This is a genomic window from Sorangium sp. KYC3313, assembly GCF_052075895.1.
Lineage (GTDB): Bacteria > Myxococcota_A > Polyangia > Polyangiales > Polyangiaceae > Sorangium > Sorangium cellulosum_B.
On record NZ_CP197255.1, the window covers coordinates 918,288 to 975,098 of the forward strand.

Annotated in this window: 48 protein-coding genes and 1 pseudogene (2 of these 49 running past the window's edge); 25 read left to right on the forward strand and 24 right to left on the reverse strand. The window is 71.7% G+C overall.

Translation table 11 applies throughout. From position 1 onward, the window contains the following. The 4 genes in view from ACSRUE_RS03595 to ACSRUE_RS03610 are tightly spaced (each overlapping or abutting the next) and all read left to right on the forward strand, a layout consistent with a single transcriptional unit that may run on beyond the window. Window positions 1-85 carry the 3' end of a homocitrate synthase/isopropylmalate synthase family protein gene (locus tag ACSRUE_RS03595; RefSeq protein WP_441289785.1) on the forward strand. Its footprint begins 1,076 nt before the window's first position, so only the last 85 of its 1,161 coding nucleotides appear in the window; its start codon lies beyond the left edge, outside the window; it ends in the stop codon at window positions 83-85. Then, on the forward strand, window positions 85-1,326 hold the full coding sequence (locus tag ACSRUE_RS03600) for an aconitase/3-isopropylmalate dehydratase large subunit family protein (RefSeq protein WP_441293052.1): 1,242 nt from the start codon (window positions 85-87) through the stop codon (window positions 1,324-1,326). Before ACSRUE_RS03595 ends, ACSRUE_RS03600 begins: the two co-directional genes overlap by 1 nt. Then, window positions 1,323-1,835, forward strand: coding sequence for a LeuD/DmdB family oxidoreductase small subunit (locus ACSRUE_RS03605; RefSeq protein ID WP_437762666.1), 513 nt, complete (start codon window positions 1,323-1,325; stop codon window positions 1,833-1,835). Before ACSRUE_RS03600 ends, ACSRUE_RS03605 begins: the two co-directional genes overlap by 4 nt. After that, entirely contained in the window at window positions 1,832-3,358 is a 1,527-nt protein-coding gene (locus ACSRUE_RS03610) for a class I adenylate-forming enzyme family protein (protein ID WP_441289786.1), read from the forward strand. The genes ACSRUE_RS03605 and ACSRUE_RS03610 overlap by 4 nt, the downstream gene beginning before the upstream one ends. Before the next feature lie 61 nt (window positions 3,359-3,419). On the opposite strand, the gene ACSRUE_RS03615 is transcribed toward ACSRUE_RS03610, so the two are convergent. Continuing rightward, window positions 3,420-4,628 carry a winged helix-turn-helix domain-containing protein gene (locus ACSRUE_RS03615; protein WP_441289787.1) on the reverse strand — a complete coding sequence of 403 codons (1,209 nt, stop codon included), beginning with the start codon at window positions 4,626-4,628 and terminating at the stop codon, window positions 3,420-3,422. A 191-nt stretch (window positions 4,629-4,819) separates the two neighbouring features. After that, window positions 4,820-6,016 (reverse strand): glycosyltransferase, encoded by a 1,197-nt coding sequence (locus ACSRUE_RS03620; protein WP_441293053.1) that lies wholly within the window; start codon window positions 6,014-6,016, stop codon window positions 4,820-4,822. A gap of 395 nt (window positions 6,017-6,411) precedes the next feature. Between ACSRUE_RS03620 and ACSRUE_RS03625 the strand changes: the two genes are divergently transcribed. Continuing rightward, complete coding sequence (locus ACSRUE_RS03625) at window positions 6,412-7,482, forward strand: hypothetical protein (protein WP_441289788.1); 1,071 nt, start codon at window positions 6,412-6,414, stop codon at window positions 7,480-7,482. A 28-nt stretch (window positions 7,483-7,510) separates the two neighbouring features. Here ACSRUE_RS03625 and ACSRUE_RS03630 read toward each other — a convergent pair whose 3' ends face one another. After that, window positions 7,511-7,690, reverse strand: a complete 180-nt coding sequence (locus ACSRUE_RS03630; protein ID WP_437762671.1) for a hypothetical protein — start codon at window positions 7,688-7,690, stop codon at window positions 7,511-7,513. A gap of 215 nt (window positions 7,691-7,905) precedes the next feature. On the opposite strand from ACSRUE_RS03630, the gene ACSRUE_RS03635 reads away from it, so the two are divergent. The 3 genes from ACSRUE_RS03635 to ACSRUE_RS03645 all read left to right on the forward strand — a co-directional run bounded on the left by ACSRUE_RS03635 (window position 7,906) and on the right by ACSRUE_RS03645 (window position 10,919). Next, a complete protein-coding gene (locus ACSRUE_RS03635; RefSeq protein ID WP_441289789.1) occupies window positions 7,906-8,787 on the forward strand; it encodes an SDR family oxidoreductase in 882 nt (293 codons plus the stop codon). 33 nt (window positions 8,788-8,820) lie between these two features. Further along, on the forward strand, window positions 8,821-9,387 hold the full coding sequence (locus ACSRUE_RS03640; RefSeq protein ID WP_441289790.1) for a hypothetical protein: 567 nt from the start codon (window positions 8,821-8,823) through the stop codon (window positions 9,385-9,387). Window positions 9,388-9,764: 377 nt separating this feature from the next. Continuing rightward, on the forward strand, window positions 9,765-10,919 hold the full coding sequence (locus tag ACSRUE_RS03645; protein WP_441289791.1) for a hypothetical protein: 1,155 nt from the start codon (window positions 9,765-9,767) through the stop codon (window positions 10,917-10,919). A 61-nt stretch (window positions 10,920-10,980) separates the two neighbouring features. On the opposite strand, the gene ACSRUE_RS03650 is transcribed toward ACSRUE_RS03645, so the two are convergent. Beyond that, entirely contained in the window at window positions 10,981-11,619 is a 639-nt protein-coding gene (locus tag ACSRUE_RS03650; protein ID WP_441289792.1) for a CotH kinase family protein, read from the reverse strand. 67 nt (window positions 11,620-11,686) lie between these two features. Next, window positions 11,687-11,773 (reverse strand): annotated as a pseudogene (locus ACSRUE_RS03655) (hypothetical protein); the annotation flags it as partial. Between the two features lie 72 nt (window positions 11,774-11,845). On the opposite strand from ACSRUE_RS03655, the gene ACSRUE_RS03660 reads away from it, so the two are divergent. After that, window positions 11,846-13,519: a DEAD/DEAH box helicase gene (locus tag ACSRUE_RS03660; RefSeq protein ID WP_441289793.1), complete on the forward strand. Its 1,674-nt coding sequence runs from the start codon at window positions 11,846-11,848 to the stop codon at window positions 13,517-13,519. Between the two features lie 54 nt (window positions 13,520-13,573). Here ACSRUE_RS03660 and ACSRUE_RS03665 read toward each other — a convergent pair whose 3' ends face one another. Next, window positions 13,574-14,053: an MYXO-CTERM sorting domain-containing protein gene (locus tag ACSRUE_RS03665; protein WP_441289794.1), complete on the reverse strand. Its 480-nt coding sequence runs from the start codon at window positions 14,051-14,053 to the stop codon at window positions 13,574-13,576. A gap of 63 nt (window positions 14,054-14,116) precedes the next feature. On the opposite strand from ACSRUE_RS03665, the gene ACSRUE_RS03670 reads away from it, so the two are divergent. From ACSRUE_RS03670 to ACSRUE_RS03690, 5 genes are read left to right on the forward strand one after another with little or no spacing between them, the layout of a single operon-like run. Then, window positions 14,117-14,464: a hypothetical protein gene (locus ACSRUE_RS03670; protein ID WP_441289795.1), complete on the forward strand. Its 348-nt coding sequence runs from the start codon at window positions 14,117-14,119 to the stop codon at window positions 14,462-14,464. A gap of 4 nt (window positions 14,465-14,468) precedes the next feature. Further along, complete coding sequence (locus ACSRUE_RS03675) at window positions 14,469-15,623, forward strand: hypothetical protein (protein ID WP_441289796.1); 1,155 nt, start codon at window positions 14,469-14,471, stop codon at window positions 15,621-15,623. After that, window positions 15,613-16,410 carry a hypothetical protein gene (locus tag ACSRUE_RS03680; RefSeq protein WP_441289797.1) on the forward strand — a complete coding sequence of 266 codons (798 nt, stop codon included), beginning with the start codon at window positions 15,613-15,615 and terminating at the stop codon, window positions 16,408-16,410. Before ACSRUE_RS03675 ends, ACSRUE_RS03680 begins: the two co-directional genes overlap by 11 nt. 36 nt (window positions 16,411-16,446) lie before the next feature. After that, complete coding sequence (locus ACSRUE_RS03685) at window positions 16,447-16,626, forward strand: hypothetical protein (protein WP_441289798.1); 180 nt, start codon at window positions 16,447-16,449, stop codon at window positions 16,624-16,626. 57 nt (window positions 16,627-16,683) lie between these two features. Then, window positions 16,684-17,880, forward strand: a complete 1,197-nt coding sequence (locus tag ACSRUE_RS03690) for an FAD-dependent monooxygenase (protein WP_441289799.1) — start codon at window positions 16,684-16,686, stop codon at window positions 17,878-17,880. Between the two features lie 30 nt (window positions 17,881-17,910). Here ACSRUE_RS03690 and ACSRUE_RS03695 read toward each other — a convergent pair whose 3' ends face one another. Then, window positions 17,911-20,355, reverse strand: coding sequence for a cellulose binding domain-containing protein (locus tag ACSRUE_RS03695; RefSeq protein ID WP_441289800.1), 2,445 nt, complete (start codon window positions 20,353-20,355; stop codon window positions 17,911-17,913). A gap of 644 nt (window positions 20,356-20,999) precedes the next feature. On the opposite strand from ACSRUE_RS03695, the gene ACSRUE_RS03700 reads away from it, so the two are divergent. Then, complete coding sequence (locus ACSRUE_RS03700; protein WP_441289801.1) at window positions 21,000-21,434, forward strand: fosfomycin resistance glutathione transferase; 435 nt, start codon at window positions 21,000-21,002, stop codon at window positions 21,432-21,434. A 45-nt stretch (window positions 21,435-21,479) separates the two neighbouring features. Further along, window positions 21,480-21,722, forward strand: coding sequence for a hypothetical protein (locus tag ACSRUE_RS03705; RefSeq protein ID WP_441289802.1), 243 nt, complete (start codon window positions 21,480-21,482; stop codon window positions 21,720-21,722). Window positions 21,723-21,753: 31 nt separating this feature from the next. On the opposite strand, the gene ACSRUE_RS03710 is transcribed toward ACSRUE_RS03705, so the two are convergent. Beyond that, window positions 21,754-23,001 carry an MFS transporter gene (locus ACSRUE_RS03710; protein ID WP_441289803.1) on the reverse strand — a complete coding sequence of 416 codons (1,248 nt, stop codon included), beginning with the start codon at window positions 22,999-23,001 and terminating at the stop codon, window positions 21,754-21,756. 74 nt (window positions 23,002-23,075) lie between these two features. On the opposite strand from ACSRUE_RS03710, the gene ACSRUE_RS03715 reads away from it, so the two are divergent. From ACSRUE_RS03715 to ACSRUE_RS03740, 6 genes are all read left to right on the forward strand, one after another. After that, on the forward strand, window positions 23,076-24,101 hold the full coding sequence (locus ACSRUE_RS03715; protein WP_441289804.1) for a LysR family transcriptional regulator: 1,026 nt from the start codon (window positions 23,076-23,078) through the stop codon (window positions 24,099-24,101). Window positions 24,102-24,136: 35 nt separating this feature from the next. Beyond that, window positions 24,137-24,475, forward strand: coding sequence for a hypothetical protein (locus tag ACSRUE_RS03720; RefSeq protein WP_441289805.1), 339 nt, complete (start codon window positions 24,137-24,139; stop codon window positions 24,473-24,475). A gap of 131 nt (window positions 24,476-24,606) precedes the next feature. Continuing rightward, on the forward strand, window positions 24,607-25,446 hold the full coding sequence (locus ACSRUE_RS03725; protein WP_441289806.1) for an N-acetyltransferase: 840 nt from the start codon (window positions 24,607-24,609) through the stop codon (window positions 25,444-25,446). A 56-nt stretch (window positions 25,447-25,502) separates the two neighbouring features. Continuing rightward, on the forward strand, window positions 25,503-26,099 hold the full coding sequence (locus tag ACSRUE_RS03730; RefSeq protein ID WP_441289807.1) for a DUF4291 domain-containing protein: 597 nt from the start codon (window positions 25,503-25,505) through the stop codon (window positions 26,097-26,099). 108 nt (window positions 26,100-26,207) lie between these two features. Then, complete coding sequence (locus ACSRUE_RS03735; protein ID WP_441289808.1) at window positions 26,208-26,765, forward strand: SMI1/KNR4 family protein; 558 nt, start codon at window positions 26,208-26,210, stop codon at window positions 26,763-26,765. A 114-nt stretch (window positions 26,766-26,879) separates the two neighbouring features. Continuing rightward, window positions 26,880-27,563: an aspartate/glutamate racemase family protein gene (locus tag ACSRUE_RS03740; RefSeq protein WP_441289809.1), complete on the forward strand. Its 684-nt coding sequence runs from the start codon at window positions 26,880-26,882 to the stop codon at window positions 27,561-27,563. A gap of 7 nt (window positions 27,564-27,570) precedes the next feature. Here the strand turns inward: ACSRUE_RS03740 and ACSRUE_RS03745 are convergent, their stop codons facing one another. The 11 genes from ACSRUE_RS03745 to ACSRUE_RS03795 form a co-directional block, all read right to left on the reverse strand. Further along, entirely contained in the window at window positions 27,571-28,302 is a 732-nt protein-coding gene (locus tag ACSRUE_RS03745; RefSeq protein WP_441289810.1) for a hypothetical protein, read from the reverse strand. A 182-nt stretch (window positions 28,303-28,484) separates the two neighbouring features. After that, the gene (locus ACSRUE_RS03750; RefSeq protein ID WP_441289811.1) at window positions 28,485-29,315 is read right to left on the reverse strand and encodes a DUF4328 domain-containing protein; all 831 of its coding nucleotides are present in this window, start codon (window positions 29,313-29,315) and stop codon (window positions 28,485-28,487) included. Window positions 29,316-29,441: 126 nt separating this feature from the next. After that, complete coding sequence (locus tag ACSRUE_RS03755) at window positions 29,442-30,452, reverse strand: UDP-glucuronic acid decarboxylase family protein (protein WP_441289812.1); 1,011 nt, start codon at window positions 30,450-30,452, stop codon at window positions 29,442-29,444. 68 nt (window positions 30,453-30,520) lie between these two features. Next, a complete protein-coding gene (locus tag ACSRUE_RS03760; RefSeq protein ID WP_441289813.1) occupies window positions 30,521-31,720 on the reverse strand; it encodes a CgeB family protein in 1,200 nt (399 codons plus the stop codon). Beyond that, window positions 31,711-32,901, reverse strand: a complete 1,191-nt coding sequence (locus ACSRUE_RS03765; protein ID WP_441289814.1) for a glycosyltransferase family 4 protein — start codon at window positions 32,899-32,901, stop codon at window positions 31,711-31,713. Before ACSRUE_RS03765 ends, ACSRUE_RS03760 begins: the two co-directional genes overlap by 10 nt. Next, a complete protein-coding gene (locus ACSRUE_RS03770) occupies window positions 32,888-34,180 on the reverse strand; it encodes a TIGR04295 family B12-binding domain-containing radical SAM protein (protein ID WP_441289815.1) in 1,293 nt (430 codons plus the stop codon). The genes ACSRUE_RS03765 and ACSRUE_RS03770 overlap by 14 nt, the downstream gene beginning before the upstream one ends. Next, window positions 34,177-35,265: an SDR family NAD(P)-dependent oxidoreductase gene (locus ACSRUE_RS03775; protein ID WP_441289816.1), complete on the reverse strand. Its 1,089-nt coding sequence runs from the start codon at window positions 35,263-35,265 to the stop codon at window positions 34,177-34,179. Before ACSRUE_RS03775 ends, ACSRUE_RS03770 begins: the two co-directional genes overlap by 4 nt. Window positions 35,266-35,912: 647 nt before the next feature. Further along, complete coding sequence (locus tag ACSRUE_RS03780; RefSeq protein WP_441289817.1) at window positions 35,913-37,265, reverse strand: hypothetical protein; 1,353 nt, start codon at window positions 37,263-37,265, stop codon at window positions 35,913-35,915. A 302-nt stretch (window positions 37,266-37,567) separates the two neighbouring features. After that, window positions 37,568-38,668, reverse strand: coding sequence for a hypothetical protein (locus tag ACSRUE_RS03785; RefSeq protein ID WP_441289818.1), 1,101 nt, complete (start codon window positions 38,666-38,668; stop codon window positions 37,568-37,570). 43 nt (window positions 38,669-38,711) lie between these two features. Then, window positions 38,712-41,057, reverse strand: a complete 2,346-nt coding sequence (locus ACSRUE_RS03790; RefSeq protein ID WP_441289819.1) for a substrate-binding domain-containing protein — start codon at window positions 41,055-41,057, stop codon at window positions 38,712-38,714. A 124-nt stretch (window positions 41,058-41,181) separates the two neighbouring features. Then, window positions 41,182-43,416 carry a substrate-binding domain-containing protein gene (locus ACSRUE_RS03795; RefSeq protein WP_441289820.1) on the reverse strand — a complete coding sequence of 745 codons (2,235 nt, stop codon included), beginning with the start codon at window positions 43,414-43,416 and terminating at the stop codon, window positions 41,182-41,184. A 256-nt stretch (window positions 43,417-43,672) separates the two neighbouring features. On the opposite strand from ACSRUE_RS03795, the gene ACSRUE_RS03800 reads away from it, so the two are divergent. After that, window positions 43,673-44,866 (forward strand): hypothetical protein, encoded by a 1,194-nt coding sequence (locus ACSRUE_RS03800; RefSeq protein ID WP_441289821.1) that lies wholly within the window; start codon window positions 43,673-43,675, stop codon window positions 44,864-44,866. A 397-nt stretch (window positions 44,867-45,263) separates the two neighbouring features. Here ACSRUE_RS03800 and ACSRUE_RS03805 read toward each other — a convergent pair whose 3' ends face one another. Then, entirely contained in the window at window positions 45,264-46,760 is a 1,497-nt protein-coding gene (locus ACSRUE_RS03805) for a hypothetical protein (RefSeq protein ID WP_441289822.1), read from the reverse strand. A 300-nt stretch (window positions 46,761-47,060) separates the two neighbouring features. Beyond that, window positions 47,061-47,474, reverse strand: a complete 414-nt coding sequence (locus ACSRUE_RS03810) for a leucine-rich repeat domain-containing protein (RefSeq protein WP_441289823.1) — start codon at window positions 47,472-47,474, stop codon at window positions 47,061-47,063. 357 nt (window positions 47,475-47,831) lie between these two features. On the opposite strand from ACSRUE_RS03810, the gene ACSRUE_RS03815 reads away from it, so the two are divergent. Together ACSRUE_RS03815 and ACSRUE_RS03820 are read left to right on the forward strand one after the other, a co-directional pair. Beyond that, the gene (locus ACSRUE_RS03815; protein WP_441289824.1) at window positions 47,832-48,884 is read left to right on the forward strand and encodes an alpha/beta hydrolase family esterase; all 1,053 of its coding nucleotides are present in this window, start codon (window positions 47,832-47,834) and stop codon (window positions 48,882-48,884) included. A gap of 77 nt (window positions 48,885-48,961) precedes the next feature. Then, a complete protein-coding gene (locus ACSRUE_RS03820; protein ID WP_441289825.1) occupies window positions 48,962-50,230 on the forward strand; it encodes a DUF3237 domain-containing protein in 1,269 nt (422 codons plus the stop codon). A 15-nt stretch (window positions 50,231-50,245) separates the two neighbouring features. Here the strand turns inward: ACSRUE_RS03820 and ACSRUE_RS03825 are convergent, their stop codons facing one another. From ACSRUE_RS03825 to ACSRUE_RS03835, 3 genes are all read right to left on the reverse strand, one after another. Beyond that, the gene (locus ACSRUE_RS03825; RefSeq protein ID WP_441289826.1) at window positions 50,246-51,451 is read right to left on the reverse strand and encodes a glycosyltransferase family 4 protein; all 1,206 of its coding nucleotides are present in this window, start codon (window positions 51,449-51,451) and stop codon (window positions 50,246-50,248) included. Further along, window positions 51,448-52,818 (reverse strand): phenylacetate--CoA ligase family protein, encoded by a 1,371-nt coding sequence (locus ACSRUE_RS03830; RefSeq protein WP_441289827.1) that lies wholly within the window; start codon window positions 52,816-52,818, stop codon window positions 51,448-51,450. Before ACSRUE_RS03830 ends, ACSRUE_RS03825 begins: the two co-directional genes overlap by 4 nt. A 329-nt stretch (window positions 52,819-53,147) precedes the next feature. Next, a protein-coding gene (locus ACSRUE_RS03835; protein WP_441289828.1) for a serine/threonine-protein kinase crosses the window boundary here: on the reverse strand, window positions 53,148-56,811 show its 3' portion. It continues 278 nt past the right edge of the window; only the last 3,664 of its 3,942 coding nucleotides appear in the window; the start codon falls outside the window, past its right edge — the gene reads right to left on this strand; its stop codon occupies window positions 53,148-53,150.

The window sequence follows — 56,811 nt, forward strand, 5'->3', positions numbered from 1 at the left end:
CGACAAGATCAAGCTGCACGCCGAGCGGGGCGATCGCATCGACGCAGGTCAATTGCAGGAGATCGTGGCAGCGTGTCGAAGCTGATGTCCTTCACGACCCGGATCCTCGGCTCCCTGCTCGGTCGCGCCGTCGCGCCGGGCGAGCTCGTGACCGTTGACGTCGCTCGGGTCATGGCCCACGACGGCTCCGGTCCTGTCGCGGCCCGCGCGCTGGCGAAGCACGGCATCGAACAGCTCCGGGGCGCGGACCGGACCGTGTTCGTGTTCGATCACTACTACCCACCGGTGAACCAGCGGGAAGCGGCGCTCCAAGCCGAGGCGCGCAGCTTCGCGTCGCGATACGGAATTCCGGTCATCGCCGGCGAGGGGATCTCGCACCAGGTGTTGCCGGAGCGGGGGCTCATCGCGCCGGGCACGGTGTTCGTCGGCGGCGATTCCCACAGCTGCGCCGCCGGCACGTTCGGGGCGTTCGCCACGGGCCTGGGCGCGACCGATATCGCCGCGGTCATGGCGACGGGGCGGGTGTGGCTGGAGGTCCCCGAGACGCTGCGGATTCGCCTTTCCGGCAGCCTTCCCAAGGGCACGACAGGGCACGACCTCGTGCTGCACGTCGTCGGCCGCGTGCAGATCCGCGGCGCCCTCGGCAAGGCGATTGATTTCGTCGGCCCGGCGATAGAAGGGCTCTCGATCGCCGACCGCATGAAGCTGTCGAACCATGCGGTCGAGATGGGGGCGGTGGCGGGGATCATCGGGGTCGACGCCCGCTGTCGGGCGTGGCTCGAAGAGCGAAAGGCCAACCTCGCCCATGCCGATCGGGTTCCTCACGATCCTGTCGGTCTGGACGCTGATCTCGAGATCGATCTCGCGCAGCTGGAGCCAGTGATCGCCGTCCCGTCCCAGCCCGACAACATACGCCCCGCCTCCGCGGTCGAAGACAGCGTCGTCCATCAGGTCTTCATCGGCTCCTGCGCGGGCGGGCGCATCGAGGACCTGCGGGCGGCGGCCGAGGTCCTGCGCGGCCACCGGGTGGCCCAGAATGTCCGCCTGCTGGTCGGCCCGGCGTCCGCCGAGGTGATGATGGAGGCGACGCGGGACGGCACCCTGGCCGACCTGATCGCCGCGGGAGCGACCGTCCTGCCGCCCGGCTGCGGCGCCTGCCTCGGCCGCCTCGGCACCCTCGGTCCGGATGAGGTCGCGGTCGCCACGCAGAACCGCAATTTCATCGGTCGGGCGGGGAGCCCGTCTTCGAAGCTCTACCTCGCTTCGCCGGCCATGGCGGCGCAGATCGCGCGAGCAGGCCGCCTCAACAGGTCAGAAGTCGAATGAAGATCAGCGGCTCTGTCTTTCAGATCCCGCAGGAGATGTGGGACGACGTCAATACCGACCTCATCCTCCCGGGGGCCTATCTTCGGGTCCCCGAGGAGGAGCTGGGGTCGCACGCGTTCGAGGGGGTGATCCCGGATTTCCCGCGCCTGGCGCAGACGCGCCCGATCCTCGTGGCGGGCTCGAACATGGGCTGCGGCTCGAGCCGCGAGCAGGCCCCCAAGGCACTGCTCGGCTGCGGGGTGCGGCTGGTCATCGCGGCGAGCTTCGGCGGGATCTTCTTCCGCAACGCGTTCAATCTCGGGCTGATGCTCCTCAAGGTGCCCGATATCGAGGTGCTTCGGACGCTGTGCACGGATGCGCACCTCGAGGTTGACCCCGAGCAGGGGACCGTCGTGCGAAGTTCGGGTGATATGCTGCGCGTCAGCCCGCTGCCGCCCCACCAGCTCCGCATCGTGCAGGCTGGAGGCATACTCCAGCTCATCCGGAACAACCCGGGAGCATTTGAATGAACGCCGACCGCCTGCCGCTCGGCGGGCCCGTGGCATGGCTTGACCACTGGGGACGCGAGCGGCCGGACGCCACGGCGATCCTCGACGCCGGCGGGCGGCAGTGGAGCTATCGCGAGGTGCTGTCGGCTGTCCGCTGCCGGACGGCATGGCTCGTCCGGCGCGGGCTGACGCCGGGCTCGGTCGTGTGCATCTCGGTCGCCGATCCGACCGAGCAGCGCCTCCTCCGGTGGGCGGTCAACGTCGGCGGTGGGCTCGACGCGCTACAGGACCCGGCGCTGGCTGAGGCCGAGCTCGCCGGGCGGATCGACCTCCTCCGGCCCGCTGTCGTCGTGCGCGATCCGCTCCCGTCGTGGCGTGATGAGCGAGCGGGCTCGCTGGAGCAGGCGTCGGCCTTCCGGCCCACCGCGACGACGCCGACGCGCATCCTGTTGACCACCGGGAGCACCGGATGGCCAAAGGCCGTGGTGCAGCTCGCCGGACACCTCGACTGCGCCGCTCTTGCGAACACGCGCGCGCGCGGCCTGCGCGGCGATGACGTGGTCCTCACCGCGTTGCCCCCCTACCACGCCGCAGGCTCGCTGTTCGAGGACAGCCTCCTTCAGCTCGGCGGCGCGCTGGCGCTGACCGCTCGAAAGGGCCCGGGCTGGTTCCTCGCTGCCCTCGAGCAGCAGCCGGCCACCGTGACCACCGTCATCCCATCGATGCTTCAACCCGTGCTCGCGTCGCCCTCGGGCATCGAGGCGCTGAACCGGCTCCGTGTGCTCAATTATGCGGGCGAGTCGATCCCCATGCCGCTGCTCGAGCGCCTCCTGCAGGTCTACCGCGGGCAGGTCTACCGCGGCTACGGGCTGACGGAGGCGGGGCCGATGATCTCTTTTCTCGGCGACGAGGATCACCGGCGCGCCGCGCCCGATCCGTGCAACATCGGCCGTCCGGCGCTCGGCGTGGAGGTGCGGCTCGACGCAGCGGAAGGCGATGAGAGCGGAGAGCTGCTCGTACGCTCGGGCCACGTGATGGCGGGCTATCTCCACGACCCCAAGGCGACGGCCGAGCGCCTGCGCGACGGATGGCTGCGCACCGGGGATCTCGCGCGCTGGGTCGATGGCCAGCTCTACCTGACCGGACGGCTGGGGAGCCGGATGCGGAGCGGGGCGGAGTGGATCGATCCGGGCGAGGTCGAGCGCTGCCTGCTCGCCCTCCCCGGGGTCGAGGAGGCCGCCGTGGTGCCGGTCGCGTCGTCGCGTTGGGGCGAGCGCCCGGTCGCGTTCATCCGTGCTTCCGCTCCTCTCGAGCGCGACCGCGTACGTGAGCACCTGGAGAGCCGGCTGGTCCGTTTCAAGTGGCCGGACTGGCTGGAGGTGCTCTCCGAGCTCCCCCGCATCGGTCCTGGCAAGCTCGACCGCGTCGCGCTGCGCCAGCGCGCCGCGACGGGTCCTGGGCGCGGGGCGCTGATCCTGGCCGCGGATGAGAGCTGTGCCGCCGTGCACGCGATGAACGCGGAGGAGCCTGGTCGGGTTACCTGACCTCAAGGACCAGCGTGAGCTGCGCAAGCACCGCTGGGCACACGCAGCGTGTTGTTCGTGGCTATCTGCCCGACAGGACCCCCGCCAGCCGCTCGGCCAGGTCGCCCCTCGGCTCCACCCGCACGCGCTCCAGGCCCAGCCACGCGGCCATGGTCCGCAGCTCGCCCGCCAGCCGTTCCGGCGTCTGCGCGCCCGCCGAGGGCTCGGCGTGGCTTGCCTGAACGATGAGCACGCCCGCCTTGCGATCGGCCTTGAGGTCCACCCGCGCGGTGATCGCGTCGCCCTCGAGGAACGGCAGCACGTAGTAGCCGTGGGTCCGCTTCGCCGCGGGGGTGTAGATCTCGAGCCGCACCCGCACGCCGAACATCCGCTCGGTGCGCTCGCGGAACCAGATCAGGTTGTCGAAGGGCGAGAGGAGGGCGCGGGCCTCGATCCGCCGCGGCCGCCGGGCGGCGGGATCGAGGAAGGCCGGCTCCCGCCAGCCCTTCACGCCCACGGGGATCAGCTCACCGGCCTCGACGAGCTCGGTGACCCGCGCCTTCGTCTCGGCGACCCCCATGCGGAAATGGTCCCGCAGGTCCCGCTCGGTCGCCACGCCCAGGGCCCGCGCGGCGATGCGGATCAGCGCGCGCTGGGCGTCCTCGCGCGCGGGCGTCGGCGCCTCGATCACCGCCCTGGGCAGCACCTTCTCCGGCAGGTCATACACCCTCTCGAAGGTGCCCCGCCGGGTGGCGGTCGTCAGCTCGCCGATCCAGAACAGGCACTCGGCCGCCCGCTTGGCGTCGCTCCAGCCCCACCAGCCGCCCGGCCCCTTCTTGCCGATCTCGAGCTCGGAGGCGGCCAGCGGCCCGCGCTCGCGGATCTGTTCCAGCGCCCCGTCCACCACCTTCCGGTGCTCGCGCAGGAAGCGCGCCACCCCCTTCCAGACGCCCACCCCGTCGTGCGCGTCGGCCATCCGCCAGCGCAGCAGCGGCTGGGTGGTGAGCGGCAGCAGCGAGGCCTCGTGCGCCCAGTACTCGAACAGCGGCCGCTTCCTCGCCCACGCGAGCTGCTCCAGCATCGGCCGCGGATAGGCCCCCAGCCGCGAGAAGGCCGGCAGGTAATGGGTGCGCGAGACGACGTTGACGCTGTCGATCTGCACCACGCCCAGCCGCTCGATCAGCCGGGCGAGCTGCTGCTTCGTCGTCGCCGGGCCGGGTCGCTCCGCCCGGAAGCCCTGCGCCGCCAGCGCGATGCGCCGGGCCTCCGCCGCCGACAGGGTGTCCTTCATCCGCGCCTTCCGTCCATTGGGGCCCGCACCCTAGCGCTACTGCGGGAAGTCGGCCGGGAAAGGGGACCGCCAGGCCGCCAAGGGCGCCAAGGACGCCGCGGAAGGCGGCGAGCGCAGTGGGCAAGGGCGCGTATCATCACCCCGGATTGACCTGCTGTCACGGCCGGACGCGCTCGGACATCACCCGAGCTTCACGCGGAGGCCCGCTCGATGAGATCGGCGGCGACGGCCGTTCCATCCACCGCCACGGCGCCTGCGCTCGCGGCCGCGCGGGCTGCGACCCGGTGGTCGAGGGCGCCCTCCAGCGCCGCCAGAAGGGACTCCGCGCTCAGCGCTCCACGGGCGACCGACGTCCCGAGCCCGAGCGCCCGGACGCGCGAGGCCCAGTAGGGCTGATCGGCGAACATCGGGACGATCACCTGCGGGACGCCCGCGCGCGCCGCCGTCGTGGTCGTACCCGCCCCGCCGTGGTGCACCACCGCCGCGACCCTCGGGAACAGCGCCTGCTGGTTGACGTCGCCGATCGCGATGCCGTCGGGGGCGTCGTCGACGAGACCGAGCTCGGCCCACCCCTGCGACAGCACGACCCGGCGCTCCGCAGCCCGCACGGCCTCGATGACGACACGGCCCGTTTGCTGGTCGACAGGCATGCTGCCGAAGCCGATGTAGACGGGCGGCTCGCCGGCGGCGAGGAACGCTTCCAGCTCGGGTACGAGCGGCGCCTGATCGGCAAGGAGCCAGGCTCCCGTCTGCGTGACCTGAAGGCCGGGCGTCGCCGGCGGCGGCCCGAGGACCGAGTCCACGGCGAGCCACGGCGCCTTGCCCAGAACGTGGCTGAAGACGTCGCTCAGCGGACCCAGGCCGATGCGCTCTCGATTGGCGTTGAGCCGCTCGAGGAGGCGCTCGTTCCAGCTCCGCGATTCGTCCTGCCAGCGCCGGAGGTTCGACTCCGGGTCGCCCCCGGGCTCACCGCCGGGCGCATGATCCGGCGACGGCAGGGTCACCGGCGCGTACACGGCGACCACGGACGGGATGCCCAGCCGTTCCGCGATGGACCGCGCGGCGTACTGGTGCGCTCCGCCGGCCACGATCACGTCGCACCCCTCGGCGGCCGACGCGGTCGCGTCGAACTGGTCTCTCACGAGGTGCTCGACCAGCGCGCGGACCTGCTCCGGCGTCGGCGGGGCGGCCGGCGCGGCGGCCCCGCTCGGTTGCCGCATCGCGATGCCGATCGGGGTCGCCGTGAAGCCCAGGCCGCCCACCCAGTCGATGAAGTTCGGCGGGACGCACAGCCTCACATCGTGCCCCCGTCGCCGCATCTCGACGGCCAAGGCCACCACGGGTTGCACGTCACCGCGAGTCCCCACTCCCGTCAGCAATACCCGCATCGTCTCTCTCCCTTCCACCACGCGGGCCGCGTGGATGACGGAGGCGACGATGGCACCGGAGACGCGTTTTTTCATCGTATCAACGCCAGAGTTCCGGTATACATGCTGGAACGGGAGGCAGGGCGAGGACGCCCATACAACGGATCATCCGTTCAGGCCGAGACGACTGGAGCCTCCTGGAGCTGAGTTGGCTCGTCGAGCCGTGGGAGCGGAAGGTGCTCCTCCTCCTCGGTGAGGGAGCAGGTGAATCGTTGTCCGCCCGACCAAGGCGATAGCCGATCTCGGCAGGGCTGCGACCGGGCTCGGCCTCGGCGCCCGCGGGGCGCGGAATGCATCTTGTACCGCCCTGATCCATGGGCGACGAGGCTGCGCATCCTGGTGACGCAGCGGGGGCCGTGGCGCTCCCGCTGAGCGAGGCGACGAGCGAAGCAGGCGTGCGCGGGCGCCCTGTCGATGCATGGCTCGCGGAGCTCTTGTCCCGCGCGGTGCGCCGCTACAACCGGCGGCCTCGCCCCGCGATCATCGCGGCGTCGACCGGCGTGACGGAGTCGACCGACGCGCGCGCGGTCATCCGGCGCGCCTGCATCCGCTCGGCGCTCTCGGGCGGCGCGACGGGGGCGCTCTCGACCGGCGCGGCCGTGGCCACGGCCGAGACGAACGGGCTCGGCGGGCTCGTCGCGATCCCTGCGGCCATGCTCGCGATGGGCGCGGAGACGGTGCTCCGGCTGCTCCTGCACGTGCAGATGCTCTGCGAGCTCGCGGATCTCTTCGGGCTCCGGTTCGATCCCGACAATCCGGCCGACGTGTGGGCGCTGCTCGCCCTCGCGTTCGGCGCCGTGGAGCACCCCCAGGACACCGACGATCCAGCGGGCGCGCTCGTGCGCTCGGCGCGCGGGCGCGGCTCGGATGTGGCGAAGCAGCTCGCGGCGCGGCTCGCCGGCGAGAGCGTGGCGCGCAACCTGGTGCCCGTGCTCTCGGTCGCCTCGTCGTCGATCACGAGCTGGGTAGTCACCCGGCGCCTCGGGGATACCGCGCGTCGATACCTGCGTTACCGGCGCGCGCTCGACGAGGCGCTCTGCGACGAGACGCTGTGCCCGCACCTCGATCGGCTGTTCGACGGGCTCTGGTTCATCTTCACCGCCGACGGCCGCCTCACGCCGGAGGAGTCCGCGCTGCTCGCGGCCGTGCTGCGGCGGCTGCCGGCCCCGGCGCGCGCTGGCCTGAACGAGCGGCTCGCCGACGACATCGGCTGGGTCGAGCGCCTCCGCGGCGTGCCGGAGGGCGCGCGCGCTCCGCTGCTGCGCGCGCTCGAGATCGCGGCGGCCATGGACAAGGTCGCGTCGCTGCGGGAACGGAAGCTCCTCGTCCACGCCGCGGCGGCGCTCGGCCTCCGCGTCGACGAGGGCGGGCTCGCTCGGATGATCCGCGAGTTCGAGGAGATCGGCACCCTCGGCGTGGCCGCGTAGCGCGGGGCGTAGCGCGCCGGCCAGGGAATCACGAGAGGGTGGGCAAGCTCGACGCGGCGAGGCCCTTGCCGTCGAGGAAATACTCGGGAGAGATCGTGGCGGTGACCTGATCGAAGAGCGCGCCACAGGCGCCCGCGGCCAGCGCGCCAGCGAGGATGGCCAGGTACTCGCGAAGACGGGAGGGCGAGACGGGTGGGCCAGGCCGCACGACGCCCACGATACAACGAGCGGAGGCGATCGTGGCAAGCTTGCCGGGGGATTGATCTCGGCCGACAGCGCGCTTCCCGCTCGGAAGCGCTCGGTGGGCAGGCAACAAACGAGCAGAGTTATTCCAATGCATTGGCGTGAGATCCGACATGCGGGAGGGTCCGTTGCACGCTGCTCTTCGGGCGCGGCCCGCCGACGAGGCGAGGGCGGTGCGCCATGGAAGGTGAACGCGATGAAAGGGAGCGGCAGATGATCCTGGTGACCGGAGCGACAGGGAATGTTGGCGGTGCGGTGCTCGAGCAGCTCGTCGACGCGGGCCAGCCGGTCCGCGCGCTCGTGCGCGATCCGGCGAGGCTGGGGGCGCTCGGCGGCGACATCGCCGTCGTGAAGGGCGATCTCTCGAAGCCCGAGACGCTCGACGCGGCGTTCGCGGGCGCGGACAGGGTGTTCCTGGTCTGCGCGGGCGGCGACCTGCCGAACCTCGCCGGCAACGCGGCCGACGCGGCGAAGAGGGCGGGCGTGAAGCACATCGTGCTGCTCTCGTCGTCGAGCGTCGTCCGCGCGCCCGACGTCCAGATCGCTCGCTGGCACCGCGAGGCCGAGGCGCGGGTCAAAGCGTCGGGCGTCGCCTGGACCATGCTCCGGCCGGGAGGGTTCGCCACAAACACGCTCCGGTGGGCCCCGTCCATCAAGGCGCAAGGCGCGGTGTTCCAGCCCCTGGGCGACGCCAGGACGAGACCCATCGACGAGCGCGACATCGCGGCGGTCGCGGTGAAGGCGCTGACCTCGCCGGGGCACGAAGGCAAGGAGTACGAGCTCACCGGGCCGGAGGCGCTGAGCGCAGCGGAGCAGGTGGCGAAGATCGGCGCCGCGATCGGCAAGCCGCTCAGGTACGTCGACGTGAGCGAGGACGCCGCCCGCGAGGCGATGGTGAAGGCGAGGCTCCCCGAGGGCTTCATCCGCGCCTTGCTCGAGGCGTTCGCGTTGATCAGGTCCGGAAAGGGAGAGGAGCCGTCGTCCGCCGTCGAGCAGCTCCTCGGGCGCAGGGCGCGGACGTTCGACGAATGGCTGGAACGCCACGTGAAAGCGTTCCAGTAGGGCGCGGCGGCAGTTCGCCAAGGAGGAGAGAGCATGGCATCGAAAGCGACCAGGATCCTCGTCATCGGCAAGAGGGCCGATATCCTCGAGCGGAGCGTGGCAGCGCTGAACGCGCAGGGGCACTCGGCTGTCGGCACGTTGAGCGCGTCGCCGGACACGGAGTTCCACGCCGGCGACTTCGACCTCATCACGCTCGGCGGCGGCGTGGACGCCGCCACCCGGGCGCGCCTCCACGCGCGCTTCAAGGAGCAGAACAAGGACGTGATGGTGCTGGACGTGTACGCCCCGATCGCCAGCCAGCAGATCGCCTGGGCGCTCAGGAGATCTTCCGTCGAGGGCGAGCTCGGGAGCGCCTTCTCGGTGACGGAGGCCAATGACACCTTCGTTGCCCGCGCGACGATCGAGCGCGCCTGCACGCTGCGCCTCGACATCTACAGCTACCCCGGCGGCGCCCTGGAACCGGAGGTCGCGCGCATCGTCGACACCTCCGTCCCCCAGGGAACGCACGAATTCAGGATCGAGAAGCAGCACGCGCGTGACGGGTTCATGGCGGTGCTGACCTTGAACGGCGAGGAGCACCACCTGCACCGCCTGCAGTAGCACCCGCCGCGGCGCTCGACATCGATCCTCGGCATCGAGAGGAACATCCGAGAGATCGTCTGGATGGGCGGCGCGCTCAGTCACCGCGGGCCCCTTGCAAGGGCGCACGAAGGTCGTGCCCGGCGGTCGCCCGGTGCAGGCGCTCGACCATATGGATCTCGAGCAATTCTACGAATATCTCTTCTCCCAATGGTCGAGGTGACACAGGGCGGCCGGCACAGGTTGACACCACGGTCATGCGCGACACGCGCGGGGACCCACAAGGACCTCGCGGTGCTCGGGCGAGTCGCGGTCGGCACGGCGTCTGCATACCGGCGCGGTCTCTGCACACGCCCGCGCAGGGCTGACCCGCGCGGGTCGCTCGAGGAGGAACTTCGATGCCTTGTTCTCGCTTCACCGCGTTGATCCTCGCCGCCATGGGAGGCGTGAGCGCTCTCGGTATCTCCCGTCCGAGCTCTGCCTGCTCGCCTCCGCTGGACGGGCCCTATGCGTCGTTGGTCCCGCGCGCCGTGCCGATCGATGGGGTCATCGTGGCCCGGACCGTCTGCTACTCCAGCTGTCCGGAGAGCGCGCCCGTGCTCGTGGTGAAGGACAAGGACACGGGTGAGGTCCTCACCGGAACCCAGGAGGAGGTCGCCGACGTGCCTGTCCGCGCGGGCGAAAGCGTGCTCGCCTTTCGCCCCGCGACCCCGCTCGTCGACGGCCACATCTACCAGGTCACCGTCGAGGGACCGAACCTCAGCGCCGCGTTCCGGGAGACCCAGGCCAGCGCGGCTGTCGACATGGACGTCGGCGCCGTCCCCGTCCAGGCCAGCGTCCTCCTGGGGGAGCGCTGGCACGGCGAGACGAGCTGCTGCACCCCCGATTGGGGCCCGGGGAGCTGCGGTGGGGAAAGAAGCTGCGTAGCGGAGGAAGTGGAGCGTTACGTCACCGTCTTCCTCGATGCGAGCGGGGGGGTGGACCACGGCGTGGGCCAGTACGTGCAAGTCGTCACCTTCTCGAGCCCAGACGGGGAGGAGCTCGGCAAGCAGACGGCCTGGGGAGGGGCCCTGACCGCGACGTACGACGTCGCGGCCACGGAGTACTGCTACCAGCTCACGTACAAGAGCCTCGTCGACGGCGCGACGGTCGAGAAGGAGCGCACCTGTGTTGCGCACGGCGACGCGGGCGCGACGGGCGTCTTCCCGGCCGACGCGGCGGGCATCGGCGAGACCATCGAGGCGTGCGCTTCTCCGCCCGAGGGCTTCGAGGAGGCCTGGTGCAGCGCGAGGGAGGCATTCTGCGCGGAGGATATCAGCCTCTGCGCCAACGATGACGTGAGCTCCTGCGAGGGCGCCGGCGGCTCGGCGGGCTCCGAGGCGGGCGGTGGCGGTACCTCTCCGGAGGACCCAGATGCCGAACACGACAGCGGCGGCTGCTCGGTCAGCGCGGGCAGCGCGGGCAGAGGCGCCCCGTCCGGCTGGGCGCTGCCCGCGATCGGGCTCGCGCTGTCCCTCGCGAGCCGCGCGCGGCGGCGTCGCGACCAACGCTGAGGGGCCAACCGCGCCATCGCAGTCGACCCGGCGCGGCGCGAAGCCGCCCGATCCGGCGGCGTTACCTGGCCAGATCCGCGCGCAGCGCGTCCGGCCGCTCGCGGATGGTGTCGAGCAAGCTCTGGAAGCCCCGCTCGAACTCTCGCTGGGAGTATTCCTTGCGCGGGTCGGCGGCGACCTGCTCGCTGATCTGCTCGTAGTAGCTGTTGGCGAGCCCTTCGAGGTCGGCGCTCTCGTACGCCTCGATGATGCTCTCCACCGCGCCGCGATAGGCGGTCACGCAGCTAGGGCTCTCCAGGCAGCGCCGGAAGATGAGCCCCGTCGAGATCGCGCCGTTCGCGAAGTCCCCCTGGCGCGCGAGCTCGAACAGGGCGATGTCGGGCTTGCCCGAGTCGCGGAAGGGCTTCATCGAGAGGTCCATCCCCCACGGCAAGAAGACGAACCTCCCGGAGGCGGGGTCGTTGTAGATACGAAAGTTGTTCGGGTAAAAGACCATGTAGGCGTACATGTCCCACGGATTCACCGCGGCCTCGGCCGCGGTGAAGCGCAGGAAGTGATCGGTGTCGAGCGAGCCGCGGATCTCCTCGAGGAACGTGGCGCTCTTCGCCGTGTCCACGGCGGCGATCAGCGCAGCGAGGTCCGTGCGGTCGTTCGCGGTCTCGTTGGTCTCGAGATCGAGCTCCGCTTCGACGCCCGGCACGAAGTCGTGCCTGCCCTTCTTCGTACAGGTTTCCGTCGTTGCTCGCGAACCAGCGCGAGAGAAAGGTCGTGTCCTCGGCTTCGACGTCGGCATACACGCCGTAGAACTCGCCGTTGACGTACACGAGCGCGCTGTTGCAGCGCGGGGCGGGCAAGCCGGCGTGGCGGAAGAGGTCGTGCGCCAGGCGGGTTCCGGGCTAGGGTGCGCAACGCCCGCGCGAGAGCTCATGACCACCCCCACGACCGCCTCAGCACCGATGGGCCCCGGCGCCCCCGCCCTGCGCCCTTACCAGCGCGCCGCCGTCGACGCCGTCCTCGCAGCCCGCAGGCGCGGCGTCCGGCGCATGGTCGTGTGCCTCCCCACCGGCGCTGGCAAGACGGTCATCTTCTCCCATCTCGCCCGCCTCGCCAGGCGGCAGGTCCTCGTCCTCGCCCACCGCGAAGAGCTGCTCTTCCAGGCCAAGGACAAGATCGAGCGCGCCCTCGCCGGACAGGCCACGGTCGCCGTCGAGCAGGGCGAGCTCCGCGCCCCGGCGGACGCGCGCGTCATTGTCTGTTCCATACGCTCCCTCCACGAGAAGCGGCTCGAACAGGTCACCGGCGGCCGCGATATCGGCCTCGTGATCTACGACGAATGCCACCACGCCCCCGCCGACGACAACCGCCGGGTCCTCCGCCAGCTCGGCGCCTTCGACCCCGCGTGGACAGGCACCCTCCTCGGGTTCACCGCCACGACGGCCCGCGGCGACGGCAAAGGCCTCGACGATGTCTTCGAGGCGATCGTCTACAGCCGCACCCTCCCCGAGATGATCGCGGACGGCTACCTCGCCCCCCTCACCGGCTACCGCGTCGCCACCGCCACCGACCTCTCCCCCCTCGACGCCGGCGGCCTCGACTTCGCCACGGACGAGCTCGAGGAGGCCGTGGACCTGGAGGAGCGCAACGCGCTCGTCGCCCGCTCCATTCAAGAGCTCGCCCGCGACCGGCGCACCATCGCCTTCTGCGTCACGGTCGCGCACGCCAGGAACCTCTCGAAGGCGCTCAACCACCTCGGCGTCCGATCCGCCTATGTCCACGGCGACATGCCCTCCGACCTCCGCGGCCGGATCCTCGCCGATTTCCGGGAAGAGCGCGTCCAGGTCCTCACCAACGTCGCTGTCCTCACCGAGGGCTTCGACGACCCCGGCGTCTCTTGCATCGCCATCGCCCGCCCCACCCGCTCGGACGGGCTCTATGCCCAGTGCGTCGGGCGCGGCACGCGCCTGCATCCAGGCAAGAAGGATTGCCTCATCCTCGATTTCGTCGACCTCTCCTCGCTCCAGCTGTGCACGCTGCCCTCGCTCTTCGGCATGCCCCGAGACCTCGATCTCGAGGGCAGAGACGCCTCGGAGGCGAGCCGCTTCTTTCGGCAAGTGACCTTCGACTACCCCGGGTTCGAGGTCGAGGCGGGCCGCATCACGCTGCGCGAGATCCAGGAGCGCGCCGCGCACTTCGATCCGCTGAGCCTCCGCGTCGACCCCGAGGTGATGGCCATCTCGCGCAATGCGTGGGCCTCTCTCGGCCGCTTCGGCCTCGCGCTCCACTTCGAGAGGAAGCCCGGCGCGATCAGCGAGGTCGTCGTCCTCGCCCGCGGTGCCCGCGGGAAGCGGTGGCACGTCCTGCTGGACGGCAAGCAGGTCGAGCGCTTCTCCACCCTCGAAGAGGCGGTGGCCGCGGTCGATTACGAGGTCGCGCGCCGCGGCCCCGCGGCCGGGGCTTCGGCGCGCCACGACGCGGCATGGCGCAGGGGGAAGCCCCCCGTGCCCCTGCCGGCCGAGCCCCCGAGGGGTCATCCCCCGCCGAGCACCATGGAACAGGCGATGATCCTCGCGGTGTGGGCGAGGGTCACCGCGCCAAGGTGACGGATCGCCTCACGGTGTGCTTTCCCATGATCGGGCCGCTCGGCTGGCCCAAGGTCAGCCGCGGCTCCGGCGCCGTCGCATCGCCAGGGCGGAGAGCCCCACGGCGAGCGCCGCGGCCCACGAGCTTGTCGTGGTGCTGGCTCCAGCGACGACGCACCCACAATCATCGTCGGAGGACCCCGTGTCCGGCGTTGTTCCGCCGAGCCCACCTCCCTCGCCCGGTGCGTCGCCGCCCCCGGAGGAGGTGGCCGTCGTCCCCGCCCCGCCCACGCCGTCGCCGGAGGACGTGGTGGCCGTCGTCCCCGAGGGGAGCTCGCGAAGCAGGTGCTCGAGTCGCGCGCGGACGAGCCGGGCGCCGGCAAGGCGATGCAGGGCGGCGCCATGCGACGGCGGTGCAGAGCCGGGCCGTGGGGTGGCGGCGCGGGGTCGGAGCGTGGCACCGGGGTGGCGGCGCGGTGGCTCGCATCGGGGCGCGCCGCGCCGCCGGTCACTCCAGGACGGCGCAACGATGTCCGAAATCGGCTCTCTCGACATGGCTCCATTCCGCTTGACGGAGCGACCACAGGTCGCTCCACTACGACACGTGAGGAGCCCAACATGAACTACCTACAAAAATGCTTGCTCGCCGTCGGGTGCATGGCAGGGACAATCCTGGGTTGCTCGATCCCCGAAGGCGGGGACGGGGATCTGGATGCGCGTGAGAATGGGGGCGCCCTGCCCCAACCCGGAGCGTCGCAGGAGATTCCGAGCTTCGAGCGCGCGAACGACTGGTTGCTTCTGGGCGACGGTGAGCTCTCGGCCGTCGCCCATTCGTCCGAGGGCGCCCGGGCCATCGAGGTCTCCACCGCCGGTGTGGCCCGGCTGGAGAGTCTTCCCTTCGAGGTGGCCGAACCGCCGACACGCATCGGGGTCGACCTGCGCACGGCCGATGAGGAGTATTCGTAGACCGGTGACCTGCAGGTATCCATCGACTTCACCGTTTTGCGCGGCGCCGCCTCTCTCGCCAGATGCTGAAGACGAGCTGCCCAACGGATACCTTCGCCGTCATACCTGGCGAAGCGGCGCCTACGTTCAGATCGAGCTCGCTCGCCTTCAGGAAGCGCTCGAAGGCGACCCGCAGATCCTCGGGATCACGGCGGACGATGCCGCACAGCACTTCATCGCGCTGGTCGACCGTGGCGCGACCCAGGATCTCTCGGCGGTGGCGGAGAGATTGGAGCTGTTCCAGCCCACGATCCCCCTCGTGGTGCGACCGAGCTGCAGGAGCGGTGGTGAGCTCAGGCGAGCCCTCGAGGTCATCCAGCGCGGAGAGTTCCACCCGCGCGCCGCGGAGGTGGAGCTCCTCTATTCCTTGGACGTCGCGAACGGACGTTATGACGTGCTCGCGGATCGCGCGGGGGCGGACGTGGCGCGAACCCTGCAGACGGAGCTGGGTCCCCTCGTAAAAATCGAATACCGTCCCTTCGGCCACCATGGGCGCTTCGACGACGGCGAGCCGCACTACGGAGCCGCGGCCATCGAGAGCAATACAGGGAACTGCACGGCAGGATTCGTCGTCGATTGGGGGCTCATTCGTGGCGCCGTCACGGCGGGGCACTGCCTGGGCTTCGTCGGGGAGGATGTATTCTCCGGGCCGGAGTTCTGGGGGGAAGCCACCCTCTTCCCCGCCAATACGACGTCTTGGGACATGGTGTTCGTCGGCCCGTCATTCCCGCCGGAGACATACTCCCCGCGCATCCACACGGACCCCTGCTGCCCTTCCACAAGACCAGTTACAGCAAAGGTGGCCCCGGCGGTCTCGCAAATCGTGTGCATCAGTGGGAGGAACTTTTTGGCCAAATGCAGTGTCGAAATTTTGAGGATGGAGACAACCCGGACTATCGACGGAAGGAACAGGGCGAATGTATGGATCGGTAAGCGCGCCGGCGTGAATATCGGGGCTCCGGCCGACTCCGGCGCACCGATCTACATCCCCGTTGGCTCCGGGAACGCAGCGATCGTTGGAATGCATATTGCTGGGTTCCTGGCCGCCCCGTTCGACGAAACCTGGTTCCACGCCGTCGGCGATATCGAAGCTCAGCTCGGAGTCACCGTTGCATTCTGACAGGAACCTCACCGCCGCCCGGCTGCTCGCCGGCTCCCTGCTCCTCGTGATCGGATGCAACGCGCGCGCGCCGGCAGAGGGCACCGGCGCCGCGAGGAGCGGGGCCGAGCCGCATGCGCCCCGGAGATCGGCGTCCTCGTCGCCGAGGCCCGACCCCCCTCCGGCGGCGAGCCCGTCGAGCGCGGCCCCCTCGGCAGCCCCTGCTCCATCCGCCGTCGATCGCGCGCAGTTCCGTCCCGTTCCATTCGAGGCGATCCAGAGCGCGAAGCACGACATCATCGAGGACCACGCCGTCCGCGTGGATCTGCGCCCGTACTGCGAGCCCGAGGCTCAGGAGCCAGGCAGCACCAGCCCGTCCGGACCCATGGCGTGGCCAGGGCTCCGCTTGGACGACTATACCCCGTTGCACGAGCTGCTATCGAAGAACCCGTCGTTCATCGGGGTCGTCCCCGAGCGGAAGAGGCGTCTGATCATCGTCGTCTTCGAGCCGGATTTTCGTGATTGGGCGTCGGTCCAGCGCGAGATTCCGGCTCCAAGGCGCGTCCCGGTCGAGCTGCGGCCGGGCTGTCACACGCGGCAGCAGCGGGAGCTCGCGAAGCAGGTGCTCGAGACGCTCGCAAAAGAGCCGGGCGCCGGCAAGGCGGTGCACGCATGGGCGCCTGACGCGTCGATCGCCGGGTATCGTGTCTTCGTGCTGCCGGGCGACGAGGCGTCGGCAGCGTTCGTCGCCGAGCGGCTCGGCTCCATCGCGAACGTCTGGTTCAGCCGGCCTTTTGGACATCATTGAGCTGCGGCGCCCGCGGGCGGCGCTCCATGCAGCGAGTTGCTTCGCAAGGCGGCGGTCTTCGCCGCCGAAGAGGGGCAGGAGATCGTGGTGGACGATCGGCACCTCGACGAAGCGATCCGGGAGCTCGTGCTGTGCGGAGGCGGCCTCACGAAGAGCCTGCTCGCGGCGCACGACCTTCCGCGACGCCCCAGCCCGGCGATGATCCTGCCGCGGTGAGGATCCGGTCGGACCGGAGCGGGTTGACACCTGCCCCCGCCCGGTGACACTCCACCGGTGGAACATCGGACGGTCTTGATCTCGGGGGCGAGCATCGCCGGTCCCGCGCTCGCCTTCTGGCTTGCGCGCCACGGATTCCGACCCGTCGTCGTGGAACGCGCCGACGCACTCCGGCTCGGCGGGCAGAACATCGATGTCCAGGGCGCGGCGCGGAAGGTCGTGCGCCGCATGGGGATCGAAGGCGACATCCGAGCCGCCAGCACGGGGGAGCTGGGACTCCGCTTCGTGGACGAGCACGACGTGACCAGGGCCGAGTTCCCCGCGGAGACCTCGGACACCGGTGGGTTTACGAAGGAGCTCGAGATACTCCGCGGTGACCTCGCCAGGATCCTCCACGACCGCACCCGAAACGCGACGGAGTATGTTTTTGGTGACCAGATCACGGGCCTCCGGGACCACGGCGACCGGGTGACTGTCTCCTTCGAGCATGGCGCGGCGCGCGAGTTCGACCTCGTGGTCGCTGCCGACGGCATCCGCTCGCGAACCCGTGCGCTCATCGTCGGAGATGAGCCCAGGATTCGCCCGCTCGACCTGTATGCCAGCTACTTCACGATTCCCCGCGGAGCCTCCGACAGCGCCTGGGCGCGCTGGTACCATGCCCCCGGCGGGCGATCGATCCTCCTGCGTCCAGACAATACGGGTACCACCCGGGCGTCGCTCTGGTTCCTGTCGCCCCCGCGCGGCTATGAAAGGTTGAGCGTCGCCGAGCAGAAGGCGGTCATCGCGCGCGTCTATGCCGGCGCCGGCTGGGAATCGCCGCGGGTGCTCGCGGCGCTGGCAGACTCCGAGGACGTCTATTTCGACGCGGTCAGCCAGGTCATGGCGCCACGCTGGTCACACGGCCGCGCCGCGCTCGTGGGTGACGCCGCGTACTGCCCGTCGCCGGTCAGCGGGATGGGTGCGAGCCTCTCTCTCGTCGGCGCTTACGTGCTCGCGGGAGAGCTGTCGCGGCACGCCAGCCATCGAGACGCCTTCGCGGCCTATGAGAAGCTCATGCGCCCCCATGTCGACCTGGCCCAGAAGCTCCCGCCAGGCGTCCCCTGGATCGCGCACCCGAAGTCGAGGCTCGGGGTTTCACTCCTTCACCGGGTCCTCTGGCTCGCTTCCACTCCCCTGTTGCAGCGCCGCGAGGGGTGGTTCGGCTCCTCCGCGGCCGACAAGATCGAGCTCCCCGATTACTCGAACGGAGGCTGACTGCCGCATGGCAGCAGAACTCGCCGCGACTCACGGAGCGAGCGCCGTCTTGTCGAGGTGCCCGAAGTCCCAGGCCACGGAGGAGCCCGGACCGTAGTCGACCCTCACCGGCTCCTGCGCGGCGAGGCGGTCGAAGGCAGCGCGCGGGAGCAGGAACTGAACGGTGTGGAGATCGCCGTTCGGATGGCGTGCCGCGGTGCTTCGCTCGGCGCCGACGGTGAGCACCAGGTTGGTGGCGCGGAGGTCGAAGAACTCGGCGCTGGTGAGCGTGAGCTCGACAGCGTCGGACCCGCTGCTCCTCACGCTCTGGATGGCATTGCCCGCCGTGATCCGCCGCGCCGCGGGCCTGCTCGTGCCTGCGGCGCGCGCAAGGGACCTCGGCGGCGCTGCGCTCGACGCAGCGGAGGCGAGCTGCCCCGGAGCCGCCGGGGCCTCGGTGCTGGCGCGGGAGGCGCGGATGTTCGCCAGGTACAGGCTGCTTCCGTCGAGCGGGGTGGTGAAGGTCAGACGAACCCCGCGCACCGACGCGAGCGTGGCGCCGCTGAACGAGGACAGCGGAATGCGCGCGGTCGGCAGCGTGGTGCCGCCGCGCGGCGGTGGACCGAGCTCCAGGAACTCATCGATGGCGACGGCGCTCGACCGGGTATCGTCGGCGTTCACGAGCTCCACAAGGAACGACGCCTCGGTCGGGTCGGAGCCCCAGCCGCGGTCGGCGCGAAGATCGAGGAAGTCGTACCCCGTGAGATCGAAGCCTGTGCCGGCGGAGGACCAGTTCGACTGGAAGTACGTCGCGCTGCCCGCGGCCACGTCGTGGATCCAGGCGCCCGAGAGCGAAGGGTCGTGCCCGCTCAGGGCCGTGTGCTCCACCGAGAGGGTGCCGCCGGTGGTGTTCGGCAGGCCGTACGAGCTCGTGCCGGTCGGGTTGATGAAGTCCTCGAGCAGCAGGCTGTCGGCGGAGCCGCCGCCCGGGTGATAGCCGCGGCGGACGCGGTATGGGACGTCCGGAAAGGGGAAGGCGGGGTCGAACAGGGCGTTCGCGGCCTCGTCGCGCTCCGCGCCCACGTTGGCGGTGAAGAACTGAACGGCCGCCAGGCGCCCCGTCTCGCGCTGCGCCGGCGAGCCGTACTCCAGCGGATCGAAGAGCTCCTCATGGTCGATGCAGCCCTGGATCCCGCCGCTGTTCCCGTCCGCGATCTGCCACTCGCTGTTGTAGTAATTGTGATTGGCGCCCCACACATGATAGAAGGACTTGGAGAGGGGCTCCGGCTCGGCGATGCTCATCATGCGATCGAACGGGCGCATCCCGGGCAGATCGCTCAGGTCCCAGTCGCAGGCCGGCAGGATCACGTTCCAGGCCGTCTGGTCGGCGTTCAGGCGCTGGCCGTTCTGGCCCTGATCGGTCGGACCGATCTCGAAGATCCCGCGGATGCTCACCGGGCTGTCTATCAGCGCAGGCCAGGGGCTGCCGCTCCGGCGGTACTCGTTGTAGGCGAACCGCACGGCCTCGCCGCCGCGCGAGTGCCCCAGCAAGCCCACCTGGTCGAAATCGATGCGATCGAGCAGATCCACGCCGAGCTCCGGGGGCGTCGGCTCGGCGCCGCTGTCCCAGCGGCTCAGCCGCTCCAGGTGGCGGAGCAGCAGGCGTCCGCGCGGCCCGATGACGAGCTCGTCGCTGGGCGAGCCCGACGCGGCATGGATACCCCGGTTCGTGTTGATGGACACCACGAAATAGCCGCGCGCGGCGAGGTCCTCGGCCATGTAGTCGTAGCCGCGATGGTTGGGGACGACGACATAGTTCGCCGGGCACGTCCCCGTCGTGGCATACTGGTTGTTGTTGTCCGTACGAGGATTCACGCCCGTGCCGCACGTGGGGTGGTTCCCGTGCATGAACACGAGCAGCGGATACTGCCGGCCGGCCTCCAGGTTCGCCGGGCGGTAGAAGGACGCCCAGAGCTCGGTCGCGTAGTCAGGGCTGACCATCGCGTCGATCGCGGCCGAGAACTTGTACTCCGCGATCGCCACGCCGCCGCCCATCGGCGGCAGGTCGCTGCTGACCGACAGCACGACCGGCTCGATCCCCTGGCTCGGGATGCTGGCGCAGAACCCGAACTGGCGGCTCTCCGACGGGGGGATCGCCGCATTGCTGCCTTGAGGCGTGACCGTGATCTGCCCCGTGCTCCCGCTGAACGTGCCATCCCAGGACGAGAAGATGGCGCCCGGGCCGACGTCGAGCGCGACGCTCCACGTCCCCGTCGTGGCGCTCGGGTGCTGGTTGCTCACGACGATGCGCGCGCAGTACCCCTGAGCCCACTGCGAATCGATCACGCGATCCGCGCTGATCCCGTTCGCGCCCTGCAGCGCGGCCTGCGATGCGCCGATCGGCTCCGCCGAGCCGTCGCTGCACGCCGGCAGCAGCGCCAGCGCTAGAGCCGCCACCCACGTGTCCCATCTGCTCTGGAAGCTGAAGTTGTGCATGGTTCTTACCCAAGTTGGTGATGAAGCGTCCGATCGTCGCGCCTCGTTCGGCAGGGCGACGAACCGCCCCGTGCGTCACGACGCTCTGCTGACACTCGAACCGATCTAACGTCCGGATTCATGGCCTGGCAAGCGCCGGAGTTGACCCGATGCGTATGCCCGATGCCGTGATTCAGCGGTGATACCGGGGCTCACACCTGACGACGCACGCCGCGCGCTCGTAGCGGCGCGGCGGGCGGTCGCCCTCGGTGTGACGAACGCTATTGGCAAACAAAGGAGCCCTGTCAAGCTCAGCAGCGCGAAATCATTTCTTCATCGCCGGACGGCCGACGACGGCGCATGGCATAGTCGCTCTTCGACGCCTGCGCCAGTAGGGTTCTTCCGGACTTCAGCACGGATCCTCATGCGCCTGGCGCGCCACCAACCATCGGCGACTCGTGGTTTAATTTCGAAAACTATCGTGTGAAATAATGTAAAAAGCATGAAGTTCATCGCGTCCGGGCGTCTGCCGGCGCGATGCGCCGTGGAGGGGCGAGGCCGCGCCGGGGCCGGCGCTCGCCCTCCCCGCGCCGGTCCGTCGACCGGGTGCTTCGAGAGATCGAACACTCCCGCACGGACCCGTTGTCGCCTATGCTGCCGGAGCCATGGCGATCGGCGGCGTCAACCACGTGACCCTCGCGGTTCGAGATCTCGACCGCGCCGTGCAGTTCTACGTCCAGGTGCTCGGCGGAACGCGGCGAGCGCAGTGGGCCAGGGGCGCGTACCTCGAGCTGGGAGCGCTCTGGCTGTGTCTCGAGCTCGACGCGCGCGCCGGGCGGCAGGCCGACGACTCGCACCTCGCATTCTCGGTCGATGCCGAGGGCCTCGCCTCCCTGGGCGAGGCCATTCGCCTGAGCGGGGCCCGGATCTGGAAAGAGAACCGCTCCGAAGGGGCGTCGCTCTACTTCGAAGACCCGGACGGCCACAAGCTCGAGATCCACGTCGGCGACCTCCGGACGCGCCTCGCGTCCTGCCGCGAGAAGCCCTGCGAAGGGATGGAGTTCTTCGACGACGGAGAGCGCGGGACGCCGGCGCGGTGAAGGTGCGCGCCGGCGCTGTCGCGACGACCAGGATTGGAGGCAGCGATGAGCCGAAAATCGATTCGGGTGAGCGTTCTGAAGCAGGTCGTGGCAAGCGCCGGCCAGCAATTCTCTACCAAGGACATCTCAGAGGACGAGCGGATGCTCGCGGCCCACCCTGAGCTCGCGAGCCACAGCCACTACCACGCGTTCGTCGGCGGCGCGCTGAGCGATCACCACGTGGAGCTCAACATTGTGGAGGGACAGGAGGGGACGTCGCGCGGATCCCGCTGGCAAAAGCAGGGTTGAAGGACAGGAGCACGTCTGCTGTCGTGAGCCGTCACGCGCTCGGAGACGGGCGCGGCGCCGGCCAGAGTCGGACGAGGAGCGCGCTGGCCGCCGCCGACGAGGCGAGGGCCGTCACCGAAAGCCAGCCCCACCGGGCGAAGAGCACGCTGCCCAGCGCGGCGCCGGAGGCCATCCCGACGAACATGCCGACGACGAGCACGGCGTTGACACGGCTGCGCGCGCCGGGCTCGATGCCATAAACGATGGTCTGATGCGCCACCAGCGCGGCCTGGATGCCGAGGTCGAAGGCGACGGCGCTTGCGCCGAGCAGCCACAGCCGTCCATGCGCCGACAGCATGGGCGACAGCGCCATGGCGGCGAAGGCCACGAACGAAAGGGCGGCGCCCATGCGCGTCACCCGTTCGGGCCCGCTGCGGTCGGCGATGCGGCCGGCCAGGGGCGCCGCCACCGCGCCGGCCGCGCCGGCCAGGCCGAAGGCGCCCGCCACCGCGCTGCCGAGGTGGAACGGCGCGCCGTGCAGCATCATGGCGAGCGTGGACCAGAACGCGCTGAACCCCACCGACAGCAGCCCCTGGGCCAGCGTCGCGCGGCGCAGCGCGCCGTGGCGCTTCCACAGCGCAGCCAGGGAGCCGAGCAGCGCGGCGTAGCTCAGCTGCGTTGTCGGCGCGAAGCGCGGCAGGCTGCGCCACATCGCCGCGCCGAGCAGGGCGATGCTGGCCGCGGCGGCGACGAACACCGCGCGCCAGCCGAAATTCTCGGCCACGAAGCCGCTGATCACGCGCGACAGCAGGATGCCCAGCAAGAGGCCGGTCATCACGGTGCCGACCACCTTGCCCCGATGCGCCTCCGGGGCCAGCGTCGCGGCGGCGGGCACGATGTCCTGCGCCAGGGTCGCGGCCAGGCCGGTGACCAGGCTGGCGATCAGCAGCGTGCCGATCGCGTGTGCGGCGCCGCCGAGCAGCAGCGCGCCCGCCAGCAAGGCAGCCTTGGCCAGGATGATGCGCCGCCGGTCGTAGCGGTCGCCGAGCGGCGCGAGCAGCAGGATGCCGAGCGCATAACCCAGCTGCGTGAGCGTGGGCACGAGGCCGAGCGCGCGGTCCGAGGCGCCGATCTCGGCCCCCAGCACGCCGAGCATGGGCTGGCTGTAGTAGATCGAGGCCACGGCCAGGCCCGCGCCGGTGGCCAGCAGCAGCACCAGGGCAGCGGGCAGGGGCGGCGCGGACGCGGCGGGCAGCGGCTGGGTGGCGGGGGGCGTATGCGTCAACGGAATGGCGTGCATGGTACACCGAGGTTAGGAAGCGTCGCTCCTGCGCTGTAGTGGCATGGAGCGCACGATGGTTATACCTTCGGCGTATGACCAGGCCGGCACCCCCCTCGCCCGCGTCGCTGGACGACATCGGCTTGCTGCACACGTTCGTGAAGATCGTCGAGGCCGGCAGCCTGTCGGCGGCGGCCACCCTGCTGGGGACGACGCAGCCCACCGTGAGCCGGCGCTTGCAGGCGCTGGAGCGCTCGCTGGGGCTGCCGTTGCTGCAGCGCTCCACGCACACCATGAAGCTGACCGAGGACGGCGAGCGGTGCTTCGAGCGCGCCAAGGCGCTGCTGGCCAGCCTGGAGGCGTTCGCGTCGGACATGCGAGGCGACCGCGACCAGCCCGACGGGACGCTTCGCGTGGTCGTGCCGCACGCGTTCGGCCAGCACCAGCTGGTCAAGCCGCTGGCCGACTACCTCCGCCGCTACCCGCGCGTATCGGTCGAGTGGCTGCTGCACGACGGGCAGCCGAACTTCATCGCCGACGGCATCGACTGCGCGATCGTGGTCGGCGCGGTGGCCGATCCAGCCGTGGTGGCGATCCGCCTGGCCGAGGTGCCGCGCATCGTGGCCGCCGCGCCCTCGGTGCTGGGCCGGGCCGCGCGGCCGGCTCATCCATCGGACCTGGCCGACATGCCCTGGCTGGCGTTGCGCACCTACTACCGCGACACGATCACGCTGACCCACGCGTCGGGCGGTGAGCGGGTCGAGCTCGCGATCCGCCCGCGCATGAGCACCGACAGCCTGTATGCCCTGCGCAGCGCCGCGCTGATGGGGCTGGGCGTCTGCGTGGCCTCGTCCTGGCTGTTGACCGACGACCTGGCGCAGCGGCGGCTGCTGCACCTCGCGCCGTCGTGGCAGGCGGATCCGCTGCCCGTCCACCTGGTCTATCCTCATGCCCGCTTCTATCCGGCCCGGCTGCGTCGCTTCATCGAGGTGATGCGGGAGTCCGTGCCGGCGGTGGTCGACGGCGCGGCGGCGCGGCGCGGCGCGGCTGAGCAACCGCCGCACACGACCGAACCGCCCGGGCGGCTTCCAGAACGTGGGTACCTGAAGCGTGGTGGGTGATCTAGGATGTTTGGCGGCTCCGAGAGGTTCGCTCCATGTCCAAGCTTCGCCTCGTAGCGCATGTTGGTCCCCTGCGGGGTGAGCCTGGCACTCGCCACACCATGGGCACGCCCGGAGGCGCAGGCCACCTCATGCCACCGGCTGAAGTCGTCTTGATGGAGGTCCTCGACGACGGACCAGCGCTCCTCTACCGCTTCACACGGGACGGCGTCTTCGCTGGGGACACATGGCACGAATGCCGCGAGAACGCTGAAGACCAGCTAAAGTTCGAGGTTGGTGATGCCGTCGGCGCCTGGACTGCTGTGCCTTTGGACGTGGAGGATGCCCAGGCATACGCGGTCGACTGGGCACAGCGCACGCATCCAGAACGCTGACCCTACACCTCTGACGCGGAGCGCTCGATCGATGTCGTCGAGGTCCTGTGCGGGCGAGGCAGCACGATGCCGCCGAACCGTCGGGCCGCAGTGAGCGTCCACGCCGCCGTCTCCGGCGCTATCCTTCCCGCGTGACGCCCCGACCCGTCTTCGTCGATCAGGCCCTGTCCGCCCGGCTGGAGGCCACCGAGGCGGCGAAAATCGAGGCGCTCGCGCGCGAGGTCGCCGCGCGGGTCCCGGCGCGGCGCGCCGCCGTCGCTTCCATCGCCGGCGGTCGCGCCGCGTTCGTCGCCCCGCACGCCCGGCTCTCGCGCGCGGTCGGCCTCGGGTTGAGCGCTCCGGTCGAGGCGCGCGACGTCGAGGCCCTCGAGGACTTCTACGCCTCGCGCGGCACCGCGGCGCGCATCCTGGTCTCGCCCTTTGCCCACCCTTCGCTGCTCGCGCGGCTCGGGGAGCGCGGCTTCCGCCTGGACTCGCTCGACACCGTGCTCGTGCGCCACCTCGCCCCCGCCGTCGAGGTCCACGCGCCTGAGCCGGCCGCTCACGGCGGCGTGGTCGTGCGGCGCGCCGCGCGCGAGGAGGCCTCGGCGTGGGTCGCGGCCTCGCTCTCCGCCTTCGCAACGCCGGGTGAGCCTCTGTCCGATCGGGCCGACATCTTCGAGGCGGGCCTCCACATGCCAGGGGCGGCGTACTTCCTGGCATCGTCAGCCGCCGGCCCCGTCGCCGGCGTCGGCGCGGTCTACGTGCACGAGCGCGTCGCCCTTTTGTTCGCGGGCGGCACACTCGCGGCGCACCGTGGCCGGGGCGTGCAGCGCGCCCTCATCGACGCCCGCCTCCCGTACGCCCGCGACGCGGGGTGCGACCTCGCCTACTCCGTGGCCGAGGCGGGGAGCACCTCACAGCGTAATCTGGAGCGCGCGGGCCTCGTGGCCATCTACTCGCAGGCGATGCTCATCAAGTCCTTCGCCTGAGCCGTCTTCGGGGGTAACCTCCCGTCAGACCATAGCGATCGCGAAGAGTGGATTGCATGCCGAAGCTTCACGAGATCCGAGCGGACTACGACGCGGAGACCATCGTCATGTACCAGGCCTACGCGCCGGCGATCGCCGAGCCTGCGCTCGCTGCCCAGCGCTTCGTCGCCCCGTTCTCGTTCGGTCGCATGACATGGATCAAGCCGTCGTTTCTCTGGCTCATGCACCGCAGCAACTGGGGGCGCAAGGCCGGGCAGGAGCGGATCCTCGCCGTCCGCATCCGGCGGACGGGCTGGGAGCAGGCGCTCTCCCTCGCCGTCCTCACCTCGCCGGAAGCGACGGTGTTTCGCTCGCCGGACGAGTGGAGCAAGGCGTTTGCCGGAGCCAAGGTGCACGTTCAATGGGATACCGAGCGGAACCTGCGAGGCGGCCCGCTGCCTTGCTACAGCATCCAGGTCGGCGTCGGCCGCGATCTCATTCGCGAGTACGCGGAGAGCTGGGTCGTCGCCATCGAGGATCGAACTCCCCTGGTCAGGAAGATGTACCAGCAGATTCAGGCCGGCCACGCGGACAGCGCGGCGAAGTCGCTGCCTCGCGAGAGGCCCTACGCCGTTGACGAGAGGATTGCCAAGCGGCTGCTCATCGACCCATGACGAGGCACGCCGCCCGGCAAGGCAGCGCAGCCCACGCGCGCGGCCGAGCGAAGTAAACCCGCACACGCGCATCGACGAACGGGCTCATCGAGCGGACGGGAGAGGCGAATGGATTGGCGAGCGGAGCACCAGATCTTGATCGACGCGGGTGTCACGATTGCCCCCGGCCTGACGGAATCCGAGATCGACCGGGCCGAGTCCGTCATCGGCGCCAGGTTTCCGCTTGATCTGCGCTCCTTTCTCTCGGAGGGGCTCCCGGCCGGCGAGCGCTTTCCCGACTGGCGGGAGCCACGCTCGACGGAGATTCGCCGGCGGCTCGACTGGCCCTTCGAAGGCATCGCGTTCGACATCGAGCACAACGTGTTCTGGTTGGACGCGTGGGGCGCTCGCCCTCCGGAGCTGCCAGAAGCGTTGCAGATCGCTCGGGCCGCAGTCGCGGAGGCGCCCCGCCTGATTCCCGTCGCGGGCCACCGCTATATTCCGGCGGAGCCGGCGCTCGCCGGAAACCCCGTCTTCTCGGTCTACCAGACCGACATCATTTGCTACGGCAGCGATCTCGCGACGTACCTGCGCCGCGAATTTCGCCGACCGCCTCCCGTCGACGCCGTCAGCAGAGGCATTCGCAGGATCCGCTTCTGGAGCGACCTCGTAGATGCCAACGGATAGGGAGCCCCCAACGCCGGACGGCGTGATGTTCCGGCAGCGCATGGTATGGCTCTGCATCCACGAACATGGGTCCTTCGGGCGGGTGAGCCCTGGACCTTCCGGACACCGAGGAACATGCTCGCATTTCTTCATACGTCCCGCGTTCACGTCGAGGCGTTCAGCCGTCTCGTTCGGGACGCAGACGACGCGATTCCGGTCCGGCATGAGGTTCAGGAGAGCCTCCTCGCGGATGCGCTGGCGGCCGGCGCGATCACGGACGGCATCCGCTCGGCCACCGCCACGGTCGTCCAGGCGCTCGCGAACGAGGGCGCGAGAATCATCGTGTGCACCTGCTCGACCCTCGGCGGCGTCGCGGAGGCGGTCCCCGTCTCGGACTGTCTCGTGATGCGGATCGATCGCCCGATGGCCGAGCAAGCCGTCGCGAGCGGACGCCGTATCCTCGTCGTGGCCGCGCTCCGGAGCACCTTTCAGCCCACCGGGGAGTTGCTGCGCCAGATAGCCTCGGACGCGGGTCGCTCGATCGATGTCGTCGAGGTCCTGTGCGGGCGAGCATGGCGGCTCTTCGAGATGGGTGACTCTCCTGGCTATGCCGGCGAGATCGCCAGGACGATCGAGGCGACGGCGCTCCCCGGCGATGTGGTGCTCCTGGCTCAGGCGTCGATGGCCCCCGCGGCGGAGCTGGTCCGTCACCTCGGAATCCCCGTTCTGAGCAGCTCGAGATCAGGCGTGGAGACCGCCGTGTCGAGGTATCGTTCGAGAGCGCGACACGATGCGGCCCAGCGCCGCGAAGAGCCGTGAGCGACATCTACCGCGCCAGCGGGCGGCCACGTCGCCGCGCGGGCGCGTCGTGCTCTCTCGAACGGGCAAATCGGATGGATATATGGTCGCCGACGGCCAGCGCCGGACGGCCCCAGTCCAGGCATTCGTCCGTGCGGGCGTCCCGCCCGTAGACCGAGAACCAGAAATGGCTGGGAACGCCGCTTCCCGTAGGTCCGGCCCAGGTGATCAAGGACATCACATGACCACGGCGCGGCACCCCCGCGACACAGACGCGCCGCGAGTTCAGCTCGACGAGGACGGCGCGTTCTGCGCGCGCGCCAGGCGGACGAAGAGCGCGGCGCGCCATCGCGCTCGCGGTCCTCGAGAGAAGGCCCCGGGCGCTCCGGGAGATGGTCGCGAGTTGCCCTCGTGGATCGCGGAGCATCGGCCCGGCGAAGGCGCCCAGCGCGGTACGGACCTGGCGGAGCAGCGTGTCGCGATACGACTCGGCGCCCGGCATGCGTTTCAAGGGGGGGTCGACCGTGTCGACATCGAGGACCTCGATCCCGATCTCGTCCCCGACCCTGAGCGCGCGGGAAGGCCACAGAAAAAACTCTCGCGGCTCAGAGGCCATCCCGCAGATCCTCACGTCGCCGTCCCCGAGCAGCGCCTCCGGAGAGCCGGCGACCCGCGTGACCATGATCGTCAGAACGCCGGTCGGGCCGACGCCCGCGGTGCAGACCTTCGCTCCATTCACCGAGACACGGAATGCGATCATGGCTCCCCCGCGCGCACGCTTTGTTCACTGTATATCCCAACGCGCCAGCGAGCGCCGCGGCGTCGCTCCCGGTGGCCTCCTGGCGCTTGCGGCTGAACCCCGGTACGCTGGTGAAGACCGATGGACAGGATCGGCGTCGCCCGGTTTGCGCCGAGAGAGATCTCGGCCGGGAGGCGCGACCCCTATTCGGGATCGTCGAAGTCGGCGATCTTCGCCATGTCCCGCCGCAGCTGAATATCGCGCTCCACGAGGAGCTGGTCGAGCTCCTCTTCGGACGCGTACGCCAGCCGCCGATGGCGCTCCGCGACCCGGCTGTCGATCGCCCGGATCATCCGCACCGCGAGCCACGCAGCAGCGATCGACGCCGCGTCGGACGCAATGAACGCAACCCGGGACCGGATGAACTCCGCCACGGTCAGATCCGGCATGGAAGAGGCCAGCCACCCGAGGCCGCGGCTCGCGACATAACACCCCCACCACGCGCCGAGCGCTGCATGGTGCACCGCGCCCGCCCGCGGGGCGTGCGCCATCTCGACGCGCCGGTAACCACCCCCGCCGTCCAGGAGAGGGCGCGGCGCAGGCTCGGGCACGGCCTCCGGGGCAAGGCCGTCGTGGAGATCGCGCAGCACCCTGTACGGCTGCACCAGGTTCACGACGGGAATGAAGAATCCCAGGACCGCCTCGGACGGCGTCCAGGAAAACCCTCGCACGAGATCCAGCACGCCCGCCAGCGCGACCGCCCGGGCGAGCCAGCGCAGGAACACCACGCCAGCAACGAGCCCGAGCCCCAGCTCGAGCAAACCCCCGACCTCACGGAGCGTGTTGGCAAGCCGCCACGTCGGCGCAGAGACGTCCGTCGAGCCCAGCAAGACAATGTGCCAGGCGCCGGTCAGCGCCGTGAACGCCGCCACCGCCCCCATCGCGATCAGCCCGGCAATCGCCGCACGAGCGCGCCGGCGCACGACGCGGACGTCGCGGCACCACCCCTCCCGCGCTTCGGCCCAGCCGCTCACGGCGAGCGAGGCTATCAGCGCAACGCGCCGCATCGCAAGCGACGTGGCCGAGGAGCGCACGTGGGAATCGTGCGCTTCGAGGCGCCCGCTCCGCCCCCGACACCGCGATCGCAGGGCGGCAATGCGTCAGCTCGCCATCGCCGGCTCCGCCCGGCGCGCGCATTCGTCGAGCCCCGCCAGCGCGCGCCGGAAGCTCTGGATCGTCGCATAGAGCCCCTGCCGGAGCGGCACCCTCGGCTCGAACCCGAGCGCCCGCCGCGCCAGGTCGATCGCCGGGCGCCGCCGCATCGGATCGCCCTCCGGCAGCGGGCGGTACGCGATCCGGCTCGCGCTCCCCGTGAGCCGCACGATCTCCTGCGCCAGATCGAGCACCGTCACCTCCACCGGATTCCCCAGGTTGACGGGCCCCACCTCCGACGGGTGCTCCATCAGCCGCAAACACCCCTCCACCAGGTCGTCGACGTGACAGAAGCTCCGCGCCTGCGACCCATTCCCGTAGACCGTCAGCTCCTCTCCCCGGAGCGCCTGGGCGATGAAATTGCTCACCGCGCGCCCGTCGTCGATCGCCATCCGCGGCCCGTACGTGTCGAAGATCCGCGCGATCCGCCCCGACGCCCGCCCCTGACGGTGAAAGGCCATCACCAGCGACTCCGCGCAGCGCTTGCCCTCGTCGTAACAGGCGCGCACCCCGACCGGGTCCACCCGCCCGAGGTAGCCCTCCGGCTGCGGGTCGACCTCGGGATCGCCATACACGTCGCTCGACGACGCCAGCAAGAGCCGCGCGCCGTGCCGCTCGGCGCACAGGAGCGCGTGCAGCGTGCCCATCACGTTCGTGATGGTGGAGCGCACCGGATCGCCCCGCCAGCGCGCAGGGCTCGCCGGCGACGCCAGGTGGTAAACCCTGTCGACCTCGTAATCGAACGGCAGGGCCACGTCGTGCTCGACCAGCCAGAAGCGGCTGCTGCGCATCAGGTGAGCCACGTTGGCCGGCGAGCCCGTCGAGAAATCGTCGAGCGCAATGACCTCGTGGCCGTCCGCGAGGAGCCGCTCGCACAGGTGCGAGCCGATGAAGCCGGCGCCCCCCGCCACCAGGACGCGCATGCCGCTCCCTACCGTCCTACCGTTCGCGTCACCCATCGGAACACCTCCGTCGTCGCAACACCGCCCCTCGTGAACCGCCGAGCCCCCCCGCGCCGCGCAGCACCTCACGCGAGCGGGCTCCGGTAGCGGCCCGGGTCGCAGCGGCGAACGCCGGACGCAGGGCCGCTCCGCTCCACGTCGTCCTCCGCCGCCTCGCCGGGCCGGTAGCACGGCCGCAAGAGCAGCTCGTCGATCAGGTCGAGGAGCGTGTCCACGCGGTGCGCGCACGTGTGGCGCGCGAGCACCGTCCGGCGCCCGTGCTCGGCGACGCCGCGCGCGAACTCCGGGTCCGCGAGCAGCGCGCGGAGGTGCTCCGTCATCTCCGCGCCCGTGCGCGCGACGAGGTAGTCCCGGCCAGGCGAGAAGAGGCGCTCGACGTCGGTCCACGGCGCGCTCACGAGCGGGATCCCGCACGCGAGCGCCTCGAACGGCCGGATCGTGGGGATGCCGGGGAGCCACGCGGCATACGGCCGCCGCGGGACGTGCACCGTGATCCGGGCGCGCGCATAGGCGTCCGGGACGCGGTGGTTGGGGAGCCAGCCGGCGTACTCGATGCCGGCGTCCGCGAGCGCCGAGAGCGCGCGATCGGGGTAACGCACGCCGTGGACCCGCGCGCGGAGCCCGAGCGCCCTCACGGGCTCGACGAGGAACTCGTGGAGCTCCGCCGTCCGCTCGCCGTCGCCCCAGTTGCCAATCCAGACGAGATCGCGCTCCTTCTCGACCTCGGGCAGCGGCCGGAACAGGCGCGCGTCCGCGGCCTCGTGCCACACCACCGCGCGCCGCGCGACGCCGCGGCTCAGGTAGAGATCGCAAACGCTCTTTCCAAAGCCGAGCACGCAGTCGTACCCCGAGAGATCGCGCCGCACGATCGCGGCCGGATCGGTGATGAGCCCGTGGTGCGTGTCGTGGAAGAAGAGGCGATAACGATCCGTGCGCGCGCGGTGCTCGCCGAGCCGCCGCACGAGCTCCGGGTCGCTCCGCTCGTGGACGAGCACGACGTCGACCCCCGCGAGCGCGGCGTCGAGGTCCAGCGTGGAGAGCGCGTAACGGCGCGGGCGGAGGCGCGGATAGACGGCGGCGGCCTCGCGCAACGCGTCCGGGCCGTACGCGGCGACGAGGCCCAGGGCGCTCCAGGCGTCCTCGGGCTCGAAGGCGAGCACGTCGTGGCCGCGCGCGTCGAGCTCGGCCGCGATCCCGCGGAGGAAGTGCGCGTCCGCGTGATCCCAGTCGGAGAGCAAGGAGTGGCAGAAGAGGGCTATTCGCATGGTGTCCCGCAGGGTGAAGGCGACGAAGGAGGGCAGACCCGCCGGGGGGCCGGCGGGCGGGCGGCGAGCGCGAGGGCGTAGACGTCGAGGTAGCGGCGGGCCATGGCGCGCGGGCTGAAGCGCACAGCGCGCCGGCGGGCGAGCGCGCCGAGCGCCTCGCGGCGCGCGACGTCCCGGATGAGGTGGTCGAGCGCGGCGTGGAGCGCGCGCGGATCGTCCGCGGGGACGTAGAGGGCGGCGTCGCGCCAGACCTCGCGCAGGCTCGGCAGATCGCCGAGCACGAGCGCGCAGCCGGAGAGGGCGGCCTCCAGGGTGGCCATGCCGAACGGCGCGTACCGCGCCGGCGAGGCGTAGATCGCGGCGCGCGACATCCACCACGTGAGCTCCGGCTCCTCGACCCACCCGAGCGAGCAGAGGCTCTCCCCGGCGCGGCGGCCGACGCCGCCCGCCGCGACGTCGCTCCCGGCCACGAGCACGGGCCACGCGAGGCGGGGCGCGACCTTCTCGAGGGCCGCGAGGTTCTTGGCCTCGTCCCAGAGCCGGCCGGCCGCGAAGACGAACGGCTCCTTCGGCGCCGGCGCGAACCGCCTGCGGTCCCGCGCGTGCGGGATGACATGGCCGCGGCCCAGGCCGAGCGCGCCATACTCGCCCGCGAGGGCGCTCAGCATCGCCGCGCTCGGCGCGACCACCGCGTCCGCGGCCCGGAGCCCCTCGGCGACCCGCGCGCGGTAGCGCTCGTAGCGGACCGGCGCGGGCCGGCGGTGCACCGCGCGCCACCACGACAGCACGCAGGAGTGCGCCACGACGACGCGGGGCGCCCGGAACGGCAGGGCCGCGTGGCAGTAGGCGTTCAGGTGGACGAGGTCCGGCCGCACCCGCTCCTCGAGGTCGAGCAGCCAGTCGCCGGCGGCCGCGACGTCGTCCCACGGGTCATCCATCCACTCGAGCCGGTAGGCGCTCTCGACGAGCTCGAGGCCCGGTATCGCGGCGGCCGCCGCGCGCGCCGCGGGCGACAGGGGCCCGCCCATGATCGCGAGCGCCGTGGCCACGCCGGCACGGGAGAGCGCGCCTGCGAGCTCGAGCGCGACCGTCCACACGCCGCCCTGCGTGTCGGCCGTCATCAGCACCCGGCCGGGCCGCGGCGCCGCGGCGCCCGGGGATCGGCGGTCAACGCGCGCCATGCTCGAGCTCCGTGAGCGGCAGCGGCCGGCTGTCCGGCAGATCCCCGAACGTCCGGTGCTCGGCGATGTAATGGGCGTGCGCCCGCTCCCAGGCGCCGTCGTCCGGCGCCCCCCACCGCCGGGTGTACGCGGGCGAGCCAGGGTACGGGAACGCCGGGACAGGCTCGTTGGCCCACACGCCGAGCCCGAGGAGGCGCTGCCGCCACGACGCCGCCTCGGCCGGATCGCCGGGGCCCGCGTCGCTCAGGTTGGCCTGCACGAAGGGCACGCTGCGCCGGGCGTGGACGAGCAGCGCGGTGAGCTCCTCGGTCGAGGCGCTGCACCGCCTGGCGAGCGCGTCCATCCCCTCGATCGACGGGCGCTCGACGCTGGCCTCGATCGAGACGCAGCCCGCGCGGCCGAGGAGATCGAGCATCTCGCGCGACCAGCTGTCGATCCTGAGCTGGACGCCGAACACCACGTCCCGCGCCCAGAGCTCCTCGAGCAGGGCCCGGTCGGGCAGGAAGCGCTCGTCGATGAAATAGATGTGGCGCACGCCCTCGGCGAGGAGCGCGTCGAGCTCGTCGAGCACCGTCGCGAGCGGGCGCTTCCGGAGCCTGTCGCGCGCGCCGTCCCTGGCGCAGGTGGCGCAGCGGCAGGGGCTGCCGCGCGAGGTCTCCATCTCGGCGCTCGGCCCCTCGGGCACGGCGTCGAAGCGGTGGTGGTGGTGGACGTGCCGCGCGATCGTCGCGCCGTCCCACCGCAGGGCCGGCAGCGTCCTCAGGCAGGCGGCGTAAGGGCCTCCTTGCACGTGGTCGATGCCGTTCCTGCGGTAGGCGATCGACGGGATCTGCCAGAAGCGCGACTCGGTCGCGCCGGCGAGCATGACGAGGATCTCCTCGCACTCGCCGAGGACGACGACGTCCACGCCGAGCTTGCGGAGCGCCGCGCGCGGGGTCGCGGAGCCGTGAGGCCCGACGGCGACGAGGAGGCCGCCGTGGCCCCGCAGCGCGGCGACCGCCGCCATGGGCACGCGCAGCTCGGGCGGGGGGCTGCGCCAGGCGAGGTAGCTCGGCGCCGTGGCGATCACCGTCATGGCCGGGCGGAGCGCCGCGACCTCGTCGCGCAGCGCGATGAGGTCGATCCCGCGCGCCTGGGCGTCGATGAGGGCGGCCTCGTGGCCCGCGCGCTCGAGCAGCGCCCTGGCGTACCCGAGCTCGATCGGCAGGTGCGGCTCGCGGCAGCCGAGGTAGACGCTGCCGTGGAAGGTCCAGGGCGGGTTGACCAGCGCGACCTTCACGAGGCGGCCTCCAGCCGGTCCATCCGGACCGACGAGGGGATGTCGGCGTAGACGGCCCCGAGGCGCGCCTCGACGCCGAGGCGCCATTGATAGAGCGCGCGCAGCCCGTCGCGCAGGGCGACCCGCGGCGCCCAGCCGGTGAGCGCCTGGAAGGCGCGGCAGTCGGAGACGTAATACCGCGGATCGCCCCGCCTCCACGCGGCGAGCGAGACGACCGGGCGGCGCCCGTCGAGCTCCTCGAGCAGATCGAGCAGCTCGACGAGGCTCACCGCCGTGCCCGGGCCGCCCCCGATGTTGAAGGCGCGGCCCGAGGCGGGCTTGAGCGCGCGCCGCGCGCGCAGGAGGGCGTCGACGAGGTCCTCGATGAACAGCGCGTCGCGGACCTGCAGCCCGTCGCCGTAGAGGGTGATCGGGTCGCGGCGGATGGCGCGCGCGACGAAGTGGGCGATCCACCCCTGGTCCTCGTTGCCGAACTGCGGGGGGCCGTAGACGCAGCCCACCCGGAGCACCACGGCGTGGAGGCCGAAGGTGCGGGCGTAATCGAGGACGTACTGGTCGGCGGCGCCCCGCGAGCACCCGTAGGGGCCCCGGAGATCGAGCGGCTGACTCTCGGAGATGCCGTGCTCGCGCGCGCTCTCGCACAGGGGTCGATACCGCTCCTCGCCGCGCTCGATCGGCAGATCGGGCAGCGCGCCATAGACCTTGCTGGTGGAGGCGAAGAGGAGCGGCGGAGGGCGGTCGAGCCTCCGGAGCGCCTCGAGCACGTTCAGCGTGCCGCGCGCGTTCACCTCGAAGTCGAGCGCCGGGTCGGCGACGCTCCTCGCGATGGCGACCTGCGCGGCGAGGTGGAAGACGAACGAGGCGCGCCGCACGGCGTCGCTCACGGCCTGCTCGTCCCGGACGTCGCACACCCGGACCTCCACGCCGGCGCCGTGACGCCCCTTGAGGCGCTCGACGTTGCGCTCGACGAACCCGCGCGAGAGGTTGTCGAGGACGAGGACCGGCTCCCCCTTTCGAAGCAGCTCGTCGGCCAGGTGAGAGCCGATGAACCCGGCTCCCCCCGTGATCAGGACATGGTCAGGCATAGGATGCTCCGTTCCGGTCTGGACGAGCAGCGGGCGAGCGGGTGATGAGAGAGAGCGCCTCGCGAGCGGAGGGCGCACGACGGCGCAGCGCGGCAGGCAGACCGAACGCCCGCCCGCCGCGCGATGTCCCCCCGGCTCCGCGCCTCGCTGCGCGGGAGTCCCAGAGGAGACACCGATTAACATGCGATCTGGAGAGCCGCAATCGTTCGAAGGAGCTTTGTTTGACGATCGCTATCGCGCCTTCCGCGCCTCCTGGAGAGGGTACGGCGCCGCCGGATGGCGGCGGAGACTCGATGTGTCGCAAAGGGGGTTTGTGGCGAGGAGCGCCGCGCGGACAGGCGATGAGAGCGGCCGGGGACGGGGGTGAGAAGGGAGGGGCGCGCTCGGCGCGGGGCGGAAACGGAGGCGAAGGAGGCGAAGACGGAGGTCTGGAGCTCCTCCTCGAATTTTTCGGAGAAATTCACAGGGAGGCGGGGAGACGGGGAGTGAAATCCCACCAATCTCACCGTCCCCCGCCGCCCTGCTCAATTTCCCGCCCAAATGAGGGGATCTGTCAGGCGGGACATGCGAGGCGGCGCGACGATGGCGCGCGGGAGGGGCTCGGCTTGCAGGGACGAGGGCGGCGCGGGAGCGAGCCCTGGGGAGGCTCAGCTCGCGGTGGGCTGGCCCGTCAGACGCAGGTAGATGAACGCAAGCCCGATGGCGGCGACCGGCGCGGCCACGAGCGTGCCGAGGCAGCAGGCGAGCACGCCCGCCAGCACGAGCGCGCAGGCGAGCAGGGCATAGACGAGGATGCCCCCCTTGTGGCCGGTCGTGATTCGCCAGCTCTCCTTCATGGCGTCGATGGCGCCCAGGTTCTTATCGACGATGCACAGCGTCGTCATGCTCAGGCCGAGCGCGACGATGACGCCGGGGACGATCAAGAGGAGCATGCCGGCGCCGACAGCGAGACCGGTCAGGAGCTGGGCGCCCAGGATGGACAGGAACCACCGCCCGCCGCCAAGGACGTCGCTGAACGAGTACGGCTCGCCGCGCGCGACCTTCAGCAGGAGGTTGTTCATGCCTCCGGCGAAGTAGGCGCCGACCACGAGCGCGACGGCCTGCATCAGGAACTGGATGGCCGCCCCCGCGGAGGGCGCGTCCTTCGCGAGCGCCGCCTGGATGCCTCCGCCGATGCCGTTGGGGACGCTCGACGCGAGCCCGACGACGACCATGGCGCCGATGAGGACAGCCGGGTCGCGCTTCAGGCGCTCCCAGCCGAAGGACGCCGCATCTCCCGCTCCCCACGGCGCCGCGACGCCCGTGCCCGGGGGTGAGCCGTAGCCCCCGCCGCCGCCCGGGGGCTGGTAGGGGTTGGCCCCACCCCAGCCGGCGCCGCCACCCGGAGGCGGGCCGTAGCCGCCGCCGCCCGGAGGCGGGCCCCAGCCGCCGCCTCCTCCCGGGGGCGGGCCGTAGCCGCCGCCGCCGCCCGGAGGCTGGCCCCAGCCACCACCGCCCGGCGGCTGCCCCGGCGGCTGGCCGTAACCGCCGCCCGGAGGCTGCCCCGGAGGCTGGCCGTAGCTGCCGCCCGGAGGCTGGCCGTAACTGCCGCCCGGAGGCTGCCCCGGAGGCTGGCCGTAGCTGCCGCCCGGAGGCTGCCCCGGAGGCTGGCCGTAACCGCCGCCCGGAGGCTGCCCCGGAGGCTGGCCGTAGCTGCCGCCCGGAGGCTGCCCCGGAGGCTGGCCGTAGCTGCCGCCCGGAGGCTGGCCGTAACCACCGCCCGGAGGCTGGCCCGGCGGCTGGCCGTAACCACCACCCGGAGGCTGGCCGTAGCCGCCGCCCGGCGGCTGGCCCGGAGGCTGGCCGTAACCACCGCCCGGAGGCTGACCGGGGCCAGCGCCCCCGGGTGGCTGTCCGTAGCCACCCCCCGGCGGCGGGCCGTAGCCGCCGCCCGGCGGTTGCCCGTAACCACCACCGCCCTGACCGCCCCCTGATCCCCCGCCCCAGCCACCTTGGCTCATCTTGTCTCCACTGGGTGTGAATACCGACTACCCCCAACCAACTACCCCCCACTATACGTGGAGGGCGCCGGCGCGGAACAACTAACTTCCGGCGCGCGGCGCCCCCGTACGCGCCCGCACCGCGCCGCCGCGCGACACGCGCCACGCGCCACGCGCCACGCAGAAGAGCGACGGCCGAACGCCGCGCGGGCTCAGCGATTGCGGACAGCGCAGCAATCGCGGAGCCCGCGCGGAATGCGGCGATCGACAGCGATTGAGCGCTCGACGTCCATTGCTGGACGCGGGCGCGAAATGCGCGCAGATCACCTCGGCGGCGGGCCGCTCAGGCACAGGCCGGCGATGCTGCTCGTGAACGACGTCCCCTCCTCGCGCCGGACCTCGACGGAGTTGCCCGTGAGCGGCGACGAGAACACCCCCTGAACGACGCCTGCCCCCTGCTTCGCCGTCACGGAGCGGCCGACGAGGGACGCGGGCGACACGGCCTCGATCGGCGCTCCCGGCGCGATCGCCTGCTCCTCGGGCAGCTCCGCGCGCCGGAACCCGCCGAACCGCACCGCCGTGCCGCCGCCCTTTCCCGGCATGATCTTTCCGATGCACTGCCCGAGCGGCGTGCCGACGACCGCGTACGTCACGGCGGCGTCCACCGGCGATCGCCTCGATTCGCCCACCAGGGTGACGGCGACGGCGAGGACGAACGAGGCGACCGGGACCGCGAGCGCGGTCGCCACGACGACCGCGGCGGCGCCGGACGTCGCCCGGCCGAACGAGGCGAGCTCGGCGCTCACGGCCTGCTCGAACGACCGCAGGATCACGACCTGGCGCGCGCGCACCCGCTCGAGGACGGGCGCGGCGACCAGGTTGTCGGCGGCGCAGAAGCCGCACCGCGCGATCGCGCCGTCACCCGCGCCGAGCGGCGCGCCGCACACGTGGCACGCCGCCGGCTCGCCCGGGGCCGCCGGCGGGCGCGCGGCGCACGCCTCCTCGAGCCGCCGCTGCCTGCTGCGCATGACCGCGAGCACGGCCGCGCCCGTCCCGACGGTGCCGAGCCACGCCGCCACCACCATGCCGCCGGTGATCACGTTCCCCTCGGTGTCGGGGCTGACCCAGACCCCCAGCACGATGAGCGCGCCGAGCAGGGTGATCGGCACCGACGCGAGCGCGAACACGACAAGCAGCCGCGCGTGCCGCCGGGACGCCGTGATCAGCCTCCGCCGCAGCGCCTCCGAGAGCTGGCGGCGGCGCACGTCGGTCTGGAAGACCACGTGCGCCGCGGCGCGCAGGCCCTGCGCCGCCTCCCCGGGCAGCGGGCCGCGGTAGTGGCACGCCGCGCAGGCCATCCGATCCGGGCTGGCGAGGGACACAGGCGCGGGTCGCCCGCAGCGCGGGCAATGCACGGCGAGCATGGACCGATTCTACGCCAGCCGCGTCTCGGCAGGTCAAGGCGGCTCACCGCGCCCCACGCCTCGCCTTGCGCGCGCGCCGCCCCGCCGGCGCGAGCTCGCGGAGCGCCGCCGACAGCGAGGAGAACGTGCTCAGGACGCCGAGGTCGACGCCGACGAGGCTCATCGCGATCTCGGGGCGCACGCCGACCAGATAGACCCGCGCCCCGAGCAGCGCCGACGCGCGGCTGGTCATGCCGACCGTGTCGGCGACCCGGGCGTCCACGAACGGCACGCCCGTGAGATCGAGCAGCACGGAAGAGGCCCTGTGCCGGCTCACCCCCTCGGACACCTTCTCGAGCACCTGCCTGGCGCGGCCGCCGTCGATCATCCCGATCAGCGGCACGAGCAGCACGCCGGGCAGGAGCGGGATGAGCGGACAGCCCAGCTCGCGCACCGTCTCCGAGAGCGCGCGCTCGATCTCGTACGCCTTCTGCAGGTCGGCGTGCTGCGACGACAGCGAGTCCACCAGCGCGTCGCGCTCCAGGGCCGCACCGAGCAGCGTCCCCCAGATCGCGACCGTCCCCTCGTCTCCGGCCATGGCAACGAGGGTCGGGCCGACGAGCACCAGGATCCCCCAGTCGCGCCGGGCAGAGCGTATCGGCAAGAGCAGCACCATGTGGGTGCCGTCCTCGGCCGACGGCGGCAGCATCTCCGCCGGCGGAAACGCCTCCGGCCGACAGCGGCGGCCGATCGGCGGCGTCGGGCTGCCGTCGCGGCTGTAGGCGCCGGCGACGACGAGGCGGGAGCGCGCCTGCGGGTCATCCCACAGCGCGAGGCAGCCCCAGATCACCGTGGTCGTCTCGAGCCACGAGAGCGACCGCGTCGCCTGCTGGGTGCCGCCGAGCAGGGCGAAGCTCACATCGTAATTCGTCCTCGCGAGCACCCCGAGCTGGCGGACATACTGACTCTCGGCCTCGAGCCGGGCCCGCGTGATCGTGAGGCGCACGAGCTCCAGGAACGCTTCCACCCGCCGCCTGGCCGCGTCGTCCAGGGACGCGCCGCGCCGCTCGTGAAACTGGCCCAGCAGGCGGATCGCCGCCAGCAACGTCCCCACATCCATCGTGATGTCGACCGCCTGCCGGCAGGCGCCCCCGAGCTCGGCCGCCGAAGGCGGCGCGGTGCCCCGAAGCGCCGCGAAATAGCCGTCGATCAACGACGTGACCGCCGGCCATACCTCGGTCGGCGGGAGGTCGGGCGGGAGCGGCTGGGGCAGGAGCAGGAGCTCGACCAGCTGCCGGGCCAGGACGCCGGCGGCGTCCTCCTCGGGCACCGTGTCCTCCTTGTCGAGGAACTCCTGGACCGTGTTGCACCCGCACGAGCTCCGCACGGCGAGCGCGTTGGCCGTGCGCACGCCCTCGGCCGGGAAGGCCTCGCCGGCGATCATCGACGCGAGGAGATCGCACGCGGCGCTCCCCATCATCTCGAACCGCTGGCGCACCGTGGTCAGCGGCGGATCGGCGCTCTCCGCGTCCGCGATGTCGTCGAAGCCGATGATGGCGAGATCCTCGGGGATGCGGACGCCCGCCGCCCTCAGCGGGGGCATCATCCCGAGCGCGTTCTTGTCGGTCGCGAAGACCGCCGCCGTGCACCCAGGCAGCCGCGCGAGGAGCGCCGGCGCGGCGCCCTGGCCGCCGGTGTACCAGTTGTTGTCGCTCCGGATGACCAGATCGGGGTCGAAGGCGATGCCCGCCTCGGCGAGCGTGTCCTTGTAGGACGCGAAGCGCTCGCGCACGTCGTACGCGTCGAAGTAGCCGACGAACGCGATGCGCCGGTGCCCGTGCTCGATCAGGTGGCGCACCGCGCTCCGCATCCCGCCGTGGTTGTCCGGGATCACGGCTGGACAGGCGACGTCGGCGGCGCGCGTGCCGACGGTGATGAACGGGGCCCGGCCGCGCGCGAGCGCCTCGATGCCATGCAGCTCGATCAGGACGATCCACCCATCCACCTGCTCCCCGGCGAGCGACGGCGCGTGGACCTCGAACGGCGTACCGCGCAGCACCAGCGTGCGAAACCCGCGCTGCTGGGCCGAGTCATGGATGCCGAGCAGGACAGGGTTCCAGAACGAGCCGTCGAGAAAGGGGGAGATCACCCCGAGGGTGCGAAAGCGGGCCGCGGCGCCGGCGGCCGGGACATGGGGCGGCGGGGCGTCGGCGCAGCGCGCCGGAGGGAGAGAGGAGCGGTGCGCCGGAGGGAGAGAGGAGCGGCGCGCCGGAGGGAGAGAGGAGCGGCGCGTCGGAGGGAAAGAAGAGCCGGTGCCGCGCCCCGGGCCCGCCCCCTGCCCCGGTGCGCCGGAAAGCTCGCCCCACTGCTCCGGCACCACGATGCCGCTGTCCCGGCGCCCCTGACCCATCCTCGCGCTCCCTCCCGCCCTGCTCGCCCACGTCCGGCCGAGCCTCTCCACTTCCGTGGCCAGCGCCATCCTTAATCGATTTCGGGCGGGAGGTGAGGGAAGTAACAATGCCCTGGCGCGCCCATCACCTCGCCCTGTGTGCGCCCCCCGCCGCCGGCGCGAGCTCGAGGAGCGCCATCGCGAGCGAGGAGAACGTGGGCAGCTCGCCGAGCTCGACGTCGACGAGGCTCTCCGCGATCTCGGGGCGCACGCCGACCAGGTAGACCCGCGCGCCGAGCAGGGCCGCCGCGCGGCTGGTCATGCCCAGGAAATGGGCGACCTGGATGTCCACGCACGGAACGCCCGTGAGGTCGAGCAGCACGGACAGCGCCTCGTGCCGGCTCACCCCCTCGGCCACCTTCTCGAGCACCTGCTGGGCGCGGCCGTTGTCGAGCATCCCGATCAGCGGCACGAGCAGCACGCCGGAGAGGAGCGGGATGATCGGGCAGCCCAGCTCCCGCACCGTCCGCGACAGCGCGCGCTCGCTCGCGAACGCCTGCTGCAGGTCGGCGTGCCGCGCCGACAGCGACGCCAGCAGCGCGTCGCGCTCGAGGGCCGCCCCGAGCAGCGTCCCCCAGATCGCGACCGTGCCCTCGTCCCCGGTCATCGCGACGACGGCCGGGCCGATGAGCACGAGGATCCCCCAGTCGCGCTCCACGGAGCGTATCGGCAGGAGCAGCACCATGTACGTGCCGTCCGCGGCCGACGGCGGCAGCATCTCCGCCGGCGGGAACGCCTCCAGCCGATGGCGGCTCCCGTTCGGGGGGACCGGGCTGCCGTCGCGGCTGTAGGCGCCCACGACGACGAGGCCCGCGCGCTCCGCCGGGTCGTCCCATAACGCGAGGCAACCCCAGACCATCGTGGTCGTCTCGAGCCACGAGAGCGACCGGTACTCCTGCTGGGTGCCGCCGAGCAGGGCGAAGCTCACATCGTAGTTGGTCCTCGCGAGCACCCCGAGCTGGTGGACGGAGTGGGTCTCGGCGTCGAGCCGCGCCCGCGCGCTCGCGAGGCGCGCCTGCTCCACGAAGTCCTGGCCCCGCCGCCTGGCCGCGGCGTCCAGGGACATGCGGCGCCGCTCCGGGAGCTGATCCATCAGGCGGGCCGTCGACAGCAGGGCCCCCAGATCGGGCGTGATGGCGACGGCCTGGCGATAGGCTCGCTCGAGCTCGGCGGCCGGGGCGGGCGCGGTGCCCCGGAGCGCCGCGAAATACATGTCGACCACCCGCGTGACCGCCGGCCAGACCGCGGCCGGCGGGGTATCGAGCGGGAGCGGGCGCGGCAGGAGCAGCTGCTCGACCATCTGCCGGGCCAGGGTGTCGCCGGCGTCCTCCTCGGAGGCCGCGTCCTCCGTGTCGAGGAAGTTCTGGACCACATTGCAGCCACACGAGCTCCGCAGGACGAGCGCGTTGGCCGTGCGCACGCCCTCGGGCGGGAAGGGCTCGCCGACGATCATCGACGCGAGCAGCTCGCACGCCGCGCTCCCCATCATCTCGAACCGCTGGCGCACCGTGGTCAGCGGCGGGTCGGCGCTCTGCGCCTCCACCACGTCGTCGAAGCCGATGATCGCGAAATCCTCGGGGATACGGACGCCAGCCGCCTTCAGCTCGGACATCGTCCCGAGCGCGTTCTTGTCGGTCCCGAAGACCGCCGCCGTGCACGCGGGCAGCTGCGCGAGGAGCGCCGGCGCGGCGGCCCGGCCTCCGCTGTACATGTTGTTGTCGCAGGGGATGACCAGATCGGGGTCGAAGGGGATCCCGGCCTCGGCGAGCGTGCTGATGTAGGCGTCGCGGCGCTCGCGCACGTCGTACGCGGCGAAGTTGCCGACGAACGCGATGCGCCGGTGCCCGTGCTCGATCAGGTGGAGCACCGCGTTCCGGATGCCACCGTGGTTGTCCGGGACCACCGCGGGACACCGAAAGCCGGCGGGGCGGGCGCCGAGCGTGATGAACGGGACCCCCGCATCGGCGAGCGCCTCGAGGCCGCCGAACTCGATGATGACGAGCCACCCGTCCACCTGCTCTCTGGCGAGCGAGGGGGCCAGGACCTCGGATGGCGTGCCGCGCAGCACCAGCGTGCGGATCCCGCGCCGCTGGGCCGACTCATGGATGCCGAGCAGGACAGGGCCCCAGAACGCGCCGGAGAGAAACGGGGCGACGACGCCGAGGGTGGGAGGGCGGGCCGCCGCGTGCGCGCCCTCGCGCCGGCGCGGATCAGGGCCGGAGACGCCGGCCTTTCCCCTGGACTTCCACCTCGCGGCGCCAGGCAGCTCGCCCCACTGCTCCGGCAACGGTACTGCACTGCCCTGGCGACCCTGACCCATTCTCGACGGCCTCCTGCTCCACAACGTGACCGCCCTCCCCACGACCGCTGAGGACCGGCTACATCGTATACGCTGCGCCGCCGGCCCGGGCGAGAAGTCTCGTGTCCTGCCGTGGGATCCGGGGCGTGGCGTCAGACCGCGGACATGGCCGCCCCACACGCGGCGTGTGTGCCGGCGCGCTTCGACGCGCTCCGACGACCGGCGCGCCGCCGGCGCCTGGCGTCGCTGGCGGGCTGGCCGGTGGTATCGTCGAGCAATGCAATACCGCGACGAACGAGACGCGCTGCGGGGGCGTGTCGACAGCCTCGAGGAGCAGCTCGCGGCGGCCAGGAGAGAGCTCGAGGAGCACCGCGACGACGATCGGGCCGCGCGGGTCGAGCAGATCGAGCGCCAGATGGCGGAGGCCCGCCGCGTGCTCGACCAGCTCGGCCGGGAGCTCGCCGCGGTGCGCGGCCAGCCGAAGCGGTCGTCGGCGGTGCCGCTCCTGGTGACGATGGCGGGCGTGGGGCTCTGCGCGATGGTCGCGAGCTACCTGCTGGCGCGGCCCGCGCGCGAGACGATGGCGATCGTCCAGCAGCCGGCCGTGCCCCCGCCTGCCCCTCCCCTCCCGGAGCTGCCGGCGCCGGTCCCCGAGCCAGCGCAGGCGCCGCCGGAGCCGGCCGCGCCGGCGCGCGAGGCGCCGTCGCGGACCGCGACCGCGACCTGGAGGGCAACCGTCACGCGCGCCACGGGGCTCCCCCTCGCGGCCGGCGCGGCGTGCACCGTCGAGGCGGAGCTCGCGAGTTCGGGCGACGACATCCGCGTGCCCGCGCTCCGGGTCCTCTGCGGCGGCAAGCCGATCTACCGGTCGAGCGATCCGCTGAACGGCATGTCGATGTTCAGCGCCGGCGTGGAGGAGGACTCCGGCCCTCAGCCTGGCACGTATGCTTATGCCCTCTCGTACCAGGACAAGGGCTCGCGCGCCGGGGAGCGGGCCGAGGTCTCGCTCGACAGCATCCGCAAGGCCGGCGCCGTCTGGCGCGACTCGGTGCCCGCGTACCGCGTCGAGTTCACGCTGGCGTACCAGAGCCTGCCCGTCGCGGGGGAGCAGCTCCTCGACGCGACCCGGAGAGCGCTGCGCCGGTCCGCGCGCGTCACCGAGTCCACGGGACCGAGCCCGGTGAAGGCGGGCGCGAGGTGCGCGCTGCTCGTCTCGCCGCTCCCGCGGGGCGGCAAGTGCCTCACGCGCCTCGCGTGCGCCGGCCGAATGCTCTACGGCGCGGGCACGACCGGCGTCTCGGAGTGCACGGTGGAGGGCGACGAGGTCGTCCGCGTCCACGACGGGAACACGACCCCGAACGGCGGCGACCCGGCGTTCGAGCTCGACGCCGCGACGGGGCGCGTCACGGTCAAGGACGAGGTGGGCGGCGCCGCGTGGACCGTCGGCGTGCAGCTCGATCCGAGCGGCTAGACCAATTGACGCCCCGGCGTATCTTCGTGATGGGCGACCCGCAGGCGCCCACGGCCAAGGGAATGGCCGTGCTCGCGGCGCACGCTTTGCTCGGCGCGGACGGCCGGCTCTGGGCGCGGTCCGATGCGCTTGCGCGCCAACGTGGGCGGCTCGCCGATGCGAGCACCCCCGCGTACTCCACGGTGTGAACGCGCGGCGGTGGGACGCTGGTCACGGGGGGCTGTTCCGCGACAGTCGGGGCGTCCCGGGCAGCGCGGCTCACGTGGAGGGGGTGGGGCGCTGGTGCCGTGTTCCTGAGGCGGATGCGGGAGACGCGTGGGACACGCGTTCGGTGGAAGGAGCGGTGCCCCGCGTGGGGGGCTGCACGCCGACATCTCCGGGCCGGCAGCGCCGATCTTCAGGGAGTGAATTGGGCGAGGAAGATGTCTCCGGTCCCCGCATCGGTCAATGTCGTGCCACCGAAGTTCACCGACCCGAAGAACGCCCCCGTAACGACGGCGTTCCCGTTGCTGTCGATCTTGATGGACGAGCCGCCCTGCGAGTCCGCGTCGCCGTAGTTCGCGCTCCAGAGGTGGGTGCCACTGTCATCGAACTGCGCCACGAACACATCGCCGCTGCCTGCGCTGGTCAGCGTGCCGCCGCCGAAGTCCACCGCGCCCCCGATGTTGCCGGTGACGAAGACGTCCCCCGAGTCGTTGATCGACACTCCGCTGGCCGTGTCCCAGTCTGTGTCGCCGAATCCGTGGCTCCAGAGATGAGTGCCGCTGTTGTCGAACTGCGCCACGAAGATATCAGTGATCCCTGCGCTGGTCAGCGTACCGCCGCCGATGTCCATGTTGCCCCTGAAACTGCCGACAACGGCCACGTTCCCGAGGCTGTCGGTCGCCACGCCAAGGGCGTCCGCTTCGCCGGAGTTCCCGAACGTCGTGTCCCAGAGGTACGTCCCGGAGCTGTCGAACTCGGCCACGAAGGCGTCGGCCGTATCCGGCACGGAGACGAGAGGCGTCGGTCCACCGCCGAAGTCCATGCGGCCATAGTACCACCCTGAGATGACGATGTTGTCGCTGCCGTCGATCGCGACGGCGCGGCCCGTCCCGGTGCCAGGGACCAAGGGGACGCCGAAGAACCTCCCGAAGACGGGGTTCCCGGAACTGTCGAGCTTCGCCAGGAACACATCGTTGGAGACGGCGGTCCCGAAGTCGCTGCCGAACGCGAGGTTACCCCAGTAGTTCCCCGTGATGATCACGTTGTCCGAGGAGTCCACCGCGATCGCCATTCCCTCGGCGTAGTCGGACGACGACCCCCCGCCGAAGCCATAGCTCCACACGTGGTTGCCCGAAGCGTCGAACTGCGCGACGAAGATGTCGGCCGTGCCGGTGCAGGACACCGGCCCTCCGCCGAAGTCTGTGGTGCCGAACATGGTGCCCACGATGTTGACGTTGCCCGCGCTGTCCGTCGCGACGCCCATCAGGGTCACGCCCTCGAACATCTTGCTCCAGATATGGTTGCCGCTGTCATCGAGCTTCGCCAGCATGACCCCAAAGAACGTCGGGGTGAGCGCCCCACCGCCGAAGTCCACGCTCCCTTCCCCGCCCGCGGTGATGATGATGTTGTCGGACACATCCACGGCGACATCGCCGGAGTGCTGGTAGTTGATGTCGCCGTAGCGATTGCTCCACCCGTAGACCAGCGGCTGCTGGGAGGTGCCGACAGGCTCCGACGTGCGAGGCTCATCGCCATCGGGTAGCGCGCTGCAACCGGAGGTCAAACAAGCCATCGACGCCACGCTGAACATGACAGCCAACCACGATTTTCGCATGATAATACGATGCTCCTTGTCGCATGAAATCCGGCACATGACCGCCACACTGGCGTTGAGATCGACGCGATACACCCTTGCAGCAAACATAACACTGAACGCATGTATACGTGTCTATATTTGTATCATGGATCACACATATACATAATGTCAATAAATTTTAATTGCCGGATATCCGATAGGTCCGGCGGCGATCTTAAACACGCTCACGCACGACGGCCCCTTCGCCCTCGGTCACATACCCGGGCCTCCGAGCATTGCTCGCGATCTGGCCACGCACCGAGGCGTCCGCGAGCGCGCCCTGCGGGAGCTCCAGCCGGGAGAGCCTCGAGAGCGCGCTCAGATCCGCCGGCAGCTTCTCGAGCGGGTTGCCCGTCAGGTCGAGCCGCTCGAGCGCGAGGCGAGCTCGGAGATCTCGGCGGGCAGCGAGGTGAGCGCGTTGCCGTCGATGTAGAGCGCCTCGAGGCGCGAGAGCTTGCCTATCTCGCGCGGGACCGCGGTGATGCGGTGACCACGGACGTTGAGCTTCTTCAGGCGCGAGCAACTCCCGATCTCGGGCGGCAGGCCGGTGATCGAGCGGCCGCCCACGGTCAGGTGCGTGAGCCCGGGGATCCGGAAGACCTCGCGGGGGATCTCCTGGCCGGTGACGGAGATCTCGAGGTGCACGAGGTCCGGCAGGCGCGAGATCCCCGCGACGTCGGCGTCACCCGAGACCCCGGTGAGCTTGAGGCTCCGGATCCCCGAGGGGCTCCTCAGCGCCGCGCGCAGCGACTTCACGATGCCTGCCATCGGCCCCGAGGAGGGTACCGCAAACCGTGCCGCTGGAGATCGACCGCGCGGACGAAGTCGCTGCACGGAGGCACCTCGCCCCGTGGGGGAGGATCTCGTCCTGGACCGCACCGGTCGCGCGGTCGCGCGGACCTCGCCGCTTCGAGCTCGCCCCTAGCCCGCATCGTCCAGTCCGCCCATCCGGGCGTGACGTTTCGCGTTGCGGCATAGGCGAGTATGCCTATGCCTCAGGGGCGAGGCATAGGCGAGTATGCCTATGCCTCGGGCGTGAAGCATAGCGTACGACGTCGTCGCAGATCACCTGCATCGGGTGATGCGACGACGGACGGCGATCTTGGAATAGAGAGGCGGGGACGAATGAAAACGCTTCGCAATTTCGGCGCGATCGCTCCAGCGCTCGTTGCGCTCGCGGCGTTCGCGGCGCTGGGCTGCTCCGGCCAGGGAGAAGCGACGACCGAGGCATCCTCCGGCGGCAGCGCCGGAGGGCCCGCTGGGCCCGGATCCAGCGCCTCCGGCGCCACGGGCAGCACGTCGGCAACCGGTGGCTCGCCGGCGACCGGCGGCTCGTCGGGGGCGGTCAGCGGCGCCGGCGGCAGCGGCGGGCGCCCGGACTCGGGGGAGACTGGCGCGGGCGGCGGGGGCGCTGTCGGCTCCGGCTCGAGCGGCGCTGGAGGAGAGGCGCAGAGCGCGGGCTGCGGCAGCGCGACCGCGCCGAAGAGCGGCCGTTTCAGCGTCGATGTCGGGGGCGCGACGCGCGAGTACATCCTCGCCGTGCCGGACAACTACGATTCGAAGCACCCTTACCGGCTGATCTTCACCTGGCATCCCCGCGGCGGCTCGGCCGAGCAGGTCGCGACCGGGTTCGGCGGCGGCTACTACGGCCTCCAGAGCCGCGCCGACGGCTCGGCGATCTTCGTCTCGCCCGAGGGCCTCGAGCAGGGCTGGGCGAACACGGGGGGCCGCGACATCGCGTTCCTCCGCGCCATGCTCGACCGCTTCCGTGCCGAGCTCTGCATCGACGAGAGCAGGATCTTTTCGACGGGGTTCAGCTACGGCGGCATGATGTCCTACGCGATCGGCTGTGCGATGGGCGACGACTTCCGCGCCATCGCCTCCATGTCCGGCGCGCTGTACAGCGGCTGCGAGGACGGCGACCATCCCGTGGCCATGTGGGGCTCCCACGGCAAGAGCGACAACGTGGTTCCGCTCGAGAACGGGCAGAGCGCTCGCGATGTCTTCCTCGAGCGAAACCACTGCGGTCAGCAGACCACACCGGTCGAGTCGGGCCGCTGCGTCAGCTACGAGGGCTGCGACGCGGGCTATCCGGTCGTCTGGTGCGAGTTCGACGGGGGCCACGCCCTGCCGGACAAATCCGGCGAGTCGATCTGGAGCTTCTTCTCGCAGTTCTGAAGCGGGTATCGCTCGATAAAGCGCCACGCTTCAGAACGCATCGAATCCCAGCGTGGATTGAATGGATGGGTCCGGCCATGGTGATCAAAAATCTCCCAGCGAAGCTCTTGATAACCGGAATCCTGGGCATCTGCTCTGGAGGGTGTGGTTCGTCGACCGACGATACGAGCGGAGCGACGACGAGCGGCAGCTCCGGCGGCGCGACGTCGAGCGGTCCCGGCGGCGCGACCGGCACGGGCGGCGACGCCGGCACGGGCGGCGCGGGTAGCGGAACCACCGCGGGTAGCGGAGCCACGGGAACCGGCGGCGCTGAGGAGACGGGCAGCAGCAGCAGCGGCGGCGGCGCAGGCGGGGCGCCCGGCGCCGGCGGCGGCGACAACGGCAGCGAGGAGGCGACGATCGTCCCCGATCCGTCGTGGACCTGCGGGATGCCGGATGGCATTCCGCTCCCCACGCGCGGCGAGCTCGTCTTTCGGGCGACGCTCCAGCTCGGCGAGACCCACGATGTCGGGACCACCCAGTTCGGACACCGCCGCCTCCTCGACGTGAAGGGGGGCACGCTCACGGGCGACAAGATCCAGGCCACGTTCCTCACGGGCGGCATGGACCTCGAGCTCACGCTGTCGAACGGATCCGTCGAGCTCGAGGAGATCAACATCCTGAAGGCGAGCGACGGCAGCTCCATCTTGCTGCGGACCTGCGGCGTCGCCGCCGCCGGCGATGACGTCGTCCGGATCGTCCCGGACTTCGAGGTCGCCACCTCGAGCTCGCTCGCGTGGCTCAACACCGGGAAGTTCGCGGGCACCCGTGTCGTCGACGCCGCGGCGGGCACGATCCAGCTCGACGTCTACGACATCAGCAAGGTGGCCGCCGGAGAGCCGAAGATCCAGCTCAAGGATCCGGAGGGCGTCCCGAACCAATCGTGGGAGTGCTCGAAGGCGACCGGGGCGAGGGGCTCGAGCGTGTTCACCGAGTCCGTCGCGCTCGGCTCTTCGGTCTCTGTCGGCGCGAGCAAGCGCGGAACCCGCAACATCATTCCCATCACCGGGGGCACGGTCACCGGCGGAATGCTGCTGAGCGGCCTGTCGGGCTCGGTGCTCCCCGGAGGCGCGGATTACCAGCTCATCGGGTCGACCACGGTGCTGGACGCCCGGTACGCGCTGTCCTCGAAGGACGGCGAGGTCATCGTGGTGAGGAACTGCGGACCGTTCGGCGCGCTCATTCCTGTCTTCGAGACGCGCGCGGACGGCCCCTATGCGATCCTCAACACGAAGCAGTATGTGAGCTCCGACCCGGGTGGGGCGGCGGGCGGCGGGGTGAGCCTCACCTTCTACGAGCGCAAATAGAACAGAGGTGCGCGCCTATCCTCTGGCGTGATCGCGCCTGGATCGACCATTCCCGAGAACCTCGTCATAGAGGTCCTCGTACGCTCGCGCCATGCGGTCGATCCCGAACCGCTCCATCACCCGCGCCCGCCCGCGCAACCCCATCTCCGCGCGATCCTCCCGCACGGCCACCGCCTCGAGCGCGCCCGCCAGGGTCTCCGGCGCTCCGGGCGGCACCAGCATCCCTGTCTCGCCATCCACCACGATCTCCGGATTGCCCCCCACCCGCGTCGCGACGATCGGCAACCCCGCCGCCGCCGCCTCGATGAGCGTCAGCGAGATCCCCTCCGTCAACGACGCGAGCGCGAACACATCGAACGCCGGCAAGAGCTCCGCCACGTCCCCGCGCGTCCCCGTGAACGTCACCGCCCCGCCGAGCCCGAGCCGCGCCGCCTGCGCCTCGAGCGCCGGCCGCCGCGGGCCGTCGCCGATCAGCGTCAGATGCGCGTCGGGCCGCGCCGCGCGGAGCCGCGCGAAGGCGTCGAGCAGCGTCGCGTGATCCTTCTCCGGCGACAGCCGCGCGACGCACCCCACGTGGTAGCCCGTCGCCGGCACCCCGAGCCGCGCCCGCGCCGCGCCCGCGTCGCCCGGCCGGAACACGTCCGTGTCCACGCCGTTCAGGATCGTTACGACCTTGGCCGGGTCGACGTGCTCCACCTCGAGCGCGACCGCCCGCGTGTCGTCGCTCACCGCCACCACCCGGTCCGTGAGCGCCGCGGCCAGCCGGTTGACCAGCACCTTCCGCTTCTGCTTCGGGAAGTTGCGACCGTGCTTCGTGTGGATGACGCGCGGCCCGCCTCCGCCCGGGAGCGCCGCCGCCCGCAGGAAGCCCGCCGCGAGCGCGCCGTAGAGGTGCGGCCCCGGGTTGTGCGTGTGCACGAGCCCGATCCCCTCGCGCCGCAGCCACGCCGAGAGCCTGAACGGCAGCCCCGGGTCGAGGCCGGGCTTCCGCGAGAGCACCACGAGCGGCACGCCGAGCCGCGCCAGCTCCTCGGCCAGCGCGCCGGGCTCCTGGAGCGCGCACACCACCGGCGCGAACCGGTCGCGCGCCATCCTGTCGAGCAGCCGGAGCACCACCCGCTCGAGCCCACCCACGTTGAGCGAGAGCACGACGTGGGCGACCTTCGCGGGCCGGCCCGGCGCGGCAGACGGCGCCGGCCGGACCCCGGGCGCTCCGATCACGCGGCGGCCCCGCGGCCGAACTCGATCGGCACCTCGGTCATGGTGAAGCGGAACTTCCCCCCCGAGGTGACCGGGATGTCGCTGACGAGCTGCACCCGGATGTCCGCCCGCTCCCCGAGGAACCGGCGCAGATCGCGCTCGATGGCCTGCGACGTCTCCGGCCCGTACCCCTCGCCAGGGATGATCTTGATCGTGATCGCCCGCGTCTTGTCCTGGTGGACCTGATACCGCTCCACCGTCGGGTTGTCCTTGAAGAAGTAGGGGAAGAACACGGACGAGAGGAGCTGGCCGTCCGTCCCGACGATCATGTCGAGCACCCGCCCCTCGACCGAGGCGAGCAGCGGCAATCCGCGGCCGCACGAGCAGGCCTTGTCGGCCGCGACCACCACGTCCTCGTTCTTGTAACGCAGCAGCGGCATCGACCGGCACACGAGGTCGCTCAGGATCACCTCGCCCGGCTCGCCGGGCCGCGCGTGCCGGCCGCCGCGCACCACCTCGAGGAAGACGTTCTCGATGTTGAGGTGCTTGCCCTCGTGGCGCTCACACTCCGCGCCGATCAGCATCATCTCCCTGCACCCGTAGCGGTCGTAGACCGGCGCCTGGAACGCCCGCTCGATCACCTCGCGCTGGTGAGGGAAGAGCCGCTCCGCCGTCGCGATGATCCCCCTCGGCGTGGGCAGCCGGCGCCCCGTCTCGAGCGCATAGCGCGCCGTGTAGTAGAGAGGGCTCGTGTACCCCACGACGAGGTTCGGCTGGTAGCGCCGGATCTCGTCCACCACCCCCGCGAGCCGCTCCTCCGCCAGGTTCCACGCGCTGACCGTCTTCTTCCGGATCAGCGCCTCGTGCAGCGTGCGCTTCGCCTTCTTCCAGCGAGGCTCCAGGGTCGGAATCCCCCAGATGTACAGCTCCCTGTCCCCGATCCGGCCGCCAGCCCACGCGTCGGAGCGCAGGGCCGCGGCGCTTCTACACTCGTACGTCGCGTGATCGTAAAAGAAGCGCGCCGGCTCTCCGGTCGATCCGCCCGTACCGCTCCTGAAGAGCTTGCCGCGCCACCCATCCGCGATGAGCTCGCTGCCATGCGCGCGGAGATCGGCTTTGGTCAACACCGGAAAGCGCGCGAGATCCTCGGGCGCGTGCACGTCCTTGACCCGCACCCCGTATTCGGCGAAGCGGCGCCGGTAGAAGGGCACGCTCTGCTCGGCAAAGCGGAGGGCGGCCAGCATCTTTCTCCAGTTGAGCTCCCTGAGCTCGCGCTCCGGACGCCACTGGGACCGCTCCAGCTCCCCCAGGTAGGCCAGCGTGGCTCTCCCTCGGAGTTTCGTCTCGTAGAACGGAAAGAGCACGTTCCGAAAGAGGGCTGAATACATGGCTGCTGAGGATTCTTTCGAACCTCGGCCACACAGTCAAGCAGCCGCGGCCGGGTCGCCGCTTCCCCACGCGCGCGCCACCCACGCGCGCCACCCACGCGCGCCACCCACGCGCGCCCACCCACATGTCGCGCACGCCACGCCACCCGCGGCCACGATTGGTTACCGCGGAGATGGCGAGAGTGAACTCCTCATGACAGCGGCTCAGCTCGATCCGCTCACCGCGGCGCGGTGACACGCGCGCAGCGAACCCCCTCGCCCGCCGGCGCAGCCGGGCGAGCGAGCACACATCCGCTCTTCCGTCCACAGCGCGGCCGCGACTCGGCGCCTCACTGCAGCGTCGGCTCGGCTTCTTGCTGCCAGAGCGCCGCCAGCGCGAACGTCTTGGCGTTCTCCGGCACGGCCTGGCAAAAGCTCTCCCGCCGCGCCGGGTCCTGGATCCATTGCGCCCGCGCGACGAGCCGCTGCATCGCCACCGCGATCGCCTCGCGCGCCGCCTCGTGGTGGCCGCTGGCGCGGAGCGACTCGGCGTACACGAGCCGGATCTGCGCCTCGCCCTCCTCGGTCCCGCCGACCGACACGAGCAGCCCGAGCCCGCGCCGGGCCGCCTCGAGCGCCTCCTCGGCCCGGCCCTGCTCGAGCAGCACCCGCGCGCGCACCGAGAGCGCGTGCGCCTGGAGCGTCGGCACGTGCGCCAGCATCGCCACCGCCGCCCCCGCCTCGTTGTCCGCCGCGTCGAGGTCGCCGAGCCGCGTCAGGATCGCGGCGAGGTACGCCCGCGACCGCGCCTCCTGCCGCCGGTTCGCCTGCGCCACGAAGGCGTCGATCGCCTCGGCCGTGGCCGCGCGCGCCGCGCCGAGATCGCCCTGCTGGATCCAGAGCAGGCCCTGGTTCTGCTTGGCGAACGCCGCCACGTTGTAGAGCCCGAGCCGCCCCGCCTCCGCGAGCGCGTCGCGCAGCTCGGCCTCGGCGCGGCCGTACACCCCGAGCTGCAGCAGGCAGTGCGCCGCGTTCACGCGGCTCAGGCACGCGTTCCTGAGGTCGCCGGTCTGGAGGTAGGCGGGGATGCTCTGCTCCGTGCACGCGAGCGACGCCGCAGGGTCGCCGTAGCAGAGCGCCCGCGACGCCCGGAGCGCGTGGATGCGCGCGGCCACCGCCGCGTCGCGCTCGGCGAGCGGCATCGCCACCCGGGAGAGCTCCTGCACGATGTCCTCCGCCGCGGCGTACTGGCCCCCGTGCAGGAGCGACCCGGCGATGCGCGCCAGCGCGCTCACGGAGGCGCCGGTCGCCTCCGCGACGTCGATCCACGAGCCGCGATCCCCGCTGCCCGGGCCGGCCCCCCGGAGCTCCTCGACGAGATCCGCGAGGCGGTCGCCCATGCCGAGGCGCACGCGCATCGACGCGGCCTCCCCGGCCGCCGCGTACCAGAGCGCGCTCTTCCGGGGGAAGCCCCGCATCGCCATGACGGCGCACCGCTCGGCCTGGGAGGCCTCGCCGAGCCACTTGTGCGCCTCGGCCTGGACGAGGCGCAGCGCCGCGAAGAGCTCCCCGTCCACGTCGGCGCTCGCGGCCCCCTGCTCGGCGCGCTGGATCGCGGCGCGGAAGTCGTTCGCCCCGAGCGCCTGCTCCGCCGCGCGCCGGAACCAGACGACCGCCCGCTCGGCGTCGCCGCCCCGCTCGAAGTGGTCGGCCAGGAGCGCCGCGTCGCGCTCGCCGGCCGCGTCCAGCCACTCGCCGGCGAGCAGGTGGCCGAGCGCGCGATCCGCGTCCGTGAGGGTCGCGTACGCCGCCTCGCGCACGAGCGCGTGCCGGAACGCGTACTCGTGCTCGCTCCGGAACTTGCCCTCGCCCCGCCGCGCGATGAGCTCGCGATCGACGAGCACCGCGAGCCACCCGTCCACCTGGGGGGCGCGGCGCTCGCCACCGAGCAGCGCCATGAGCCCCCCGCGCCAGAACTTCTGGCCGAACACGCTCGCGGCCCGGAGCACCCGCCGCGCCTCACCGTCGAGCGACTCGAGGCGGGCCTGCACCATCGACAGCACCGTCTCGGGGAGCGCCTCGGTCCGGCCCGAGGCGGCGGCGCGGATGAGCTCTTCCAGGTAGAACGCGTTGCCCCCGGCCCGCTCGCACAGGCGCGCGCAGAGGTCGGGCGTCACGGCGTCGCCGAGCACCTCGCGCACGAGCCGCTCGCTCCCCCGCCGCCCGATCTCGCGCAGCCGGAGCTCCTGGACGCCGCGCGAGACCCACACCTTCGGGAAGACGGTCTCCACCTCCGGCCGCGCCAGCGCGAGCACCATGAGCGGCTGGTCGCGCAGCGCGAGGGCCGCGTCGATGAGCTTCACCGTGGGCACGTCGCCCCACTGGAGGTCCTCGAGCACGAGGAGCACCGGCTCGGCCCGGCACTCGGCGAGCACGAAGTCCTCGAAGGCGCGGCGGATCTGGTCGCCCATGAGCATCGGGTCGCTCCGCGCGGCGCGCAGCTCCACCCGGCCCTCGTCGGAGAAGCGGATCCGCGCCACCTCGCCGAGGAACTCGGTCACGCGGTCGAGGTCGGCGCCGCTCAGGTACCGGCCCACGCGGGCGCGCAGGCGCTGCTCGCGGACCTCCTGCGGCTCGCCGCCCGAGAGCCCGGCCTCGCGGCGGAGCATCTGGCGCAGCATCCCGAAGGGCGAGCCGGCGCTCATCGGGTCGGCGTGGCCGAGCCAGACCTGCACCCGCTCCTTGCGCTCCTCGACGCGGCGCAGGAACTCGTAGCGCAGCCGGCTCTTGCCGAGCCCCGCGGGCGCCGTGATGAGCACCGCGCGCGCGGTCGGCTCGGAGAGGCACTCGTCGAGCACGGCGTCGAGGATGGCGAGCTCGTGGTCGCGCCCCACGAACGGCGTCGTGCGCCCGAGCAGCGTCCGCGCGGCCTCGACGAGGTCGCGCTCGGCGCGGAGCACGAGGCCGGTCGCGTCGCCGCCGACCTCGAAGCGGGCGTCGAGCAGGCCGGCCATCACCTCGTCGAGGCGGATCGACCCGCCGTCGGCGCGGTCGAGCAGCCGCACGGCGCGGTCGATGGTGGGCCCCATCGGGAGCTGGTCGTCGGCGGAGCCGCGGCCGGCGACGAGGGCCATCTGCACGCCGGGCAGGAGGTCCCGCACCTCGATCGCGCACCGCGCCGCGCGGGCGGCCTGGTCCGTGATGAGGCCGCGCCCCTCGAGCGTGATGAGCAGGAGCCCGTCCGCGAGCGTTTGCATGGCCCCGCCGAAGCGCGACGCCACGCGCTTCACCTCGTCCTCCGGGACGGTGCGCGCGAGGGGCATCGTCATCGGGAGCGTCATCGGCAGGGTGGGCCCCTGCCACGAGGGGGCCTCCGGCGCCCCCATGCGCGCGAGCATCAGGCACAGCGTGCGCCGCTCGCCGGTCGTGAGCGCGCTCGCGCGGCGGCTCGCGGGCGCGGGGGGGGTGCTCTTGATCTCGCCGACGCGGAGCAGCTCGAGGGCCACGGCGGCGCCGTTCGCGGGCCGGTCCGCCGGGGCCTTGGCGAGCATGCGCGCCACGGCGATGTCGACGTTCTCGGGGACGTCGGCGCGCAGGTCGCGGAGGCGCGGCGCCTCGTCGAGCACGACGCGGAGGAGGGCTGTGTGGATGTCGTCGCCGACGAACGGCGGGCGCCCGGTGAGGCAGTGGAACAGGACGCAGCCGAGCGCGAACACGTCGGCCTGGGTCCCGACGTCGCGCTCGCCGCGCGCCTGCTCCGGCGCCATGTAGAACGGCGTGCCCATCACGACGCCGGTCATCGTGAGGGGCGCGAGCGACGTGAGGCGGGCGATGCCGAAGTCGAGGAGCTTGACCTGCTCGGCCGACTTGTCGACGAGGTACAGGTTGCTCGGCTTGAGGTCGCGGTGGACGACGTTGTGGCGGTGCGCCTCGGCGAGCGCCTCGGCGACCCGGAGGCCGAGCGTGACGCTCTCGGCGATGGTGAGCCCGCGCCGGCGCAGCCGGTCGCCGAGG

Coding starts and splice junctions, on each gene's coding strand:
- ACSRUE_RS03600 (WP_441293052.1), top strand. CDS start 85: ATGTCCTTCACGACCCGGATCCTCGGCTCCCTGCTCGGTCGCGCCGTC.
- ACSRUE_RS03605 (WP_437762666.1), top strand. CDS start 1,323: ATGAAGATCAGCGGCTCTGTCTTTCAGATCCCGCAGGAGATGTGGGAC.
- ACSRUE_RS03610 (WP_441289786.1), top strand. CDS start 1,832: ATGAACGCCGACCGCCTGCCGCTCGGCGGGCCCGTGGCATGGCTTGAC.
- ACSRUE_RS03615 (WP_441289787.1), bottom strand. CDS start 4,628: ATGAAGGACACCCTGTCGGCGGCGGAGGCCCGGCGCATCGCGCTGGCG.
- ACSRUE_RS03620 (WP_441293053.1), bottom strand. CDS start 6,016: ATGCGGGTATTGCTGACGGGAGTGGGGACTCGCGGTGACGTGCAACCC.
- ACSRUE_RS03635 (WP_441289789.1), top strand. CDS start 7,906: ATGGAAGGTGAACGCGATGAAAGGGAGCGGCAGATGATCCTGGTGACC.
- ACSRUE_RS03640 (WP_441289790.1), top strand. CDS start 8,821: ATGGCATCGAAAGCGACCAGGATCCTCGTCATCGGCAAGAGGGCCGAT.
- ACSRUE_RS03645 (WP_441289791.1), top strand. CDS start 9,765: ATGCCTTGTTCTCGCTTCACCGCGTTGATCCTCGCCGCCATGGGAGGC.
- ACSRUE_RS03660 (WP_441289793.1), top strand. CDS start 11,846: ATGACCACCCCCACGACCGCCTCAGCACCGATGGGCCCCGGCGCCCCC.
- ACSRUE_RS03665 (WP_441289794.1), bottom strand. CDS start 14,053: ATGTCGAGAGAGCCGATTTCGGACATCGTTGCGCCGTCCTGGAGTGAC.
- ACSRUE_RS03670 (WP_441289795.1), top strand. CDS start 14,117: ATGAACTACCTACAAAAATGCTTGCTCGCCGTCGGGTGCATGGCAGGG.
- ACSRUE_RS03695 (WP_441289800.1), bottom strand. CDS start 20,355: ATGCACAACTTCAGCTTCCAGAGCAGATGGGACACGTGGGTGGCGGCT.
- ACSRUE_RS03700 (WP_441289801.1), top strand. CDS start 21,000: ATGGCGATCGGCGGCGTCAACCACGTGACCCTCGCGGTTCGAGATCTC.
- ACSRUE_RS03705 (WP_441289802.1), top strand. CDS start 21,480: ATGAGCCGAAAATCGATTCGGGTGAGCGTTCTGAAGCAGGTCGTGGCA.
- ACSRUE_RS03710 (WP_441289803.1), bottom strand. CDS start 23,001: ATGCACGCCATTCCGTTGACGCATACGCCCCCCGCCACCCAGCCGCTG.
- ACSRUE_RS03715 (WP_441289804.1), top strand. CDS start 23,076: ATGACCAGGCCGGCACCCCCCTCGCCCGCGTCGCTGGACGACATCGGC.
- ACSRUE_RS03720 (WP_441289805.1), top strand. CDS start 24,137: ATGTCCAAGCTTCGCCTCGTAGCGCATGTTGGTCCCCTGCGGGGTGAG.
- ACSRUE_RS03730 (WP_441289807.1), top strand. CDS start 25,503: ATGCCGAAGCTTCACGAGATCCGAGCGGACTACGACGCGGAGACCATC.
- ACSRUE_RS03735 (WP_441289808.1), top strand. CDS start 26,208: ATGGATTGGCGAGCGGAGCACCAGATCTTGATCGACGCGGGTGTCACG.
- ACSRUE_RS03740 (WP_441289809.1), top strand. CDS start 26,880: ATGCTCGCATTTCTTCATACGTCCCGCGTTCACGTCGAGGCGTTCAGC.
- ACSRUE_RS03745 (WP_441289810.1), bottom strand. CDS start 28,302: ATGATCGCATTCCGTGTCTCGGTGAATGGAGCGAAGGTCTGCACCGCG.
- ACSRUE_RS03755 (WP_441289812.1), bottom strand. CDS start 30,452: ATGGGTGACGCGAACGGTAGGACGGTAGGGAGCGGCATGCGCGTCCTG.
- ACSRUE_RS03760 (WP_441289813.1), bottom strand. CDS start 31,720: ATGCGAATAGCCCTCTTCTGCCACTCCTTGCTCTCCGACTGGGATCAC.
- ACSRUE_RS03765 (WP_441289814.1), bottom strand. CDS start 32,901: ATGGCGCGCGTTGACCGCCGATCCCCGGGCGCCGCGGCGCCGCGGCCC.
- ACSRUE_RS03775 (WP_441289816.1), bottom strand. CDS start 35,265: ATGCCTGACCATGTCCTGATCACGGGGGGAGCCGGGTTCATCGGCTCT.
- ACSRUE_RS03780 (WP_441289817.1), bottom strand. CDS start 37,265: ATGAGCCAAGGTGGCTGGGGCGGGGGATCAGGGGGCGGTCAGGGCGGT.
- ACSRUE_RS03785 (WP_441289818.1), bottom strand. CDS start 38,668: ATGCTCGCCGTGCATTGCCCGCGCTGCGGGCGACCCGCGCCTGTGTCC.
- ACSRUE_RS03790 (WP_441289819.1), bottom strand. CDS start 41,057: ATGGGTCAGGGGCGCCGGGACAGCGGCATCGTGGTGCCGGAGCAGTGG.
- ACSRUE_RS03795 (WP_441289820.1), bottom strand. CDS start 43,416: ATGGGTCAGGGTCGCCAGGGCAGTGCAGTACCGTTGCCGGAGCAGTGG.
- ACSRUE_RS03800 (WP_441289821.1), top strand. CDS start 43,673: ATGCAATACCGCGACGAACGAGACGCGCTGCGGGGGCGTGTCGACAGC.
- ACSRUE_RS03810 (WP_441289823.1), bottom strand. CDS start 47,474: ATGGCAGGCATCGTGAAGTCGCTGCGCGCGGCGCTGAGGAGCCCCTCG.
- ACSRUE_RS03815 (WP_441289824.1), top strand. CDS start 47,832: ATGAAAACGCTTCGCAATTTCGGCGCGATCGCTCCAGCGCTCGTTGCG.
- ACSRUE_RS03820 (WP_441289825.1), top strand. CDS start 48,962: ATGGTGATCAAAAATCTCCCAGCGAAGCTCTTGATAACCGGAATCCTG.
- ACSRUE_RS03830 (WP_441289827.1), bottom strand. CDS start 52,818: ATGTATTCAGCCCTCTTTCGGAACGTGCTCTTTCCGTTCTACGAGACG.